The sequence below is a fragment of the Streptomyces sp. LARHCF249 genome, assembly GCF_052871255.1.
Window position 1 is genome coordinate 1 of the sequence record NZ_JBIXJQ010000021.1, and the last position, 56468, is coordinate 56468.

Annotated in this window: 50 protein-coding genes and 2 pseudogenes (1 of these 52 running past the window's edge); 28 read left to right on the top strand and 24 right to left on the bottom strand. The window is 72.0% G+C overall.

Annotated features, from left to right (window positions below; translation table 11 throughout):
- From ACIPUC_RS35675 to ACIPUC_RS35710, 8 genes and pseudogenes are all read right to left on the bottom strand, one after another.
- A partial coding sequence (locus ACIPUC_RS35675; RefSeq protein ID WP_446593045.1) for a hypothetical protein occupies positions 1–239 on the bottom strand: 239 nt, incomplete at its 3' end.
- A gap of 128 nt (positions 240–367) precedes the next feature.
- Complete coding sequence (locus ACIPUC_RS35680; RefSeq protein WP_446594545.1) at positions 368–1798, bottom strand: DUF6177 family protein; 1431 nt, start codon at positions 1796–1798, stop codon at positions 368–370.
- A 76-nt stretch (positions 1799–1874) separates the two neighbouring features.
- Complete coding sequence (gene eccCa / locus ACIPUC_RS35685; RefSeq protein WP_446594546.1) at positions 1875–5846, bottom strand: type VII secretion protein EccCa; 3972 nt, start codon at positions 5844–5846, stop codon at positions 1875–1877.
- Between the two features lie 2 nt (positions 5847–5848).
- Positions 5849–7057, bottom strand: a complete 1209-nt coding sequence (locus ACIPUC_RS35690) for a MinD/ParA family ATP-binding protein (RefSeq protein ID WP_446594547.1) — start codon at positions 7055–7057, stop codon at positions 5849–5851.
- Between the two features lie 20 nt (positions 7058–7077).
- Positions 7078–8433, bottom strand: coding sequence for a type VII secretion integral membrane protein EccD (gene eccD / locus ACIPUC_RS35695; protein WP_446594548.1), 1356 nt, complete (start codon positions 8431–8433; stop codon positions 7078–7080).
- Between the two features lie 265 nt (positions 8434–8698).
- A pseudogene (locus ACIPUC_RS35700) lies at positions 8699–8956 on the bottom strand (hypothetical protein); the annotation flags it as partial.
- Between the two features lie 164 nt (positions 8957–9120).
- The gene (locus ACIPUC_RS35705; RefSeq protein ID WP_446594549.1) at positions 9121–9969 is read right to left on the bottom strand and encodes a hypothetical protein; all 849 of its coding nucleotides are present in this window, start codon (positions 9967–9969) and stop codon (positions 9121–9123) included.
- Between the two features lie 29 nt (positions 9970–9998).
- On the bottom strand, positions 9999–11525 hold the full coding sequence (locus ACIPUC_RS35710; RefSeq protein ID WP_446594550.1) for an outer membrane protein assembly factor BamB family protein: 1527 nt from the start codon (positions 11523–11525) through the stop codon (positions 9999–10001).
- A gap of 121 nt (positions 11526–11646) precedes the next feature.
- Between ACIPUC_RS35710 and ACIPUC_RS35715 the strand changes: the two genes are divergently transcribed.
- Positions 11647–12120 (top strand): N-acetyltransferase family protein, encoded by a 474-nt coding sequence (locus ACIPUC_RS35715; RefSeq protein ID WP_446594551.1) that lies wholly within the window; start codon positions 11647–11649, stop codon positions 12118–12120.
- 22 nt (positions 12121–12142) lie between these two features.
- Here the strand turns inward: ACIPUC_RS35715 and ACIPUC_RS35720 are convergent, their stop codons facing one another.
- Complete coding sequence (locus tag ACIPUC_RS35720; RefSeq protein WP_446594628.1) at positions 12143–13843, bottom strand: bifunctional 3'-5' exonuclease/DNA polymerase; 1701 nt, start codon at positions 13841–13843, stop codon at positions 12143–12145.
- Between the two features lie 76 nt (positions 13844–13919).
- Here ACIPUC_RS35720 and ACIPUC_RS35725 point away from each other — a divergent pair, with 76 nt between their 5' ends.
- The 3 genes from ACIPUC_RS35725 (at position 13920) to ACIPUC_RS35735 (ending at position 17692) form a co-directional block, all read left to right on the top strand.
- Positions 13920–15098 (top strand): DUF2786 domain-containing protein, encoded by a 1179-nt coding sequence (locus ACIPUC_RS35725; protein ID WP_446594552.1) that lies wholly within the window; start codon positions 13920–13922, stop codon positions 15096–15098.
- Positions 15099–15217: 119 nt separating this feature from the next.
- Entirely contained in the window at positions 15218–17317 is a 2100-nt protein-coding gene (locus ACIPUC_RS35730; protein WP_446594553.1) for an FUSC family protein, read from the top strand.
- A 129-nt stretch (positions 17318–17446) separates the two neighbouring features.
- Complete coding sequence (locus ACIPUC_RS35735) at positions 17447–17692, top strand: DUF397 domain-containing protein (protein WP_030656519.1); 246 nt, start codon at positions 17447–17449, stop codon at positions 17690–17692.
- A gap of 130 nt (positions 17693–17822) precedes the next feature.
- Here the strand turns inward: ACIPUC_RS35735 and ACIPUC_RS35740 are convergent, their stop codons facing one another.
- Entirely contained in the window at positions 17823–18335 is a 513-nt protein-coding gene (locus tag ACIPUC_RS35740; RefSeq protein WP_446594554.1) for an ATP-binding protein, read from the bottom strand.
- Positions 18336–18663: 328 nt separating this feature from the next.
- Between ACIPUC_RS35740 and ACIPUC_RS35745 the strand changes: the two genes are divergently transcribed.
- From ACIPUC_RS35745 to ACIPUC_RS35785, 9 genes and pseudogenes are all read left to right on the top strand, one after another.
- Positions 18664–19542 (top strand): helix-turn-helix domain-containing protein, encoded by an 879-nt coding sequence (locus ACIPUC_RS35745; RefSeq protein WP_446594555.1) that lies wholly within the window; start codon positions 18664–18666, stop codon positions 19540–19542.
- 89 nt (positions 19543–19631) lie between these two features.
- On the top strand, positions 19632–21089 hold the full coding sequence (locus tag ACIPUC_RS35750; RefSeq protein ID WP_446594556.1) for an aldehyde dehydrogenase family protein: 1458 nt from the start codon (positions 19632–19634) through the stop codon (positions 21087–21089).
- A gap of 57 nt (positions 21090–21146) precedes the next feature.
- Positions 21147–23234 carry a penicillin-binding protein 2 gene (gene mrdA, locus ACIPUC_RS35755; RefSeq protein WP_446594557.1) on the top strand — a complete coding sequence of 696 codons (2088 nt, stop codon included), beginning with the start codon at positions 21147–21149 and terminating at the stop codon, positions 23232–23234.
- Positions 23235–23327: 93 nt separating this feature from the next.
- On the top strand, positions 23328–23840 hold the full coding sequence (locus ACIPUC_RS35760) for a DinB family protein (RefSeq protein WP_446594558.1): 513 nt from the start codon (positions 23328–23330) through the stop codon (positions 23838–23840).
- Between the two features lie 25 nt (positions 23841–23865).
- Positions 23866–24501, top strand: a complete 636-nt coding sequence (locus ACIPUC_RS35765; RefSeq protein ID WP_446594559.1) for a PadR family transcriptional regulator — start codon at positions 23866–23868, stop codon at positions 24499–24501.
- 97 nt (positions 24502–24598) lie between these two features.
- On the top strand, positions 24599–25525 hold the full coding sequence (locus tag ACIPUC_RS35770) for an ATP-binding cassette domain-containing protein (RefSeq protein ID WP_446594560.1): 927 nt from the start codon (positions 24599–24601) through the stop codon (positions 25523–25525).
- On the top strand, positions 25522–26316 hold the full coding sequence (locus ACIPUC_RS35775; RefSeq protein WP_446594561.1) for an ABC transporter permease: 795 nt from the start codon (positions 25522–25524) through the stop codon (positions 26314–26316). The genes ACIPUC_RS35770 and ACIPUC_RS35775 overlap by 4 nt, the downstream gene beginning before the upstream one ends.
- 95 nt (positions 26317–26411) lie before the next feature.
- Positions 26412–27170: a MerR family transcriptional regulator gene (locus ACIPUC_RS35780; protein ID WP_446594629.1), complete on the top strand. Its 759-nt coding sequence runs from the start codon at positions 26412–26414 to the stop codon at positions 27168–27170.
- Between the two features lie 118 nt (positions 27171–27288).
- Positions 27289–27939 (top strand): annotated as a pseudogene (locus ACIPUC_RS35785) (DedA family protein); the annotation flags it as partial.
- 116 nt (positions 27940–28055) lie between these two features.
- On the opposite strand, the gene ACIPUC_RS35790 reads toward ACIPUC_RS35785, so the two are convergent.
- A complete protein-coding gene (locus ACIPUC_RS35790) occupies positions 28056–29696 on the bottom strand; it encodes a threonine/serine ThrE exporter family protein (RefSeq protein ID WP_446594562.1) in 1641 nt (546 codons plus the stop codon).
- A gap of 188 nt (positions 29697–29884) precedes the next feature.
- A complete protein-coding gene (locus tag ACIPUC_RS35795) occupies positions 29885–30379 on the bottom strand; it encodes an inorganic diphosphatase (protein ID WP_008742522.1) in 495 nt (164 codons plus the stop codon).
- A 200-nt stretch (positions 30380–30579) separates the two neighbouring features.
- Between ACIPUC_RS35795 and dacB the strand changes: the two genes are divergently transcribed.
- From dacB to folE, 6 genes are all read left to right on the top strand, one after another.
- Complete coding sequence (gene dacB, locus ACIPUC_RS35800) at positions 30580–32016, top strand: D-alanyl-D-alanine carboxypeptidase/D-alanyl-D-alanine endopeptidase (RefSeq protein WP_446594563.1); 1437 nt, start codon at positions 30580–30582, stop codon at positions 32014–32016.
- Positions 32017–32054: 38 nt separating this feature from the next.
- Positions 32055–33203: a zinc-dependent metalloprotease gene (locus ACIPUC_RS35805; protein ID WP_446594564.1), complete on the top strand. Its 1149-nt coding sequence runs from the start codon at positions 32055–32057 to the stop codon at positions 33201–33203.
- A gap of 242 nt (positions 33204–33445) precedes the next feature.
- Complete coding sequence (gene tilS / locus ACIPUC_RS35810; protein ID WP_446594565.1) at positions 33446–34507, top strand: tRNA lysidine(34) synthetase TilS; 1062 nt, start codon at positions 33446–33448, stop codon at positions 34505–34507.
- A gap of 66 nt (positions 34508–34573) precedes the next feature.
- Positions 34574–35134 (top strand): hypoxanthine phosphoribosyltransferase, encoded by a 561-nt coding sequence (hpt, locus tag ACIPUC_RS35815; RefSeq protein WP_362394741.1) that lies wholly within the window; start codon positions 34574–34576, stop codon positions 35132–35134.
- A 211-nt stretch (positions 35135–35345) separates the two neighbouring features.
- The gene (gene ftsH / locus ACIPUC_RS35820; protein ID WP_446594566.1) at positions 35346–37382 is read left to right on the top strand and encodes an ATP-dependent zinc metalloprotease FtsH; all 2037 of its coding nucleotides are present in this window, start codon (positions 35346–35348) and stop codon (positions 37380–37382) included.
- A 76-nt stretch (positions 37383–37458) separates the two neighbouring features.
- Positions 37459–38067, top strand: coding sequence for a GTP cyclohydrolase I FolE (gene folE, locus ACIPUC_RS35825; RefSeq protein ID WP_446594567.1), 609 nt, complete (start codon positions 37459–37461; stop codon positions 38065–38067).
- A 79-nt stretch (positions 38068–38146) separates the two neighbouring features.
- Here the strand turns inward: folE and ACIPUC_RS35830 are convergent, their stop codons facing one another.
- The 6 genes from ACIPUC_RS35830 to ACIPUC_RS35855 all read right to left on the bottom strand — a co-directional run bounded on the left by ACIPUC_RS35830 (position 38147) and on the right by ACIPUC_RS35855 (position 43083).
- Positions 38147–38632: a DUF3180 domain-containing protein gene (locus ACIPUC_RS35830; RefSeq protein WP_446594568.1), complete on the bottom strand. Its 486-nt coding sequence runs from the start codon at positions 38630–38632 to the stop codon at positions 38147–38149.
- Between the two features lie 52 nt (positions 38633–38684).
- Entirely contained in the window at positions 38685–39293 is a 609-nt protein-coding gene (gene folK / locus ACIPUC_RS35835) for a 2-amino-4-hydroxy-6-hydroxymethyldihydropteridine diphosphokinase (RefSeq protein ID WP_446594569.1), read from the bottom strand.
- Entirely contained in the window at positions 39290–39649 is a 360-nt protein-coding gene (gene folB / locus ACIPUC_RS35840) for a dihydroneopterin aldolase (protein ID WP_030010912.1), read from the bottom strand. The genes folK and folB overlap by 4 nt, the downstream gene beginning before the upstream one ends.
- A gap of 131 nt (positions 39650–39780) precedes the next feature.
- Positions 39781–40224, bottom strand: a complete 444-nt coding sequence (locus ACIPUC_RS35845; protein ID WP_446594570.1) for a nuclear transport factor 2 family protein — start codon at positions 40222–40224, stop codon at positions 39781–39783.
- Between the two features lie 22 nt (positions 40225–40246).
- Positions 40247–41119 (bottom strand): dihydropteroate synthase, encoded by an 873-nt coding sequence (gene folP / locus ACIPUC_RS35850; RefSeq protein ID WP_446594571.1) that lies wholly within the window; start codon positions 41117–41119, stop codon positions 40247–40249.
- 110 nt (positions 41120–41229) lie between these two features.
- Complete coding sequence (locus tag ACIPUC_RS35855; protein ID WP_446594572.1) at positions 41230–43083, bottom strand: phosphatidylglycerol lysyltransferase domain-containing protein; 1854 nt, start codon at positions 43081–43083, stop codon at positions 41230–41232.
- A 151-nt stretch (positions 43084–43234) separates the two neighbouring features.
- On the opposite strand from ACIPUC_RS35855, the gene ACIPUC_RS35860 reads away from it, so the two are divergent.
- The gene (locus ACIPUC_RS35860; protein WP_446594573.1) at positions 43235–44344 is read left to right on the top strand and encodes an alpha/beta hydrolase; all 1110 of its coding nucleotides are present in this window, start codon (positions 43235–43237) and stop codon (positions 44342–44344) included.
- Between the two features lie 78 nt (positions 44345–44422).
- Here ACIPUC_RS35860 and ACIPUC_RS35865 read toward each other — a convergent pair whose 3' ends face one another.
- Entirely contained in the window at positions 44423–45385 is a 963-nt protein-coding gene (locus ACIPUC_RS35865; RefSeq protein ID WP_446594574.1) for an ABC transporter ATP-binding protein, read from the bottom strand.
- A gap of 143 nt (positions 45386–45528) precedes the next feature.
- On the opposite strand from ACIPUC_RS35865, the gene ACIPUC_RS35870 reads away from it, so the two are divergent.
- The 4 genes from ACIPUC_RS35870 (at position 45529) to ACIPUC_RS35885 (ending at position 49022) form a co-directional block, all read left to right on the top strand.
- Positions 45529–46242, top strand: a complete 714-nt coding sequence (locus tag ACIPUC_RS35870; RefSeq protein ID WP_446594575.1) for an ABC transporter permease — start codon at positions 45529–45531, stop codon at positions 46240–46242.
- 4 nt (positions 46243–46246) lie between these two features.
- Entirely contained in the window at positions 46247–46921 is a 675-nt protein-coding gene (locus ACIPUC_RS35875) for an ABC transporter permease (protein WP_446594576.1), read from the top strand.
- 41 nt (positions 46922–46962) lie between these two features.
- The gene (locus tag ACIPUC_RS35880) at positions 46963–47952 is read left to right on the top strand and encodes an ABC transporter substrate-binding protein (RefSeq protein WP_446594577.1); all 990 of its coding nucleotides are present in this window, start codon (positions 46963–46965) and stop codon (positions 47950–47952) included.
- Between the two features lie 98 nt (positions 47953–48050).
- Positions 48051–49022 (top strand): hypothetical protein, encoded by a 972-nt coding sequence (locus ACIPUC_RS35885; RefSeq protein ID WP_446594578.1) that lies wholly within the window; start codon positions 48051–48053, stop codon positions 49020–49022.
- Positions 49023–49188: 166 nt separating this feature from the next.
- Here the strand turns inward: ACIPUC_RS35885 and ACIPUC_RS35890 are convergent, their stop codons facing one another.
- From ACIPUC_RS35890 to ACIPUC_RS35900, 3 genes are all read right to left on the bottom strand, one after another.
- Complete coding sequence (locus ACIPUC_RS35890) at positions 49189–49404, bottom strand: hypothetical protein (RefSeq protein WP_446594579.1); 216 nt, start codon at positions 49402–49404, stop codon at positions 49189–49191.
- Between the two features lie 29 nt (positions 49405–49433).
- Positions 49434–50279 (bottom strand): arylamine N-acetyltransferase family protein, encoded by an 846-nt coding sequence (locus ACIPUC_RS35895; protein ID WP_446594580.1) that lies wholly within the window; start codon positions 50277–50279, stop codon positions 49434–49436.
- A 78-nt stretch (positions 50280–50357) separates the two neighbouring features.
- Positions 50358–51500 carry an NADH-quinone oxidoreductase subunit D gene (locus tag ACIPUC_RS35900; RefSeq protein WP_446594581.1) on the bottom strand — a complete coding sequence of 381 codons (1143 nt, stop codon included), beginning with the start codon at positions 51498–51500 and terminating at the stop codon, positions 50358–50360.
- Between the two features lie 31 nt (positions 51501–51531).
- On the opposite strand from ACIPUC_RS35900, the gene ACIPUC_RS35905 reads away from it, so the two are divergent.
- The 3 genes from ACIPUC_RS35905 (at position 51532) to ACIPUC_RS35915 (ending at position 54158) form a co-directional block, all read left to right on the top strand.
- Positions 51532–52023 (top strand): PH domain-containing protein, encoded by a 492-nt coding sequence (locus ACIPUC_RS35905; RefSeq protein ID WP_446594582.1) that lies wholly within the window; start codon positions 51532–51534, stop codon positions 52021–52023.
- On the top strand, positions 52020–53405 hold the full coding sequence (locus ACIPUC_RS35910; RefSeq protein ID WP_446594583.1) for a PH domain-containing protein: 1386 nt from the start codon (positions 52020–52022) through the stop codon (positions 53403–53405). Before ACIPUC_RS35905 ends, ACIPUC_RS35910 begins: the two co-directional genes overlap by 4 nt.
- Before the next feature lie 138 nt (positions 53406–53543).
- Positions 53544–54158: a hypothetical protein gene (locus tag ACIPUC_RS35915; RefSeq protein ID WP_446594584.1), complete on the top strand. Its 615-nt coding sequence runs from the start codon at positions 53544–53546 to the stop codon at positions 54156–54158.
- 44 nt (positions 54159–54202) lie between these two features.
- Here the strand turns inward: ACIPUC_RS35915 and ACIPUC_RS35920 are convergent, their stop codons facing one another.
- Positions 54203–54880: a response regulator gene (locus ACIPUC_RS35920; protein ID WP_446594585.1), complete on the bottom strand. Its 678-nt coding sequence runs from the start codon at positions 54878–54880 to the stop codon at positions 54203–54205.
- Between the two features lie 16 nt (positions 54881–54896).
- Positions 54897–56099 (bottom strand): sensor histidine kinase, encoded by a 1203-nt coding sequence (locus tag ACIPUC_RS35925; RefSeq protein WP_446594586.1) that lies wholly within the window; start codon positions 56097–56099, stop codon positions 54897–54899.
- 117 nt (positions 56100–56216) lie between these two features.
- Here ACIPUC_RS35925 and ACIPUC_RS35930 point away from each other — a divergent pair, with 117 nt between their 5' ends.
- Positions 56217–56468: the beginning of an SAM-dependent methyltransferase gene (locus ACIPUC_RS35930; RefSeq protein ID WP_446594587.1), read on the top strand. The gene runs 726 nt beyond the window's last position; 252 of the gene's 978 nt are visible here — the first part of the coding sequence; it begins with the start codon at positions 56217–56219; its stop codon lies off the right edge, out of view.

Below are 56468 nucleotides of genomic sequence, written 5' to 3' on the forward strand. Positions count from 1 at the left end.
TGCTCCATCCCCGACTGACCACCCAAAATGGCCGCCAGCGAAGCGTTCAGCTCCTTCGCGATCCCGTCCGCACGCAGCTTGAACGAGTCGAACGCGACCTTGCCCTGCCCCTGGAACTTGCCCTCCAACGGCTGCGCCGCAGCCACCAGCTGCTTGATCAGCGAACCCAGATCCGTATTCGAGGTCCGCGACCCCGACATCAGGTTCGACAGAACCTGCGTCCCCATGTCGAACTTCATCCCACTCCCCCGCACATCAGAACGAACGTAAGTGTGTTCAGTTCTATCAACTTTCCATCAACCTACATCGCTCCTGCAACCAGCAACGAGTGGGTTGTGACCTGGCTATGACAAACCGCCAGACATCTTCACGAGCCCTTCAGATGGGCCATCAGCCGCTCGAAGTCCGCCCACCCCGACAGGTCCGACGGGTCCCCCGGCAGCGGGTAGTAGTACGCGGGACGGTTCTTCGGCCCCAGCCGCACCGGCTGCTGCGGCAGCGGCGTGCGCCGGGCCCGGTCGTCAGGCATCGCCCGGACCTCCTCCGCGCCCAGTGCGAAGGCCAGCGGGACGCCCGGCCCCTCGAAGCGCGGCGGTACCAGCAGGTCGCGGCGCGCTTTGCGGAGCTGTACGAGCATCGACTGGAGGTGGTGGCGGGTGGCGAGCGCCTCCGCGGTGCGCGGCAGGGCGTCCAGCGGCGGCTCCTCGCCGGCGCCGTAGCCGAGGGCCAGGGTCACGGTCTCCTCGACGCCCGCCTTCGTACGGCTGATCCGCACCGTGGCGAGGCCGGGGCGCTCGGGGCTGCCCACCACCACGAACCACGTCGGCTCGGGGGCCCGCGCGAACGCCACGTCGGTCAGCCGGCCCGGGGACCAGGGCAGGTTGGCCGGTTCGGCCGTGCCCCAGCCCGCCGGGGGCCCGCCGGTCAGCTCGCGCCACACCGTCTCCAGGGCGCCGCCGAGGACCAGCCGGTCGTCCGCGGGGTGGACGGTGCGGAAGGTGACGGCCAGCTGCCGCTCGGCCGTCTCCGCGACCTCCTTGTACGAGGCCGCGACCGGGGTGCGCGGGTCGTCATCGGCGGCGTCCTCGGTCGCGTCCTCGGACACCACGGTGGCGAACATGCCCTCCTGCCAGCGCAGTACCGCGCCCGAGAGCCCGTCGTAGTAGCCCTCCCGTTCGTCCTGCACGACCCACCGCGAGGGCCATTCCGGCATGTTCGCGAGCACCGCCGGGGACAGCAGGGTCCCGGGCGGGGTGACGACCTGCAGGCCGCGCTCGGCCGCCGCGGCGGCCCGGAAGGCGTCGGAGAGCCAGGCCGTCATGGCGACGACCGGGCGGTCCATGATGACCACGGCGACGTTGGGGGTCAGCACGTCGACGGCGGGCTGCGCCGCGGCCGGCGTGGGCGCGACGCTGACCCCGTCGGTCTGCACGACGGCCAGCGAGCGCGCCATCTCCGGCGGCCAGGCCGTCCCCCCGGCCAGGGAGGCGAGGCGGGCCGCGAAGGTCCCCGCGAGGCGCTCCGCGTCGGGGACGCCGGTGGTGGCGCGGGCCTCCGTCCACCAGAACGGCACGCGCGGCGGGGTGGCCCCCAGCAGCCGCTCGGCCTCCCCCTCGACCTGCACCAGCAGCGGCGCCTCGACCGAGACCAGCGGCCGTCCCTGCTCGTCGCAGAGCTGTACGACCGCGCCCTCGCCCGTCGCGTTCACCAGCTTGTCCGGGCCCCCGGCGAGGAGGCCCGCGAGCACCGCCCACGGATCGGGCATCTTCGGCGTGAGGGCTATGACGTCCTTGGTCATGGGGTCGTACGGTCCTTCGCAGTCCGGGATTCGAGGAGCAGGGCCAGGGGCAGGGGCGGGGCCGGGGGCAAGGGCGTTACTCGGGCGTGTACACGGTCTGGATCAGGCGGTTGGACTGGCCCCTGCGGATGAGCACACCGCGGCCGGCGGGCTGCTGGGCGGCGTACACCCCCGGGAACAGCTGGCCCTCGCCCCGGTCGCCCGCCATGACGACCGCCGAGGCCCCCGATTCGCGCAGGCCCTGCACCAGCGGCTCGTACATGCCGCGCGAGGCGCCCGCGACGCGGCGCGTCAGGACGAAGTGCAGGCCGATGTCCACGGCCGACGGGATGTACGGAACGAACGGGGCGAGCGGCGACTGCCCCGCGGTGGTGAGCACGTCGTAGTCGTCGACGAGGACCACGATCCGCGGACCGCCGCCCCAGCTGCCCGGCTCCAGGTCCTCCAGGGGGGCGCTGTCGTCGGGCAGCCGCCGCTCCAGCTCGGTGGCGATTCCCGCGGCCAGCCCGGCGCACATCTTGGTGTTGTAGGCGTAGCCGCCGTTGAACTCCTCCGGGACCACTCCGCGCAGGCTGCGCCGCGGGTCCATGATGGCGAAGACCAGCTCGTCCGGCCCGTAGCGCTCGATGAGCCCGCCGGCGATCGTCTTCAGCAGGTTCGTCTTGCCGCACTCGCTGTCCCCCATGACCAGCAGGTGCTGGTCGTGCCGGAACAGGTCCAGGAGTACGGGCGCCAGCGCGGTCTGGTCGAGGCCGATCGGCACCCGGTGGGGCTCGGCGACCGGGCCCGGGAGCAGGTGCGGCTCCAGCAGGTGCGGCAGCACCCGTACCGGCTGGGCGGCCTCGCCGCTCCAGGTGGCGCGGATCGTACGGGCGGTGCGCTCCAGCACCGCGCCCAGCTCGGCGGTGTCGCGCAGGCCGTCCGTACGGGGCAGCGCCACCTGTGCGAAGAGCTTGCCGTCGGTCAGGATGCGGCCGGGCTCGTCGGGGGAGAGGGTCTCGGCGAGCTTGCGCTCGATGCTGGACTCGCTGGGATCGTTGAGGCGCAGCTCGACGCGGGTGCCGAAGTTCGACTGGGTGGCGATGCGGACGTCGTTCCAGCGGAGCATGCCCGCGACGACGTGGATGCCGTAGCCGCCGCCGCGCTTGAGGATGTCGACGACGGCGTCGTCGAGGTCCTCGAAGTCGTCGCGCAGCGCGCCGAAGCCGTCGATGACCAGGACGATCTCGGCGGAGGCCAGCTCGGGGAGCCGGCCGGCGGCGTGCAGGGTGCGCAGCTGCTCGACGGAGTCGATGTTGTGCTCGCGGAACACGTCCTCGCGCAGGGCGAGCATGGTGCGTACTTCTTCGACGGTACGGGCCGCGCGCTCGCGGTCGGCGCGTCCCGCGATCCCGCCGACGTGCGGCAGGCCCGACAGGGCCTGGAGGCCGCCGCCGACCAGGTCGAGGCCGTAGACGCCGACCTCCTGCGGGGTGTGGGTCAGCGCGAGCGAGAGGACCAGGGTGCGCAGCAGGGTGGTCTTGCCGGACTGCGGGCCGCCGATGACGGCGGCGTGCCCGCCCGCGACGGTGAGGTCGAGGTACCACTCGCCCTGCCACTGCTTGGTCGGGTCGTCGAGCAGGCCGAGCGGTACGGTGAGCCGCCCGCGCCGCTTGGCCAGCTGCATGCCGCGCGCGCCCACGTCGAGCGGGCCGGCGACCGTGTCCAGGGCGATCGCGTCGGGCAGCGGGGGCAGCCAGATGCGGCGCACGGGACCGGCGGCGTTCTGCAGCTGGTCGACGATGACGCCCATCTCGGTCGGGCCGGTCTCGCGGCGCCGTGCGGAGGGCTCCTGGGCGCCCGTGCTCTCCGGCTTGGACAGGGTGTTGAAGGCCTCGTACTCCAGGGCGAGGGGGCCGCTGTCCTCTTCCTCGCGCTGTACGGGTCCCCGGTAGGCGCCGGAGACGTAGCTGGCCTTGAACCGCTCGTAGTGGCTGGTGTCGACCTTGAGGTAGCCGAAACCGGGCAGCGGCGGAAGGTGGAAGGCGTCCGTGGTGTCCAGGACCGTACGGGACTCGTCGGCGGAGAAGGTGCGCAGGCCCAGGCGGTACGAGAGGTAGGTGTCCAGGCCCTTGAGCTTGCCGCCCTCGATGCGCTGGCTGGACAGCAGCAGGTGCACGCCGATGGAGCGGCCGATGCGGCCGATGGACAGGAACAGGTCGATGAAGTCCGGCTTGGCGGTGAGGAGTTCACCGAACTCGTCGATGACGACGAACAGGTGCGGCAGCGGGTCCAGGTCGGGCCTGCGTTCGGCGCGCAGCGCGGCGTAGTCGCCGATGTCGGCGACGTTGCCCGCGTCCTTGAGGACCTGCTGGCGGCGCTTGACCTCGCCCGCGAGCGAGGCGTGGACGCGCTCGACGAGGCCGGCCTGGTTCTCCAGGTTGGTGATGACACCGGCGACGTGCGGCAGGTCCGCGAACGGCGCGAAGGTGGCGCCGCCCTTGTAGTCGACGAGGACCAGGGCGAGGTCCTCCGGCGGGTGCGTGGCCACCAGGGCGAGGACGAGGGTGCGCAGCAGTTCGGACTTGCCGGAGCCGGTGGCGCCGACGCACAGGCCGTGCGGGCCCATGCCCAGCTCGGAGGACTCCTTCAGGTCCAGCAGTACGGGCTCGCGGGAGTCGCTGATGCCGATGGGCACGCGCAGGAAGGCGCGTTCGCCGCGCGGGGCCCACAGGCTCGGCAGGTCGAGACGGGCGACGTCGTCGATGCCGAGCAGGTCGGCGAAGTCGACGGGCCCGGACAGCGGGGCGTCGATGAGGGACTCGGCGGACAGGCGCAGCGGGGCGAGCATCCGGGCCAGGCCCTCGGCGAAGGGGATGCCGACCTCGTCCACGGTGCCGTGGGCGCTGATGGGCTGGTCCTGGCGCAGGTCCTCGATGAGCACCTGGTCGCCGTCGACGGTGATCCGCACGCCGACGTGCCCGGGCTCCTGGACCCGCTGTTCGAGCAGGTGGAGGACGGTGACGCCCATCTCGCGCAGGCCGACCGCGTCGTCGGGGCGCGGCAGTTCGACGGCGTCCTCGCCGTGTCCGTCGGTCACGACGAGCAGGCGGGAGGTCATGGCGAGGGCGTCCTTGCCGGACAGTCCGCGGCGCACCTCGGCGGCGTAGGAGGCGCGGCGGCGCAGCTCCGGGCCGACCTGCCGGGCGAGCTGGGCCGCCGAGGGCGCGATGCGGCGGGCGGCGACGGGGCCGTCGAGCTGCTCGGTGTCCAGGAGGTGCGGCATCCACTTGGCCCACTCCCAGTCCTCGAGCCGGTCGCCGGGCACGGCGAGCGCGATCGCCACGTCGTCGGGGGCGTGCAGGGCGGCGGTCTGGACCAGCAGGGCGCGTGCGACGCGCAGGCAGTCCTCGCGGGGGCCGATGACGCTGATGTTGCCGACGCGGTCGAGCGGGACGGTGAGCGGGAGTTCGGTGCCGTTGCGGAAGCGGGCCGTCAGCGCCGACGCCTCGTTGAGCATGAACTGGTCGGGCGGGGTGAGGACGGTGGATCCCTGCTGGCCGATCTGCAGGTCGCGTACGGGCATCTCGCCGGTGCCGACGCGCACGCGCAGGAAATCGCCGTCGACGCGGCGGCGCTCCCACAGCCGGGCCGGGTCGCGGACGATGTCGTACAGGGCGTGCGGCGGCGGGTTGAGCACGTCGGCGTGCTCGCCGCGTTCGCGCTCCTCGCCCGCCAGTTCCTCGCGCAGGTCCTCCAGGTAGGCGAGGTAGGCCTCGCGCTGCGTGCGGCGGGTGCGCTGGGCCTTGCCGCGCTGCGAGAAGACGAGGGCGAGGGAGCCGACGATGGTGACGACGAGGATCAGCGCGCCGAGCGCGGCGAACTGGCTGTTGCGGACGACCGTCATCATCACGACGGACGACATGACCCCGGCCACGGGAAGCAGCGACATCGCGATGTTGCCCGCCTTCCCCTCGGGGAGGTTGGGCGGTGCTTCGATGGTGCGTGCCGCGGGGGCCGCCGGGGGCCTGATGGTCCGCGCCGGGCGGTGGATCAGTCGGGTACTCATCGTCAGTGGCGCTTCTGGGAGAGCTGGAAGACGTCCGCGGCGAGCCGGGCGGCGGTCTGCCTGGTCGAGTGGGCGAGCAGTTCGGTACGGATCCGGCCGCCGTCCGCCAGGTGGCGGTCGTACGGCAGGACGTGGACGCTCGGCCCTGCGGCCTGGAGCGTGCGGGCCGCCTCGGCGAGGTCGATTCCGGAGTGCGGCGCCTGTTCGGTGAGCACGACGACGGTGCTCGCCATCACGTGCGGGGGCAGGCCCTGCATCCACTGGAGGACCGCGTAGGTGCTGCTGACGCCGTCCAGGGTGGCGGGGGTGGCCAGGACGCGGGCCTGGGAGGCGGACAGCGCGACGCGGGCGACCTCGGCGGGCAGCGTCTCGCAGTCGACGACGGTCACGCCGAAGTAGCGGCGGAGCGCGACCATGGCCCGCTCGTAGGACCGGGTGTCGAGCATCGCGCCGATCTGGCCCTGGCTGCCGGGCAGCAGCCAGGCGTTGTCGCGGAGTTGCACCAGGTATCCGGTGACGTCGAGCAGCGACATCTGGGGCTCGACGATGCCCGCGACGTCGCCGGTGGTCCAGCGCAGGGTCTCGGCGCCGAGGCGGATCGGCAGCGAGCCCAGGGCGGGGTCGGCCTCGACGAACAGGACGGGGTCCTGCCGGTAGTGCGCGTACGTGGTGCCGAGCAGGGCGGAGACCGTGGACTTGCCGGCGCCGCCGCGGATGGAGGTGACGGCGATCTGGCGGCCCGTGGTCACGGGCTGCTGGAGCAGCTCGGCGGCGCGGGTGGCCTCGGCCACCTCGCGGGCGGCCGAAGAGGAAACGGTTCTGCGTACGGCGCGCAGGGCGCGGGCGGCGAACGGCTCACCGTGCCGGGGCTTGCGGCCGGCCCCGGTGAGGTTCCGGTCCACCGCCGGCCGGGACTCCGGGGCGGGGGCGCCCTGCCCGCGCCCTGCCGGGGCGTACGCGGCCTGCGGCTGCGGCTGGGCATACGGCTGGGCCTGCGGCTGGGGGTAGTCCGGGGGCACGGCGGCGGCCGCCGCTCCGGCCGGGCCCTGCGGCGGGTACCCGTACGCGGGATCCGCGGCGCCGGGGGCGGGGGCCGGCGCGCCGGGACCCGGCACCGGCTGCTGCGGGCCGCCCGGACCCTGGGCCGGAAGCTGCGCTCCGCCCCTCAGGTCGCGCAGGACGTCGCCCTGCCAGTTGTCTCCGTGTCGCATGTCTGCCCCTGCCCTCTTCCTCAGAACTTGTTGAGCAGCTGCCCGTACACGCCGAACACCCCGACGGCGAGCGGGAAGAGCCCCACCATGCCCACCGATTCGACGAGGTCGGCCGTGCGCCGCAGCCGGACCTGCACGTGCTCCGGCGGCTGCACCGCGAGGACGAGCAGCGGCAGCAGCCCCGCAAGACCCAGCACGGCGAGCGGTCCGGCGCCTGCGCCGTGCTCGGTCCACAGCATCACGAGGCGTACGACGAGCAGCGCCGCGGCGACGATCAGCGCCACGACTTCGGCGACCAGCGGGAAGGCCCGCGCCCTCGACAGGAGCACCACGGCGACGAGCGCCGGCAGCGCCACCGTCCACACGGACGGCTTCTCGGCCAGGGTCAGCAGCCAGCCGGCGGCGGCCGCGGAGATCGCGGTGACGATCGTCGCGAGGGCGAGCCCGCGGTGCGTGGCGGCGAGCGCGTTGCCCACCTCGTGGCGGCTGACGGAGGCGCCGCCCGAGCGGCGGTCGTCGAGTGCGGTGAGCCCCGAGGCCATCAGGGCGAGCCGCGGCAGCAGGCCCAGCACCACCACCGAGACCAGGGCCATGACCGCGCCGAGCCGGGCCGGATCGCCTTGGAGGGCGGCGACGGCCTCCCACAGGGCGGTGATCACGGCGGTGGCCACGGCGCCGATCAGCCCGCCGCGGCCGAGCGGCGAGAAGTAGCCGAGCAGCACGAGCGCCAGGACGAGCGCACCCGCGACGGCGGCGAGCCGCGCGATGCCCGACCAGTCGTAGGCGTCGGCGGCGGTCCACGCGGTGAGGAGGCCCAGCCCGCCGGAGGTGAGCAGCAGGGCCGTGGCCAGGCCCCGATTGCCCTGCCCGATCCGGGAGATGACGGCGCCGGCCGCCATCAGGACGAGCGTGACGGCGGTCAGCGCGGCGGTCAGCGATTCGAGTGCGAACTCGCGGCGGGCGAGCAGCGCGGCGGTCACCGTGAAGGCGACGGTCGCCACGCCCGCGCTGCCCCGCCGGGCGGCGGGACGCCAGCGCCAGGCCTGCAGGTCCAGGTCGTCGGCCACCAGGTCGGTGACGTCGTGGACCACGGGGGCGGGCGGCGCGGAGTGGCTCCTGACGAGCCGCAGGACGGCGCCGTCGGCTATCCCGGCCGACGCGAGCGTGCTGTCGTGCGGCAGCGCGGAACCGTCCGACGTGATCAGCTGACGGGTCAACGGGCGCGACGCGGCCCGGTCGTCGAGCAGCTGCAATATGTCCGGGAGCAGCTGCCCGATCGGAGTGTCGGAGGGCAGGACCACATCGGCCCGGCGCCGCTCGCCGACCAGGGTCACCCGGCTCAGTTGCGCCCGGGAAGTCGTTGCTGTGCTCACCACTTACGGGAACCTATCATCGCGGGATGGCGACCTTTCGGGCCAAGGGGACATGACGCTGCTGCCGGTCTGTGAACTCTCCCGGATCCGCACGCCTCTGCTGCTTCCTCAACGACTACGGCTGCGTCGGCTTGGGCGACTTGGCCGAGTGCGAGGGCGTGGGCTGGGCCGTCTTCGGCGGTTTCGGCGGCTTCGACGGAGGTGGCGACTTCGCAGGGGACGGGCTCGCCGCGCCCGGCTGCTGCTGCCCCTTCGACGGCTGCCCGAGGGGCTGCATGTGGCCCTGTTGCTGCTGCTGTTGCTTCTGCTGCTCGGCCTTCTGCTTCGCGAGCGTGTGCTGGATGAAGGACCACCCGACGCAGCCCGCGCAGAGGACGGCCGCGATGGCGATCCCCGCGAACAGCTTCCCGAGCCGCTCGTCCGCCGTGCGCCGCGCCCGCTGCGCGCCGAAGAGCAGGGCGTCCCTCATCCTGCGGCGGCGTACCGCCACCGATTCCAGAAGCTGGCTGTCGTAGTCCCGTGCCATCCGTCGTCCGTTGCCTCAGTCTCGGCTCGTCGAGCGCCAACCACCGCTCCGGGGCGCGGCTCCTGCGCGTGCGCCATACGAAGTCCCCCGTGTTTTGCCCCTGCAACATAGAGCATGCATCCGAATCCAGCACATCCGGACCGGGGAATGAACCGCCGGGGCGGTCAGGGGGCCGCGGGGTCGGGCTCCTCGGGGTCGCCGGAGAGGCGGACGGTGCTCAGGATGCGCATGATGAGGTCGTCGCCGACCGCGCCGGGGACGCCCGTGCGGCCGTGGAAGTCCCAGGCGACGAAGCCGCCCTTGGAGTTCTTGAAGCCGAACACCACCGCCTGGCCGTCGCCGGCGCAGCGGTTGGGCTGCGCGGCCCCTGCGGAGCGGGCCTTGACGTACGTGCCCCTGACGCCGGCCTTCGTGCGGTACTCCACCGGCTTGTCCCAGGTCACGCGGCTCTTGTCGGGCTGGGTGTTCGCGGCGTAGACCCAGGTCGGCGCGTTCTTCTCGCCGATCTCGGCGGTGTCCTTCGCGCCTTCGGCGCCCTTGGTGCCGGCGGAGGCGAGCCTGACGTCCTCGGTCCGGCCGTCGCCGCTCGCGTCGACGCTGCACCACTTGGACTTGTAGAAGGCGGGCGCCGTGTGCCCGATGAGGACCTTGTCCGGGTTCTTGCGGTCGGTGTAGCCGCTGAAGACGGTGGGCGCGGCGACCTCCCAGTCCGGCGGGACGTCGAACGCGGTGCCGTGCTTCGGGTTGACCACGGTCTTCCAGCCCTTGACGAGCGGCTTGGACGGGTCGGACGCCGCGGCACGGTCCTCGGCCCCGCGCCGGACGTACACGACGGCGGTGACGGCGGCGGCGACCGCCAGCGCGGTCACCGCGCAGATGCCGACGACGGCCCGCCGCCGGCCCTTCCGCGGTTCCCGCCGGCGCGGCAGCTGAGGCTGCGTCGGCGGCTGCGGCGGCTGCGTCGGCGGCCACTCGGGCGGGCCGAACTGTCCCTGCTGGTACGGGTTCTGCACGGGTCCGTCCCCCTCCTGCACGTGTTTGCCTACTTGCCGAAGGAAAGGATGGCGCGGCTCGCCACTTGGGGCTCCGGGCTGACCACCCTGCCGTTGAGCAGGAACAGCCGTCCGCCCGCCCAGGAGATGCGGACCCCGTGGTCGTAGAAGACGTCCTCCGCCCCGGCGGCTGCCGCCGGACTCTGCAGGAGCGGCTGCGAGGAGCCGTCGGCCGGTGCGAGGGACACGACCGAGCCCGTCTCCCCGCTGCCGGGCGAGACGTAGACGACGACCCTGCCGCCCTCGAGGGCGATCGGCCACATGGTGCGGCCCTTCGGCTGTTCGGCCGTGCGCCACTTCTCCTTGCCCGTGTTCAGGTCGACGGCGACGACCTGCAGGGTGTCCTCGATGCCGAGGTACTGGCCGGGCCGGCCCCCGCCGATGTAGAGCGTGTCGGCGTCGGCCACGGCGGCGTAGCACTCCTGGTAGCCGGTCGAGTTGCCCCACCCGTTGCACCGGCCGCTGACCGCGAACCCGGCGTCGCCCTGCGAGCGGACCTTGCCGTCGGGCGTGAACGCCGTGATGTTCCAGACCTGCTTTTCCTTGTGGTACGCCGCCACCACCAGCGGGTCCACCGACAGCACCCGGCCGACGTTCCAGCCCTTGTCGTACGTATGGCTCCACTTGGAGCCGCCCGTGGCCGGATCCAGCTCCTCGACCATCGACCGCGCGGACCCGACGGGTTCCTTCGGGGCGAAGCAGTGGCGCAGGGCGATCAGCCGTGAGCCCCCGGCGAACGCGTTCGGGGAGCAGCCGTTCGTGTTCGCGGTACCGAAGAGCTTCCTGCCGTCGGTGACCGAGACGCCGCTCATGACGGCCGACCGGGCCAGGGCCACCGTGTCGCCGGAGACGGCGATCTCCAGCTCGAGCGAGCTGTCGCGGGCGTTCTCCTGGGGTACCGGCACCTTCCAGCCCGCCGTGCCCGTGGCGAGGTCGATCTGCTGGAGCTGGTTGCAGTGCGACGTCGAGGAGTCGGTCTCCTTCACGCCCACGACCAGCTTGCCGGTGGGGGACGGGTCCCGCGGCACCCCGCACAGCGGCGTCTGCAGCGGGAGCTTCCACTTCTCCTGGCCGTCGGCCACCGCATAGCCGGTGACCTCCTTGTACATCGCCTTGACCACGACGTCGCCCACCCGCCAGGGGCCGTACTGCGAGGCTCCCGCCCCGGCGAGCTCGGTCTGGTTGTCCCGCAGCCAGACCCGGGCCTCGCCGGGCTGGATGCCGGCATTGGGGTCGTAGGTTTCGGGGCCGCCGCCGGGGCCCTTGCCGTCGCCCTGGTCGACCGAGGGCGAACCGGTGGGCGTGGCCGAATCCTTGCTGTCCCTGCCGTCCTGGCCCCGGTCTCCGCCGACCGCGAGGTACGCGCCGCCGCCGATGACGAGCAGGACGCCGACCAGCGCCGCCAGGACGATCGCCGTGCGGCCCCTGAACCGGCCGCCCGTACCGGCACCTGTGCCACTGGGCCGCGGTTCGAACGGTTCGGGTGGCGGCCCGAAGCCGGCAGGTGTCTGGTTCATGGCACGAGTGTGGCCGATACAGAAGTATTTCTAGAATAGATTTTTAGACTTCTTGGCCACCGGCCGCCAGGTCACCCGCACAATGGTCCCGGCGCGCGGGAGTGGATCAAGGGAGACATGGATGAACGGTCAGGCAGCACGGTCCGGTGTCGCGGTGCGCAGCGCGGGCGAGGCGGACCTCGACGTGGCGGCGGAACTGTTCCGCGGCTACCTGGAGTTCTACGAGGTCGACGTGAAGGACGCGGAGCGCCCGCGCGCCTTCTTGGCGGAACGGCTCGCGAACGACGAGTCCCAGGTCCTGCTCGCGGACGTCCCGGGCGCCGGGACGGTGGGGTTCGCGCAGGTCTACCGGACGTTCTCGTCGCTCTCCATGCGGCCCGTCTGGGTGCTGGGCGACCTGTACGTCGCCCCCTCCGGCCGCCGTACCGGCGCGGGCCGGGCCCTGCTGCACGAGGTGCTGCGCCGGGCGCGGGAGGCCGGGGTGGCCGGGGTGCAGCTGGAGACCGCGTACGACAACACCGTCGCCCAGGGGCTGTACGAGGCGGAGGGCTTCGTCCGCGAGGGCTTCCACGTGTACTTCCGCGAACTGGGCTGAAAGAACCGGTGGGCGGGCCGGGCTATTTGGCGTCCGCGTAGCACTCCACCACCGCCGTGGTGAACGGGAACCGGACCGGGGTGTCGCCGAAGGCGATGCGGCCGGCCCGGTCGCCGGCGGCGCGGATCGCCTCGGCGACGGCCGCGGCCTCCTCGGCCGGGCAGTGCACGATCACCTCGTCGTGCTGGAAGAACACCAGCTCGGCCCGCATCCCGGCCAGGCTCTGCCGCAGGGCCGCGAGCAGCAGCAGCGTCCAGTCGGCGGCGCTGCCCTGCACGACGAAGTTACGGGTGAACCGGCCGCGGGCCCGGGTGTTGGCCGAGGTGTGGCCCGGCCTCCAGGAGTCCTCCCGGTCCTGCGGGATCCCGGCCTCGCCGTCCTCGGGGGCCCCGGCCGGCGGCGGGCAGGTACGGCCCAGCCAGGTCCGTACGAGCCGGCCCTCCTCCCCGGCCCTGGCCGCGTCGTCCACGTACGCCACGGCCAGCGGGAAGCGGCGGCGCAGCGCGGCCAGGTTCTTGAGGCCGTCCCCGGAGGTCTGCCCGTAGACGGCGCCCAGCACGGCCAGCTTGGCCTTGTCGCGGTCGCCGGAGAAGCCCTGGCGGGAGATGGCGGTGTAGAGGTCCTCGGGCCGGCCGGCCACCTCCATGAAGGCGGGGTCGCGGGAGATCGCGGCGAGCACCCGCGGTTCCATCTGGTCGGCGTCGGCGACGACGAGCCGCCAGCCGGGGTCGGCGATCACGGCCCGGCGGATCACCTTGGGGATCTGCAGGGCCCCGCCGCCGTTGGTCACCCAGCGGCCCGTGAGGGTGCCGCCGGGGAGGAACTCCGGGCGGAAGCGGCCGTCGCGCACCCAGTCCGCGAGCCAGCTCCAGCCGTGTGCGGTGTAGATCCGGTACAGCTTCTTGTACGCGAGCAGCGGCTCGACGGCGGGATGGTCCAGCTCCTGGATCTCCCAGCGGCGGGTGGACTTGAGCTTGATCCCGGCCTCGGCGAACGCCTTGATGACGTCGGCGGGCAGCTCGGGACGCACGCGGCGGCCGAAGGCGGCGGAGATCCGGTCGGCCAGCTCGGCGAGGCGGCGGGGCTCCCCGCCGCCCGCGTACCGCTCGCCGAGCAGCTCGGTCAGCAGGGCGCGGTGGACGTCGGCCCGCCAGGGCAGGCCCGCGCGGTGCATCTCGGCGGCGACGAGGAAGGCCGCGGACTCGGCGGCGGTGAGCAGCCGCATGCGGTCGGGGTGGGCGGTGGCGTCGAGCCGTCCCGCCTGGTCGGCGTGGACGGCGAGCAGGGCGTCGAGGGGGACGGCGGTGACGGGCCGCGGGTCGAAGAGGGAGTCCTGGGCGCCGGGCTCGGCGGCGCGCTGCGGCGGGTCGGGCGGTACGGGGGCGTGGTTGAGCCGGGCCCAGGCGGCGGCGGCCGAGCGGGGCTCGCCGAAGCGGCCCTCGTGGCCGAGGAGCAGCAGCTCGACGCCCTCGATGTCGTGGCAGCGCTCGACGCGGGCGCCGGCGGCGAGCAGGCGGGGGTACACGGCGGCGGTGGACCGCCAGACCCAGCGGGTGCCGGGGGGTGCGGTGCGGATGGCCTCGGCGGGGTCGCGCACGGTGATCCGGGCCCCGCCCGCGGGGGTGACGGGCGCGGCGTGCCATCGCCCGTCGGCGTCCTCGGCCAGGGCCCAGCGGCCGGCGTTCTCGCTCACGGGTGCGAGTGTCCCACCGGGGTCGGACAGTGCCGCCGTGCCGTGGGCCGGGGTGGTGCGAGGCCGCCCCCGGGAAGGGCACGGCGGACATGCCAAGCTGAGAGGTGTGAGAGACCTTGCCGAGACCGTCGACCGAGCCTTCGCCGCCGCCCTCTACGCCCAGGACGACACCGGGCTGGACACCGGGGCGTCCCTGCTGGTCGCCGAGACCGAGCGGTGGGCCGGGATCGGCCGGGAGCTGCTGGGCCGCGGGGAGGCGTACGTACGGCAGGGCTGGGAGCGGGGCTGGCAGCCGGCCGACGTGCTCCGGCTGGTCCGCCGCGACCTCGAGGATCGGCACCTGCGGATCGCCGGGGACGTGATCGCCGCCGAGGCGCGCCGCTACGCCCGGCTCCCCGAGCGCTGGACCGACGCCGAGGTGTGGTGGGGCGAGGACGGGTCGTACGCCGAGCGGCTCGCGCAGCGCGAGCGGACGGACCGGTTCACGCTGGCGACCGCGTTCCTGGAGGTGTTCCGGCTGCTGATCCGGCTGCCGTCGATCGAACCGGTGGGCCCCCTGCCCGGCGACCCGGCGGACGCGCTCGCCGCGCACGCGCACATCGAGCCGCGCATGCTCGGCCGGATACGCGCGCTGCTCGCGAAGGCCGAGGCGACCACCTACCCCGAGGAGGCGGAGGCGCTCAGCGCCAAGGCCCAGGAGCTGATGGCACGCCACACGGTGGACGAGGCGCTGCTCGCGGCCGGCGGCAAGGGCCCGGCCCAGGTGCCCGGCGCGTGCCGGATCGGCGTCGAGCCGCCGTACGAGGAGGCCAAGGCGGTGCTGCTCGACGCGGTGGCCACGGCCAACCGGTGCCGGGCGGTGTGGAACAGCGGCTTCGAGTTCTCCACGGTGGTCGGCTTCGAGAGCGACCTCGAGGCGGTGGAGCTGCTGTACACCTCGCTGCTCGTGCAGGGCACGGCGGCGATGACCCGCGCGGAGGCGGCGCAGCGCGCGGGCGGGCGCAAGCGGACGAAGACCTTCAGGCAGTCCTTCCTGCTCGCGTACGCCAGCAGGCTCGGGCGGCGGCTCGCGGAGACGGCGGAGCACACGGCGAGCGAGGCCCCCGACCACCTGCCGGCCCTCGTCGCCCGGGACGCGGCGGTCACCTGCCGGGCGGAGGAGATGTTCCCGCGGACCACGACGACCCGGCTGCGGGGCGCCACCGATCACGCGGGCTGGGAGGACGGGACGGCGGCCGCCGATTCCGCGCACGTCGGCGGGCGGCAGACACCCCTGCCGCGGTAGCGGGGGAGTTTGAGGCGCGTCCGGGGGCGGAGCCCCGGCAGCGGCGCGCCGCACCCGGACCCGGTCCGACGCCCGGCCACATCACGGCACAGCGGGGCAAACCGGATACGCTCGGCGCCATGAGCTGGCTCCGGGCACTGAAGGAGACCGCCCGGTCGGGCATGACGGTCGAGCGGACCCGCCTGGAGCCCCTCGTCGCGCTGCGCGCCACCGCCGGCCTCGCGATCGTCATCGCCGCGGGACTCGCCCTCCTGGGACCGGGCTCGGCGGCCAGTTCCGCCTTCGGCGCCTTCATGGCCGCCATCGCCACCTTCCAGAAGAGCTGGCGCCCGCGCCCCGCCCTCGCCCTCGCCGCCGGGCTGACCCTGGCCGTCTCCACCTTCGTCGGCTACCTCGTCGGCTCCTCGCACACCGCGCTCTTCCTCGCCCTGCTCGCCGTCTGGACCTTCCTCGCGGGCCTGATGTGGGCGGCCGGCCCCACCGCCGGGATCATCGCCTCCGGCAACGTGGCGATCATGCTGGTCACCGTCACCCTGCCCACCTCCGTGCCGCAGGCCGCCGGGCACGCCGCGATGATCGCCGCCGGCGGGGTCGTCCAGGCGCTGCTCATCGTGCTGTTCCCGGTCCGCCGCTGGGGCGCCCAGCGCGACGCCCTCGCCGACGCGCTGGCCGCGGAGGCCGACTACGCCCGGCGCCTGCGCCAGGACCCCCTCGCGCCCTTCGACCCGCAGCCGCTGATGAGGGCCCGCGCCGCCGCCACCGTGACCGTGCGCCAGGCCCGCCGGCGCCCCGCCGAACTGCACGGCGCGCGCGGGCTCGCGGAGCGGATCCGGCCCGTGCTGGCCTCGCTCGCCGATCCGGCCGTCGGCGCGCCCGCCGAGGGCCCGGGCCGGGAGCGGGTGCGCGACCTGCTCGCCGCCGCCGCGGCGGTCCTGGATGCCGCCGCGCTGGCCATCCGGCACGGGGATCCCGTACGCCTCCCCGCGCCGGCCCTGGCGGTCCTGAAGTCCCCCGACACGGCGGACCTGCTGTCCGGCGCGCCGCTGCGGGCCGCGCGCCGGCTCGCCGCCCTGCTGGACGACGTACTGGAGACGGCCGAGCCGGGATCGGGGCGCACCGCCGATCCCGGCGAGTCGATGCTCCGGCCCACCCTGCCGGGGCTGGTGCCGCTGGTCCTGAGGGCCGTGCGCGCCGAACTGCGCCCCGGCTCCCCGGTCCTGCGGCACGCCCTGCGCGTGACCGCCGTGGCCTGCGCGGGCCTCGTGATCGGCCGCGCGCTGCCGTTCGGGCACGCCTACTGGGCCCCGATGGCCTCCGTGATGGTCATGCGGCCGGACTTCACGCAGACCTACTCGCGCGCCGTGGCCCGCTTCGGCGGCACCCTCGTGGGCGTGGCCGCCGCCACCGGCATCGTGCAGCTCGCGCATCCCGGCATGTACCTGTCCGGCTTCCTCGCCGTGCTCAGCGCGGGCCTGATGTACGTCCTGATGAGCACCGGGTACGCCGTCTCCCAGGTCTTCGTCTCCGCCTACGTGGTCTTCCTGCTCGGCATGGGCGGGGTCCGCTGGGACCAGACCGTGCCCGACCGGGTCGCCCTCACCCTGGTCGGCGGGCTGCTCGCGATGATCGGCTACGCCCTCTACCCGGCCTGGGAGACCCCGCGGCTGCGGACCCGCCTAGCGGACTGGATCGCCGCCGACGGACGGTACGCGGCCGCGGTGCTCAGCCAGTACGCCGACCCGGCCGGGGCCCGGCGCGCCGATGTGCGGGAGGCCCTGCTGGCCGCCCGCGACGCCCGGGTCGCCTGGCAGGAAGCCCTGGAACGGGCCGCCGGGGAGCCGGTGCGCCACCGCGGGCTGTCCCGCGCGGCCGCCGACGGCGCGGGCGACGCCCTGGCCGCGCTGGGCCGCGGCGCGATGCTCCTGGAGGCCCACCTGCCCGATGGCGGCTGCGGGCACTCCCCCAGCCTCGGGCCGGGGGGACCCCCGCCCGGCGGTGGCGGGGGAGAGCCGGCGCCGGGCGCGGCCGCCCTGGCGCAGGCGCTGCGGGCCGCCACCGAGGCCGGCGCGAAGGCGGTACGCGAGCGCCGCGTCCCGGAATGGGACGAGGTCAGGGCGGCGCTGGCGGACGGCGTCGGCCCCGGGCCCGGGCTGCTCAAGGAGGCGGGCGAGCAGCTGCTGGGCTCGTTGGACGAGCTCTCGGAGGCGCTGCGCCCCTGAGGTCGGCCCCGGCAGGACCGCTCTGTGATCAGGGAGGCACCGCGCGTGCACGTGCATCTGCCCATGCATGCGCTTATGAACACAGCTATGATCCGGTGCAGTTGACATCTGCACTATCGGGGGCTTCCTGTGGACCACGCGTACAACGGGATGGCAGCTGCAGAACTCGCTTCCTTGTTTGAGCTGACCTGGCAGAAGAGCAGACACAGCAACTCGCAGGGATCCTGCGTGGAGTTCGCGAAACTGCCCGGCGGCGATGTCGCCATGCGCAACTCGCGCTTCCCGGACGGCCCGGCACTCGTGTACACGCCGGCCGAGATAGAGGCCCTGCTCCTGGGCGTCAAGGACGGCGAGTTCGATCACCTGATCGGCTGATCCGCCGCACGGGACAGCCAACGGAACGGCGCACCCCATCAAGCCATGCACGTGCACTGGCCGGGAATGATCACTGAGATCAGTCCCGGCCAGTTGTCGTGTTCGTGGCGTTCGGAGCGGGCGCTTCCGCTCAGTCCTGGAGCAGGAACAGCGCCCAGACCACCTTGCCGGTCAGCCGGCCCGCGAGCGGGTGCCAGCCCCAGCTGTCGCTGTAGGAGTCCACGAGGAACAGCCCGCGCCCGGACTCCAGGTCGCAGTTCTCCTCGGTCCGCTCGGGGGAGAAGGAACCGCCGGGCCGGTCCTCGCTGGGGTCGCGCACCGCGCACACCAGCCGGGTGCTCCACCGCATCAGGTGCAGCCGTACCGCCGGGTCCGCCGCCTCGCCGCCCGCGCGGCGCGGGTCCTCGGGCAGGGCATGGCGCAGCGCGTTGGTGACGAGTTCGGAGACGACCAGCGCGACATCGTCGAACCGCTCGTCGAGACCCCATTGGGACAGCGTCGAACGGCAGAAGGAGCGTGCCCCCCGTACCGCTTCCAGGCGGGCGGGCAGGGCGCAGGACGCGGACCCGGAGACAGCCGTGGGGTCGACCGGGGGAAGCCCCTGCCGTAACGGCTCGAGCATGGTCGATCCATTCGTCCCCATGCGAGGCACTCCCGGGATTCGCGGACGAAGTAGGTGGCCTCGTCCAAAGAGAACTGCGGGGTGGGTCCCGCGCCGGCGCGAAGAGCACGCAGGTGCGCGGGGACCATCGTTCCGAATGGGCGAGCCGGATGCAAGGGCAGATGCACGTGCACGCGCCGGACCTGTCCACTCCCGTGATGGTTCTTGCTCATTTCTTCCTACGCATCCTTACGGACTTCTTTTCCAGGAGCCTGGATTCCGTTACAGAACGAGTACGGGCCGATGCGTTTTGGTGGCAGACTGCGGGCCCTGGGGTGCGGGGGCCCCGCGCGCACGCATGTCAATTGCGATGGGGAGGGCAGTACTGGTGACCGCAGAAGCGAGCGGTTCGGTGGTGCGCCGCATCCTCCTGGGCTCACAGCTCAGGCGACTCCGAGAATCCCGCGGCATCACCCGTGAGGCGGCCGGCTACTCGATCCGCGCATCCGAATCGAAGATCAGCCGCTTGGAGTTGGGAAGGGTGAGCTTCAAGGCCAGAGACGTGGAGGACCTCCTCACGCTCTACGGGGTCACGGACAACGCCGAGCGCGAGTCGCTGCTGGGGCTGGTCCGGGAGGCCAACGCGACGGGCTGGTGGCACAGTTACGGCGACGTGCTGCCGGGCTGGTTCCAGACCTACATCGGCCTGGAGGGCGCCGCCTCGCTCATCCGCATCTACGAAGTCCAGTTCGTCCACGGCCTGTTGCAGACCGAGGCCTACGCCCACGCCGTCGTCAGCCGCGGCATGCCCGGCGCCACCGCCGGCGAGATCGACCGCCGCGTCGCGCTGCGCCTGGAGCGCCAGAAGGTCCTCGTCTCCGAGAACGCGCCGGTCTTCCACGCCGTCCTCGACGAGGCCGCCCTGCGCCGCCCGTACGGCGACCGCGACGTCATGCGCGGCCAGTTGGAGCACCTCATCGAGGTCTCCCAGCGGCCCAACGTGCAGCTCCAGGTGATGCCCTTCTCCTTCGGCGGCCATGCGGGCGAGAGCGGAGCCTTCACCCTGCTGCGCTTCCCCGAGTCCGACCTCCAGGACATCGTCTATCTGGAACAGCTCACCAGCGCCCTCTACCTGGACAAGGACGAGGAAGTGGGGCAGTACGAGCGGGCGATGGAGCGGCTTCAGGCCGACTGCCCCGACGCCGACCGGACCAGGGATCTTCTCCGCGGTCTGCTCCAACTGTCTTGATTCGAACGTACTATGACTCCTGATCAGTGCATGACGACCGATCGGTCTCCGGTGCAGCGCAGGGGTGCGCGCTCGCAGTAAGGGATGGCATGTCCATATTCAGCGACCTGGCTCACCAGTACATCGACGGCGAATGGCTGGCCGGTACCGGTTCGTGGGACATCATCGACGTCAACCCCTACAACGGGGAGAAGCTCGCGGCCATCACGGTGGCCACCGTCGAGCAGGTGGACCAGGCCTACCGCGGCGCCGAGCGCGCCCAGCGCGAATGGGCGGCCACCAGCCCGTACACCAGACGCGCGGTCCTGGAGCGCGCCCTGCGGATCACCGAGGAGCGCGAGAAGGAGATCATCGAGGCGATGATCGACGAGCTCGGCGGGACGCGTCCCAAGGCCGAGTACGAGGTCTACCTCGCCAAGGAGTTCATCCGCGAGGCCATGCAGCTCGCCGTCCGCCCCGAGGGCCGCATCCTGGCCTCGCCGGTCGAGGGCAAGGAGAACCGGGTCCAGCGCCTCCCGGTCGGCGTGATCACCGTGATCAGCCCCTTCAACTTCCCCTTCCTGGTCACCCTCAAGTCGGTCGCCCCGGCGCTGGCGCTGGGCAACGCGGTGGTGATCAAGCCGAACCAGAACGCGCCCGTGGTCGGCGGCGGGGTCATCGCCAAGATCTTCGAGGACGCGGGCCTGCCGGCCGGTCTGCTGAACGTCCTCGTCACCGACATAGCCGAGATCGGCGACGCGCTCCTGACCCACCCCGTCCCCAAGGTCATCTCCTTCGCGGGCTCGGACCGGGTCGGCCGGCACGTCGGGGCGGTCGCCGCCCGCCACTTCAAGCGGACGGTCCTCGAGCTCAGCGGCAACAGCGCGCTCGTCGTCCTCGACGACGCCGACCTCGACTACGCGGTGGACGCGGCCGTCTTCAGCCGCTTCGTCTACCAGGGCCAGGTCTGCATGGCCGCCAACCGCATCCTGGTCGACGCCTCCGTGGCCGAGGAGTTCACGGAGAAGTTCACCGCCCGCGTGCGCGCCCTGAAGACCGGCGACCCGCACGAGGCCGACACCCACATCGGCCCGCTGATCAACTCCTTCCAGGCCGACGCGCTGACCGCTCTGGTGGACCAGGCCGTGGAATCCGGCGCGCGGGCACTCGTACGCGGGTCTACGCGCGGCAACCTGGTCGAGCCGACCGTGCTGACGGGCCTGCCCGAGGACTCCCCGCTGCTGAGCCAGGAAATCTTCGGGCCGGTCGCCCTGCTGGTGGTCTTCGACGGCGAGGACGAGGCCGTACGGCTGACCAACGCCACCCCCTACGGCCTGAGCGGGGCCGTGCACACACGGGACGTGGAGCGCGGCGTCCGCTTCGCGCAGCGGATCGAGACGGGCATGATCCACGTCAACGACTCCACGATCGGGGACGAGCCGCTGGCCGCCTTCGGCGGGGAGAAGGCCTCGGGCCTGGGCCGGCTCAACGGCGAAGCCACGGTGGAGGCCTTCACCACCCAGAAGTGGATCTCGGTACAGCACGGGCGCAGCCGGTTCCCGTTCTGAGACCCGACGGTCCTAGACTCGACCGGGCGCACGTGCAGCCGCCCGGGGGAGTGCAAGTTGAGCAACATACCCGAGACCGGCCGGACCCCTCGGGTCCAGAACCGGCTCGTCGTCATCCAGATCGTGGTCTTCTCGCTGCTGCTCACCCTGGGCGGCCGGCTCTGGTACCTCCAGATACGCAATGGCCAGGAGTACACCGACGAGGCCAAGAACAACCACGTCCAGCGGGTGGTCCAGCCCGCCGTGCGCGGTTCGATCCTCGACTCGCGCGGGGTGCCGCTCGCCGACAACGCGACCCACCTGGTGGTCTCCGCCAACCGCACCGAGCTGCTGACCATGAAGGACCGCGGCAAGGCCGTCCTCACCCGCCTCGCGGGGGTCCTGGGCATGGACCCGCAGGAGGTCGTCGACAAGGTCCGGCTCTGCGACTCCAAGACCCCGCAGCCCTGCTGGAACGGCTCGCCCTACCAGCCGATCCCGGTCAGCGACGAGGCCACCACCGAGCAGGCGCTCCAGATCCACGAGCACGCCGAGGACTTCCCCGGCATCACCGCCGAGCCCACCGCCATGCGCCGCTACGCCGCACCCGACGAGGCCAACACCTCCCAGGTGCTCGGCTACCTCTCGCCGGTCACCGACGAGGAGATCGCCAAGGCGAAGAACTCCGACTCCCCCTACCTGCGCTCCGACCAGGTGGGCCGGTCCGGCCTGGAGCGCACGTACGACAAGGAGCTGCGCGGCAAGGCGGGCATCACCCGCTACGAGGTCGACAACCTCGGCCGGGTCATCGGCCAGGGCGAGACCGACAAGGCGCTGCCCGGCTCGAACATCGTGACCTCCATCGACTCCCGGGTGCAGGCGGTCGCCGAGCGCGAGCTGAACAACGCGATGATCGACGCCCGCAGGACGTACGACAAGAACACCCGCCGGAACTACGAGGCCGACTCGGGCGCGGTCGTGGTCATGGAGTCCAAGACGGGCCGCATCGTGGCGATGGCCTCGAACCCGACGTACGACCCGAACGCCTGGGTGGGCGGCATCTCCGCCAAGGACTACGCCTCGCTCACCGACAAGGAGTCGAACTACCCGCTGCTGAACCGGGCCATCCAGGCCCAGGCGGCGCCGGGCTCCATCTTCAAGGTGGTCACCTCCACCGCCGCGGTCAACGCCGGGTACCCGTTCAACAACCGCTACCCCTGCCCCAGCTCGTACTCGGTCGGCAGTCAGACCTTCACGAACTTCGAGTCGCAGGGCCACGGCGACATCACCATCGGCCGGGCCCTGGAGGTCTCCTGCGACACCGTGTACTACGCCCTCGCGGACCAGGAGTGGAAGAAGGACGGCGGCATCAACCCGAAGAAGAACCCGAACGACTGGTTCCTCAAGACCGCCCACGAGTTCGGGCTGGGCAAGCGCACCGGCATCGACCTGCCGAACGAGGTGCCCGGCCGGGTCCCCGACCGGAAGTGGAAGCAGGACTTCTTCGAGGCGAACAAGGACGCCTGGTGCCGGGACGGCAAGAAGAACGGCAGCTTCGCCGAGAAGATCGCGTACGAGAACTGCCGCCAGGGCAACCAGCTGCGCGAGGGCGACGCCATCAACTACTCGATCGGGCAGGGTGACACGCTCGTCACCCCGGTCCAGATGGCCTCCGTCTACGCGGCCATCGCCAACGGCGGCACGCTCCACCAGCCCAGCGTCGGCAAGGCGGTCGTCAGCGCCGACGGCACCTCGGTCCGGGAGATCGCGCCGAAGGAGCAGGGCAGGCTCCCGATGGACGCCAAGACCCGCGACAACATCGACGAGGCCCTCGCCGGGGTGGCCACCAACGGAAGCGCCGCCTGGCGGTTCGGCGGCTGGCCGCAGAAGCAGATCCCGATGCACGCCAAGACCGGCACCGCCGAGGTCCAGGGCAAGCAGACCACCTCGTGGTTCGCCTCCTACACCGAGGACTACACGATCGTGATGACGATCTCCCAGGGCGGCACCGGCTCGGGTGCGTCCGGGCCGGCGGTCCGCAAGATCTACGAGGCGATGTACGGGCTCGACCCGACGGGCAGGCAGGACCTCTCCAAGGCCCTGCTGCCGAAGCCGGCCACCGCCCTTCCCGCCCTGCGGCCGGAGGGGGAATCCGCCGCACAGTGACCGCCGGCCCATAGAGGACAGAACCTGACCGCATCGCTCCGTAGCGTGGTCCTTGTCAGCAGGAGAGACACCGGAAACCGAAGGCGGTAGACCATGGCTCAGCTTTCCACCGAGATCCCCGGCGACGAGCGCGGCACGCTCCTCGCCTTCGTCGAGGCCCAGCGCACGGCCCTGCGCGAATCCGTGCTCGGACTGGACGAGGAGCAGGCCGCGAGCCGCCCCAGCGCCAGCGAGCTGTCCCTGTCGGGGCTGCTCAAGCACGCGGCCGAGGTCGAGCTCAACTGGCTGCGGCTGGCCCAGCAGCAGCCCAACGAGGTGCGGCGCAGCCGGGAGGCCTGGGGCGAGGGCTTCCAGCTGGTCGGGAGCGAGACCATCCCGTCGGTCCTGGCCTTCTGGGACGGGGTGACGCGGGAGGTGGAGGACTTCATCCTGGCCGTGCCGAGCCTCGACGAGGTCTTCCCGCTGCCCGAGGCGCCCTGGTTCCCGAAGGACGCCAAGGTCTCGATGCGCTGGATGCTCCTGCACCTGGTGGAGGAGTTCGCCCGGCACGCGGGCCACGCGGACATCGTCCGCGAGACCCTCGACGGGACCAAGGCCATGGGCTGACACGGCGGCTTAGTAGCCTGGCCCCATGTCAGCGATCCGGCTTCTCGTCCTCGGCGCCGTCCGCCAGCACGGGCGGGCGCACGGGTACCAGGTGCGCAACGACCTCGAGTACTGGGGCGCGCACGAGTGGTCCAACACCAAGCCCGGATCGATCTACCACGCGCTCAAGCAGATGGCGAAGCAGGGCGTCCTGCACGCGCACGAGGTGGCGCCCAGCGCCGCCGGCGGGCCGCCGCGCACCGAGTACGAGGTCACGGAGGCGGGGCGCGCGGAGTACTTCCGGCTGCTGCGCGAGGCCTTGGCGGCGTACGACCAGAAGGCGGACCTGCTGTCCGCGGCGATCGGCTTCATGGTCGATCTGCCGCGGGCCGAGGTGCTGGAGCTGCTGCGCGAGCGGCTGTCGAAGCTGGCCGGCTGGCGGTCGGCGGTGACGGACTACTACACGCCGCAGGACGGGCCCGGGCAGCTGGGGCACATCGGCGAGATCATGCACAGGTGGGTCCACTCCGCGGACGCCGAGGCGGAGTGGACGCGGGGCCTGATCGCCCGGATCGAGGGGGGCGCGTACTCCTTCGCGGGGGAGGGCGGCGAGCCGTTCGTCGGGGTGCTGGCGGACGGCGAAGAGAACCCGTTCGCGCAGTCCGGCCCGCCCTGCTCGTAATTTCCCACCGTTCTCCGTAATCAAGTTTGACTAGCCCTCCATCGGGCACTACCTTGCAGGTTGCTATTCAAGTTTGACTAGTAAGGAGTCGATCGCGTTGGCGATCTCCGTCGAAGGTGTCCACAAGCGGTACGGCGACAAGCACGCCCTGGCCGGGCTCGACCTGGAGGTGGCCCCCGGCACGGTCCACGCGGTACTCGGCCCCAACGGGGCCGGGAAGACCACGGCCGTGCGGATCATGAGCACCCTGCTGCGCCCCGACGAGGGCGTGGTGCGGGTGGCCGGCCACGACGTACGGACCGACGCGGCGGCCGTCCGCTCCCGGATCGGGCTGCTCGGCCAGCACGCGGCGCTGGACGAGGAGCTGGACGGGCGGCAGAACCTGGAGATGTTCGGCCGCCTGTACCACCTGGGCGCGCGCCGGGCCGGACTGCGGGCGCAGGAGCTGCTGGAGCGCTTCGGCCTCGCCGACACCGGCCGCAAGCCCGTGAAGAAGTACAGCGGCGGCATGCGCCGCCGCCTCGACCTCGCGGCGTCCTTGATCACGGACCCGGAGGTGCTGTTCCTGGACGAGCCGACCACCGGACTCGACCCGCGCGGCCGCGCCGAGGTGTGGAGCGCGGTCCGCTCCCTGGTCGGCGGCGGCACGACCGTCCTGCTGACCACGCAGTACCTGGAGGAGGCCGACCAGCTCGCCGACCGCATCGCGCTGATCGACGCGGGGCGGGTGGCGCGCGAGGGCACGGCGGACGAGTTGAAGGCCCTGGTCGGGGCGGACCGGATCGTCGTGGTCCTGCGCGACGCGGCGCGGCTGGCGCAGGCCGCGGCGCTGCTCCCGGACCCGACGGTGGACCCGGACTCCTCGACGCTCAGCTTCCCCGTGGAGGACCGGATGGCCGGCTTGACCCTGACCCTGCGGGCGCTGCAGGACGCCGGCATCGAGGCGGAGGACCTCGCGGTCCGGCGGCCCACGCTGGACGAGGTCTTCCTGCACCTGACGGAGAAGAAGGACGTGGCGGCATGAGTGCGACGTGGGTGGCCACGGACTCCTGGACGATGACCCGGCGCGAGCTGGCGCACTGGGCGCGGCAGCCGGTGCAGGTGGTCGTCGGACTGGTCTTCCCGGTGATGCTGCTGCTGATGTTCGGCTTCCTGGTGGGCGGCGGCCGGGGGATCGACGGGGAGTACGTCGAGTTCCTGGTGCCCGGGATGCTCGCGCTGACCATGGCATTCGGGCTGGAGTCGACCATGACGGCCGTCACCCGGGACCTGGAGAAGGGGGTGATCGACCGCTTCCGCGCCATGCCGATGTCCTCCTCGGCGGTCCTGGTCGGCCGCAGCGTCGCGGACATGATCCAGTCGGCGGTGGGCCTCGTGGTCCTGGCGGGGGTCGGGCTGCTGCTCGGCTGGCGCTGGCACGGCTCGGCGGCGGCCGCGCTGGCGGCCTTCGCGTTGCTCCTGCTGCTGCGGTTCGCGATGCTGTGGATCGGGATCCACCTGGGCATGGTCGCGGGCCGGCCCGAGATGGTGCAGGCGGTGCAGATCCTGGTGTGGCCGGTGGGCTTCCTGTCCAACGCCTTCGCCACTCCCGAGTCGATGCCGGGCTGGCTGGGGGCGGTGGTCGAGTGGAACCCGATGTCGGCGACGGCGACGGCGGTCCGCGACCTGTTCGGCAACCCGGCGGCGGCCTCCGCCTCGGCCTCGCCGTCCTGGGCCTTCGAGCACGCCGGCCTGCTGGCCGTCGGGTGGCCGCTCCTGCTGCTGGCCGTCTTCTTCCCGCTGGCGGTGGGCCGCTTCCGGGGCCTGAGCAAGTAGCCGTACGGGCGGGCTTGCACCTCACGCGGCGTGAGGACCCACAGTGAAGGGCGTACCCAACCAGACGTCGAGGAGGGGAGTTGAGGGAAGTGGACATGGGCTACTCCGTGGGCCAGGTCGCCGGATTCGCCGGAGTCACGGTGCGCACCCTGCACCACTACGACGAGATCGGCCTGCTCTCGCCGAGCGGCCGCAGCCGCGCCGGTCACCGCCGCTACGGCGACGCCGACCTGGACCGGCTGCAGCGGATCCTGTTCTACCGGGAGCTCGGCTTCCCCCTCGACGAGGTCGCGGTCCTGCTGGACGACCCGGAAACGGATCCGCGGGAGCATCTGCGCCGGCAGCACGCCCTGCTGACCGACCGGATCGACCGGCTCCAGCAGATGGCCAAGGCCGTTGAGCACGCCATGGAGGCGAAGAAGATGGGCATCAACCTCACCCCCGAGGAGAAGTTCGAGGTCTTCGGCGATTTCGACCCGGACGAGCACGCCGAGGAGGCCGAGCGCCGCTGGGGCGGCACGGACGCGTACAAGGAGTCGGCCCGCCGGACCGCCTCGTACACCAAGGAGGACTGGCAGCGGATCCAGGACCGGGAGCGGGACATCAACCGCAGGTTCATCGCCCTGCTCGACTCCGGCGCGCCCGCGGAGTCCGAGGAGGCCATGGACCTCGCGGAGGAGCACCGCGGCTGGATCAACGCCGGCTACTACTTCTGCACGTACGAGATCCACACCTGCCTCGGTGAGATGTGCGTCGCGGACGAGCGGTTCACGGCGCACTACGACGATGTCCGGCCGGGCCTGGCGGTGTTCGTACGGGACGCGATCCTGGCCAACGCCGTGCGCAAGGCGTAGGCGAATCGTCACGCACCCGACCCCCTCCGGTCCCTGGAACCGGGCGGGGGTCGTGTGCGTTGATAATTGAGACCGCCCGCCCCGCACACGCCCCCTCATCCAGGAGAGTCCGGAACCCGTGTACACGATTGCGCTCGGCCCTGAGTGGCTGTCCCCGGACTATCTGATCTCGCACTTCGGCCTGATCGGCATCCTGGTCATCGTCTTCGCGGAGTCGGGACTCTTCGCGTTCCTGCCCGGCGACTCGCTGCTGTTCACGGCAGGTCTGCTGGTCGCCAACGGCGAGTACATCAAGCAGCCGCTGTGGCTGGTCTGCACGCTGATCGTGGCCGCCGCGATCATCGGCGACCAGGTCGGCTACATGATCGGCAAGTACTTCGGGCCGAAGCTCTTCAACCGGCCGAAGTCGAAGGTCTTCAAGCGGGAGAACCTGGACAAGGCGCACGAGTTCATGGACAAGCACGGCCCCAAGGCCATCGTGCTCGCCCGCTTCGTGCCGATCATCCGCACCTTCGCCCCGATGGTCGCCGGCGCCGGCTCGATGAAGTACCGCACCTTCCTGACGTACAACGTCATCGGCGGCATCGGCTGGGGCGCGGGCATCACGATCGCCGGCTACTGGCTCGGCCAGATCGAGTTCATCAAGACCAACATCGAGGCGATCCTGATCCTGATCGTCCTGCTCTCCCTCATCCCGGTGATCTTCGAGGTGCTGAAGGCCCGCAAGGAGAACAGGGCGGCGGCCGCCGAGGCCCCGCTCGAGACCGAGGGCCAGACCGCCGGCCAGCGCGGCCGCCACGCGAAGCGCTAAGGGCGCCGCAGCCACGCGTACGACCCGTAACGCCCCGGAGGCCCCGCAAGGGTCCCGGGGCGTTCGTGTGCCCGTCAGAAGCCGCGGGTCCGCTTGGCCGCGCGGCGCTTCGCGGCGCTGGCGGCGCCCGGGATCCGCATGAACAGCCGGGAGGCCTCGGAACCCAGGTTGACGCCGATCGCGATGGCGAGGGCGATGGCCGCGGCGTTCACGAGGGAGGCGAGGCCCTCGTTCAGCCGGTTCTCGGCGATCAGCAGCAGCCCGTAGTACGTCGCCGAACCGGGCAGCAGCGGCCCGATGGCCGCCGTCGTGTACGGCAGGGCGGAGGCGAAGCGGTAGCGGGAGAAGAGCTGCCCGAACAGGCCGACCAGCCCGGCGGCGACGGCGGTGGACGGCACGGGCGGGATGCCGCCCGCGTAGTGCAGGGCTCCGAAGGTCACCCAGGCGACCCCGCCGTTGAGGGTCACGATCCACACGCTGGACCGCTCCTGCTGGAGCAGGACCGCGAAGGTGAACACCAGGACCATCGAGGCCGCGATCTGGATCAGCGGCCGCTGCTGGATCTCGAGGACCTCCTCCGGCCGCGGGGAGGCGTCGAACTGCAGGCCGACGTAGAGGACGACCAGCACGCCCATGATGATGCCGATGAAGAGGTACATGACCTCCAGCAGCCGGGCGGAGGCGGTGATGTAGAAGCCGGTCAGCCCGTCCTGCACGCCGGCGACCAGGGCCCGCCCGGGCAGCAGCGCGAAGAGCCCGCCGGTGATCACGGCGGAGGCCTTGACGTCGATCCCCGTCATGTTGAGCGCCACCCCGATCGCGGCCGGCGGCATCGCGGCGACCACGAACTGGTAGAACTCCGGCAGCCCGCGCCCGGCGCACAGCCAGGCCAGCCGGTCGCCGAGGACCGCCCCGACGGCCGCCGCGATGAAGACCAGCACCCCGCCGCCGACCAGCGTGGAGGCGGCCCCGGCGAGCAGTCCGGCGGCGGAGGTGAGCATCCAGCCCGGGTACGGGTGGCGGTTGCGGCGGATCTCGGCGAGGCGCCGGTAGGCCTCCTCCAGGGAGACGTCGATCTCGGCGGCGCTGATGTCGTCCACGAGCCGGAAGACGGCGGAGAGCCGGTTGTAGTCGGTGCCGCGGCGGCGCACGGTCCGGTTCGCCGACACCGGGTCGTCCACCAGCGAGGGCTGGTGGGTGATCGACAGCATGGTGAAGGTGACGGTGGGCTCGCAGCGGTCCAGCCCGTAGGAGCGGGCCACCGCGAACATGGCGGCCTCCACGTCCTCGGCTCCCTCGCCGCCCGCGAGGAGCAGCTCGCCGATGCGCAGGGTCAGGTCGAGCACGCGGCCCACGGCGGGCCCGGTCTCGGTCGGCCGCTGCACCAGGTCCGGTACCGGCCGCACGTCGACCGGCATGCGCAGCATCGTGCGCATCCGGTCCTGCCAGGGGGACTCCTTCATCCGGGCGACGGGGAAGCCCTGGCCGGGGGTGTAGGCGGGCGGGGAGTGCGCGGCGCTGTAGGTGGCCGGGGTCGCGAAGGCCGAGCCCTCGGGCTCGGGCTGCACCGGCTCGGTGCCCGCCGGGAGCGCGAACTCCGAGGTGGGCTGTTCGTCCTCCGGTACCCCCGGCTCCATCCCGGGCGGCGGCGTGAAGGCGCTGTGCGCCTCGTCGGACTGGGGCTTCCTGTCCTCGGCCCCGTCGGCCTCCGCCACGCGTCCTCCACTCAGTGATCACCGGCGGTATCAGTATGCGGAACCGTTTCCTCCATGGCGAAGGCAGCCCGGTCGCCGGTCGCGTTCCCCCGGGCCGGAACGCGAAGCGGGCGGCACCCCCGCAAGGGGGTACCGCCCGCAGTCGCGCGCAGCGGGGCCGGGGAACCCGTCCCGCTCACCGGCGGAGCCTAGTGGTGGCCGCCCTGGGCCTCGAGGCGCTTGTACGAGGCCTCGATCTCGGCCTCGGCCTCGGTGCGGCCGACCCAGTTCGCGCCCTCGACCGACTTGCCCGGCTCCAGGTCCTTGTAGACCTCGAAGAAGTGCTGGATCTCCAGGCGGTCGAACTCCGACACGTGGTGGATGTCGCGCAGGTGCTCGACACGCGGGTCCGAGGCCGGCACGCACAGCAGCTTGTCGTCGCCGCCCGCCTCGTCCGTCATGCGGAACATGCCGATGGCGCGGCACTTGATCAGGCAGCCCGGGAAGGTCGGCTCGTCAAGGATGACCAGCGCGTCCAGCGGGTCGCCGTCCTCGCCGAGGGTGTTCTCGACGAAGCCGTAGTCGGCCGGGTAGCTGGTCGAGGTGAAGAGGCGACGGTCCAGACGGATCCGGCCGGTCTCGTGGTCCACCTCGTACTTGTTCCGCGAACCCTTGGGGATCTCGATGGTGACGTCGAACTCCACGTCCTGCTCCTCCATGATCAGCTTCAGCAGTCTGAATTGCTTCGAGACCGTATTTGATTCAATACGCGCGCGTCCGGCCCGGCCGCCCCCAGCTGACGCTGGGAGTACCCCCAGCCGGGTGGGGTGCCATGCTCGCGGCAAGACGCAGTGGTTAAGTGTCCCTCACGCATATGTGTGATCGCGAAAGGGGCTGGTCCGAGGTGCCATTGATCAAGACGTGGCAGCTCATCGCGGGCTCGGCCGTCGCCGGTCTCGCCCTGTCGGCGGCCGTGGTGACCGCCGCCGGTCCGTGGGACTCCGGCCAGCGTAAGGCCGAGCGGGACAGGGTCGCCTCCTGGGGCCTCACGGGTGGCGCAGATCACGGTGGCGGTCCCGGCTCCGGAACCTTCCCGCAGGCCGCTCCCAGCGCCCCCGGGGTCCTCGGCGCGATCGGCCCCGGCGCCCCGCGCCCGGCGGCGGCCGCCGCCCCCGAGGGCCTCGCGGCCGCCCTGCGGCCGCTGCTCGCGGACCCCGCGCTCGGCACCGTCCGCACCGCCTCCGTCGTCGACACCGCCACCGGGCAGGTGCTGTACGAGTCCGGGGCGAGGGACCCGATGACCCCCGCCTCCACGATCAAGATCGCCACCGCCGCGGCGGCGCTGGCCGCCCTCGGGCCCGAGCACCGGATGCGGACCGCCGTCGTGCCCGGCGCCGCTGCAGGGCAGATCCTCCTCGTCGGCGGCGGCGATCCCTCCCTCACCGCCAAGAAGAAGAGCCCCGCCGGATCCGGCGGCAGCCTCGTGGCCCTCGCCGCCGACACCGCCCAGGCCCTCAAGGCCGCCGGCACCGACAGCGTGAGCCTGGGCTACGACGACAGCCTCTACACCGGCCCGGTCCGCCACCCGATCGGCGACAACCCCAACATCGCGCCCGTCACCGCCCTGATGGCCGACGAGGGCCGCCCCGACGACTCCACGTCCGGGCCCGTGGAGCGCACCGGCGACCCCTCCAGGGACGCCGCCCGCTCCTTCGCCGCCCTGCTGACCGAGCGAGGCATCAAGGTCACCGGCGAACCCGCCCGGGCCAAGGCGCCCGACGGCGCCCAGCCGCTGGCGGCCACCCACTCCACCCCGCTGGCCGGCCTCGTCGAGCGGATGCTCACCCACAGCGACAACGACATCGCCGAGGCCCTCGCCCGGCAGACCGCCCTCGCCTCCGGCCGCCCCGCCAGCTTCGAAGGCGGCGAGAAGGCCGTCACCGACCGGCTGGCCGCCCTCGGCGTAGACGTCTCCGGCTCCCGCTTCGCCGACGGCAGCGGGCTCAACCGCGCCGACAAGGTCAGCACCGGCCTCCTGACGGGCCTGCTCGCCAAGGCCGCCGACCCGCAGCGGCCCGAGCTGCGGCCCGTCCTCACCGGCCTGCCCGTCGCCGGATTCACCGGGACCCTGCGCGCCCGCAACGCCGGCAGCTCCCCGGCCGCCGGCCTGATCCGCGCCAAGACGGGCACCCTGACCGGCGTGAACTCCCTCGCGGGCACCGTCGTCGACCGCTCCGGCCGGCTCCTCGCCTTCGCCTTCCTGACCGCCAACAGCGCGGACGGCCCGGCCGCCGAGAAGAGCCTCGACAAGCTGGCCGCCGCGGTGGCGGGAGCGGCGTAGGGGGTCCGCCCGCGGGCCGGTCCACGTACGGTTGACGCATGACGAGCATCGGTGGTGCGGAGATGGTCGACTGGAACCTCGCGGTGGCGACCGCGACCCGGCTGGTGCGGCCCGGCCCGGAGGTCAGCCGGGACGAGGCCCGGGCCGTCGTCGCGGAGCTGCGCGGACACGCCAGGACCTCCGAACGGCACGTACACGAGTTCACCCGGATGTTCCACGCGCTACCCGAAGGGGCGCACGTCCCCAAAACCCCCGTCCTGGTCGTCGACCGGGCAGGCTGGGTCAAGGCCAACGTGGCGGGCTTCCGCGAGCTGCTCCAGCCCCTCCTCGGCAAGATGCAGGACCGGCGCGCGGGCACCCCCGGCGCGGCCGTCTTCGGCGCGGTCGGCGGCAAGGTCACCGGCGTCGAGCTGGGCATGCTGCTGAGCTTCCTGGCCTCCCGGGTCCTCGGCCAGTACGAGACCTTCGCGCCGGCCTCCCGCGAGCTGCCCGGCTCCTCCACGGGCGGCGGCCGGCTGCTGCTCGTCGCCCCGAACATCGTGCACGTCGAGCGCGAGCTGGAGGTGCACCCGCACGACTTCCGGCTGTGGGTCTGCCTGCACGAGGAGACGCACCGTACCCAGTTCACGGCCGTCCCGTGGCTCCGCGACCACCTCGAAGGCGAAATCCAGACGTTTCTCGGCGCCACCGAAGTGGATCCCATGACCGTCCTGGAGCGGCTGCGCGACGCCGCCCAGTCCTTCGCGGGAGCCCGGCCCGACGCCGAGCGGGGCGACGAGGGCCGCTCCCTCGTCGAGATCGTGCAGACCCCCGAGCAGCGGGAGGTGCTGGGCCGGCTCACCGCCGTCATGTCCCTGCTGGAGGGCCACGCCGACTTCGTGATGGACGGGGTCGGCCCCCAGGTGGTGCCCTCGGTCGCCGAGATCCGCGAGAAGTTCCAGCAGCGCCGGGCCAGCGGCGCCGGCCGCCTCGACGCCACCCTGCGCAAGCTCCTGGGCCTCGACGCCAAGCTGCGCCAGTACCGCGACGGCGAGCGCTTCGTGCGCGCCGTCGTCGAGGAGGTCGGCATGGACGGCTTCAACCGGGTGTGGACCTCTCCGAACACATTGCCGACCAAGGCCGAGATCGCCAAGCCGGCGGACTGGGTGGCCCGCGTACACCGCAAGGGGAGCGAAGGGAGCGAATAGGCGTGACGCAGGGGGCGTAAACATGTCTCCTTGGGGGAAGCAGCATCACCCGTCCGAGGGACCGTGGGCCGTGGAAGGGCGTGCGATGCTCGGGGAACGGCTCGGCTCTGTCACCATCGACGCACTCTGAGTGACATACCCGCTCGGCGGGGGCCGCCCGGCAGCACCCCCGACGCTCCACCCCCTGACGCTCCACCCCCGAAGCCTCCGAGGCATCCGAACTCCATCGAAGGGCACCGGACATGGGTCCCCATCCTGCGGTCGCGGCGATACGCCTGGCGGTCCGCCGCGCACTCCACGACGTCCTCACCGACCTCACCGACTTCCCCCGCACCCGGCCCGCGGGGACGCCCTCCGCCGGCCCCCGCACCCCGGCCGGCACCCTGCCGCTCGTCCTCGTCGCCTGCTCCGGCGGCGCCGACTCCATGGCGCTCGCCTCCGCCCTGGCCTTCGAGGCGCCCAAGCTCGGCATCCGGGCCGGCGGCATCACCGTCGACCACGGGCTCCAGCCCGGCTCCGACCTGCGCGCCGCCGAGGTCGTCATCCGCATGACCGCCCTCGGCCTCGACCCGGTGGAGTCCGTCGCCGTGCGCGTCGGCCGCGACGGCGGTCCCGAGGCCGCGGCCCGCGATGCCCGCTACGGCGCCCTGGACGAGGCCGCCGACCGGCTGGGCGCCTCCGCCGTGCTGCTCGGCCACACCCGGGACGATCAAGCCGAAACCGTCCTGCTGGGCCTCGCCCGCGGGTCCGGCATCCGCTCGCTCTCCGGCATGGCCGAGGTCAGCGGAGGCCCGGGCCGCAGCCACCGCTACCGCCGCCCCTTCCTCCAGGTCGACCGGCAGACCGCCCGCAAGGCCTGCATGGTCCAGTCCCTCCCCGTCTGGGACGACCCGCACAACATGGACCCCGCCTACACCCGCTCCCGCCTGCGCCACGAGGGACTGCCCGCCCTGGAGAAGGCGCTGGGCAAGGGGGTCGTCGAAGCGCTGGCCCGCACCGCCCAGCTGTCGCGCGACGACGCCGACGCGCTGGACGCCTGGGCCGCCGAGGCGGAGACCGGCGTACGCGACGAGGACGGCCGCCTGGAGTGCGCCAAGCTGTACGCCCTGCCCCCGGCCGTCCGCCGCCGGGTGCTGCGCAGGGCCGTGGTCGCCGCCGGTTCTCCCGCGGGCTCCCTCTTCGCCCGGCACATCGAGGAAGTCGACCGCCTCATCACCGGATGGCGCGGTCAGGGCGCCATCAACCTGCCCGGCCGGGTCGAGGCCCAGCGGCAGGGTGGCAGACTTGTCATCCGGCAGGGCTGATTGGTGCTGAAACACGGCTGAGTCCTCCGGGGGGCACCCCCGGAGCCCCGGCCGACAACGAAAGTGATGCGGGTGGACGAGAAGGACATGGGCGGCGACCTCCAGTCGGTGCTCATCACCAAGGAAGAGATCGACGCGAAGCTGGCCGAGCTGGCCGCGAAGATCGACGCGGAGTACGCGGGCAAGGACCTGCTCATCGTCGGCGTCCTCAAGGGCGCGGTGATGGTGATGGCGGACCTGGCGCGTGCCTTGTCCACCCCGCTCACCATGGACTGGATGGCGGTGTCCTCGTACGGCGCCGGGACCCAGTCCTCCGGTGTGGTGCGGATCCTCAAGGACCTGGACACCGACATCAAGGACAAGCACGTCCTGATCGTCGAGGACATCATCGACTCCGGTCTGACGCTGTCCTGGCTGCTGTCGAACCTGGGCTCGCGCCAGCCGGCCTCCCTCGAGGTCGTCACGCTGCTGCGCAAGCCCGACGCCGCGAAGGTCGCGATCGACGTGAAGTGGGTCGGCTTCGACATCCCGAACGAGTTCGTCGTCGGCTACGGCCTCGACTACGCGGAGAAGTACCGCAACCTGCCGTTCGTCGGCACGCTCGCCCCGCACGTCTACGGCGGCTGACCCCGCTCCCGCCCGCGTCCCCGGGGCGCCTCGGAAACTCCGGGGAACCTGGGGGCGATTCCCGCCGTTGGAGCAGGGGAAGGCGGGTCTGTCAGCCGTCCCACGAGGCCGCGGGTGACAATACAGGGGTACATTCCGAAGAACAGTCTTTACTCACACAGCAGCATTTACCTACGGGCAGGAGGGACGGGGTGCTTTGCGCCCCGTATGGATGGACGTGAAGCGATACTTCCGTGGGCCGGTCATGTGGATCGTGCTGGCCGTCCTCGCCGTGGTCGTGTTGATGAATGTCGTCGGCTCCGGCGGCGGCTACAAGTCGGTGGACACCAGCGAGGTCATCAAGGCGATCAACAGTGGCCAGGTGGAGACAGCGAAGCTGACCACCGGCGACAGCCAGATGATCAAGATCGAGCTGAGCGAAGGCCAGAAGCTCGGCAAGCACGACGGCACCAAGTTCCAGGCCAACTACATCGGGGATCAGGGCGTCCAGCTCGCCCAGAACCTCCAGACCAAGTACGAAGCCGGTCAGATCCCCGACGGGTACTCCGTCGATCCGGACAAGACCAGCCCGTTCCTGAGCGTGCTGCTCTCGCTCCTGCCCTTCGTCCTCATCGTCGTGGTCTTCCTGTTCCTGATGAACCAGATGCAGGGCGGCGGCTCCCGGGTCATGAACTTCGGGAAGTCCAAGGCCAAGCTCATCACCAAGGACACCCCGAAGACGACGTTCGCCGATGTGGCGGGCTCGGACGAGGCCGTCGAGGAACTCCACGAGATCAAGGAGTTCCTCCAGGAGCCGGCGAAGTTCCAGGCCGTCGGCGCCAAGATCCCCAAGGGTGTGCTGCTGTACGGCCCGCCCGGCACCGGTAAGACCCTGCTCGCGCGCGCCGTCGCGGGCGAGGCCGGTGTCCCCTTCTACTCGATCTCCGGATCCGACTTCGTCGAGATGTTCGTCGGTGTCGGTGCCTCGCGTGTCCGCGACCTGTTCGAGCAGGCCAAGGCCAACGCGCCGGCGATCGTCTTCGTCGACGAGATCGACGCCGTCGGCCGGCACCGCGGTGCGGGTCTCGGCGGCGGTCACGACGAGCGCGAGCAGACCCTCAACCAGCTGCTGGTCGAGATGGACGGCTTCGACGTGAAGGGCGGCGTCATCCTGATCGCCGCCACGAACCGTCCCGACATCCTCGACCCGGCGCTCCTGCGCCCCGGCCGCTTCGACCGGCAGATCGCGGTCGACCGTCCGGACATGCAGGGCCGTCTGGAGATCCTCAAGGTCCACCAGAAGGGCAAGCCGGTCGCGCCCGACGTCGACCTGGGTGCGGTCGCCCGCCGCACGCCCGGCTTCACGGGTGCCGATCTCTCCAACGTCCTGAACGAGGCCGCGCTCCTCACGGCCCGCTCGGACAAGAAGCTGATCGACAACCACTCGCTGGACGAGGCGATCGACCGCGTCGTGGCGGGTCCGCAGAAGCGGACCCGGATCATGTCGGACCGGGAAAAGAAGATCACCGCGTACCACGAGGGCGGACACGCCCTGGTCGCGGCGGCCTCTCCGAACTCGGACCCGGTCCACAAGATCACGATCCTGTCCCGCGGCCGGGCCCTGGGCTACACCATGGTCCTGCCCGACGAGGACAAGTACTCGACCACGCGCAACGAGATGCTCGACCAGCTGGCGTACATGCTGGGCGGGCGCGCGGCCGAGGAACTGGTCTTCCACGACCCGACGACGGGCGCGGCGAACGACATCGAGAAGGCCACCGCCACGGCGCGGGCCATGGTCACGCAGTACGGCATGACCGAGCGTCTCGGTGCGATCAAGTTCGGCGGCGACAACACCGAGCCGTTCCTGGGGCGCGAGATGGCGCACCCGCGGGACTACTCGGAAGAGGTCGCGGCGCTGGTCGACGAAGAGGTCAAGAAGCTCATCGAGACCGCGCACAACGAGGCCTGGGAGATCCTCGTCGAGAACCGCGACGTTCTCGACAACCTGGTCCTCGCGCTGCTGGAGAAGGAAACGCTGAACAAGGAGCAGATCGCCGAGATCTTCTCCACGATCGTGAAGCGTCCGGCCCGCCCCGCGTGGACCGGCTCCTCCCGCCGCACTCCCTCCACCCGTCCGCCGGTGCTCTCTCCCAAGGAGCTCCAGCTGACGAACGCGGCGAACGGCACGTCGGCGACCACCGCCGTCACGCCGGTCTCCACGGAGAAGGGCATCGAGGTGGCCCCGGAGGACCGCCCCGAAGCCTGATCCACCCGGAATGGAAGCCGCGCCCCCCAGGTTCTAGCCTGGGGGGCGCGGCACTTTTTACAGGAACGAGGAAGCAATGACGGACCCAGTGACCCTGACCGGCGACGAGGGCACGATCGGCGAGTTCGACGAGAAGCGAGCCGAGGCGGCGGTCCGTGAGCTCCTGATCGCGGTCGGAGAGGACCCGGACCGCGAGGGCCTGCTGGAGACCCCGGCGCGCGTGGCGCGGGCGTACAAGGAGATATTCGCCGGCCTCTACCAGAAGCCCGAAGAGGTCCTGACCACGACGTTCGACCTCGGCCACGACGAGATGGTCCTGGTGAAGGACATCGAGGTCATGAGTTCCTGTGAGCACCACCTGGTGCCCTTCCACGGCGTGGCGCACGTCGGCTACATACCGTCCACCGACGGCAAGATCACCGGCCTGTCGAAGCTGGCCCGCCTGGTGGACGTGTACGCCCGCCGCCCCCAGGTGCAGGAGCGGCTGACCACGCAGATAGCGGACTCCCTCATGGAGATCCTGGACCCGCGCGGCTGCATCGTGGTCATCGAGTGCGAGCACATGTGCATGACCATGCGCGGGGTCCGCAAGCCCGGCGCGAAGACCATCACCTCGGCGGTCCGCGGCCAGCTCCGCGACCCCGCCACGCGCAACGAGGCCATGAGCCTGATCATCGCCCGCTAGCGGACGACGAAGCGGAACGGGTCGTGGATCGGTGAAGCCCTCGTCTTCGGGGACGGCTACCTCCACGACCTGGGACGGCCTAGGCCCGGGCCGGGGACTCCGGGGTGTCGTCGTCCTCCGGGAGCTTCAGGACGTGTTCCAGGAAGAGGGCCGCGGCGATGACCGCCGCGCCCGCCAGGACCGAGAAGCCGGCGTACCAGGCCTGGTCGCGGCGGGCGGGCACGTCCAGGGCGTTGGTCAGCAGGAAGACGCCGACGCCGCCGTAGGCGCCCGACACCAGGGCCGCCACCAGGGCGCTGGCCTGGCCGAAGACCACCGCGCGGGCCGCCATCAGCGGCTCCACGCCCTTGGCCTCCGGCCGCCGCTCGCGCTGGGCCTTCAGGCGGGAGCGCATCGACAGCGCCGTCGCGAAGAGGATCGCCGCGATGACGCCCAGGACGATGGGCGCGGCCAGCGGAACGCCCGGCAGCGTGCCGTACGCGTTCCACAGCCGGGCGCCCGCCCAGGACAGGACCCCGGCGACGGCGAAGATGCCCGCCAGGACGGCCGGCCTCAGTTGCTTCACTTGCCAGATCCCCGCTTTCTGCGCCGTACGTCAGCAGTCCACAGGTTAACGACTACTCCGGCAGGCGGAGTTCCAGGTCGGGGCGCGGCGTGACGCCGGTGAGGCCGATTCCGGCCAGCAGCGCGCCGACGCCGCCCTGGCCGGGGATCCGGGCCTCGGGGTCGATGTCGTGCCAGGGGGCCAGCACGAAGGCGCGCTGGTGGGCGCGCGGGTGCGGGAGGGTGAGGACGGGGTCGTCGGAGACGACGTCCGCGTACGCGACGATGTCGACGTCGATGGTGCGCGGGCCCCAGCGCTCCTCGCGGACGCGGTCGAAGGCCTCTTCGATGGCCTGGCCGCGCTCCAGGAGCGAGGACGGGGGCAGCGTGGTCCGTACCTTGACGACCGCGTTGAAGTACGCGGGCTGCGAGCCGGGCTCGACGCCCCACGGCTCGGTCTCGTAGACGGGGGAGACGGCCTTGACCCGCAGGCCCGGGGTGTCGCCGAGGGCGTCGATGGCGCCCTGCAGGGTCTCCAGCCGGTTGCCGAGGTTCGCGCCGAGCGCGATCACGGCCCATTTCGGGTTGGACAGGGTGGTGTCCGCCGCGTCGACGGTCTCGACGACCGAGGCGGGGACCGGCTGGACGGTGGGGTCGCTCTGTGCGTTCAGTCCGTTGTTCATGCGCGGCTCCGGGTGATCGTGATGGTCACGTCGTCGAAGGGGACGGTGATGGGCGCGTCCGGCTTGTGGACGACGACCTCCACCTGTGCCACCGCTTCGTGCTTGAGGCACTGCTGGGCGATCCGCTCGGCAAGGGTCTCGATCAGGTCGACGGGCTCTCCCTGGACCACGTCGACGACCTCCTCGGCGACGACGCCGTAGTGCACGGTCTTCGCCAGGTCGTCTCCTGCCGCCGCGGGACGGGTGTCCAGGTGCAGCACCAGGTCGACGATGAAGGTCTGGCCCTCCTCGCGCTCCCGGGGGAAGACGCCGTGGTGCCCGCGAGCCTTGAGGCCGCGCAGCGCGACACGATCCACGCGAATCACTCCTGTTTTCGTAGGTTCTTCCGGTCCCGGGACTCCCCGGGGCCATGGGCCTACGCCGAGTGCGGTCGGCGTCGTCCGACTTCGAATTTACCTGCGAAATACTCCGGATCCCGCCGGAGGGGTCAGGCGGCGTCCTCCTCTTCGTCCTCGTCGGACTCCGTGAGCACCGGGGAACCGTGGTGGGACCACAGGCGCCAGCCCTCGGATGTGCGTCGGAACACATTCGTGGCGACGACCAGCTGGCCCACGAGCGGGCCGAGCTCGCCGCCGTCCTCGGCGGGCCCCCCGCTGAGGATGTTCTCCGTGCACGTCACCAGGGCGGTGTCGTCGATGACGGCCACCTTGGTGTCGGTGAGGAAGAACTGGATGTAGTCGGTGTGGGACATGATCAGCGCGTACGAGCGCAGCACCTCGCCGCGGCCGGAGAGGACCGGCCAGCCGGGGTGCACGCAGGAGATCTCGTCATCGAGCCAGAGTGCCGACAGCGAGTCGAAGTCCCCCCGCTCCATGGCCTCGTAGAAGGCCGTGTTGACCTCTTCGACCGCTTCGATGTCGGTTCTGCTCACAGGGCTCCTTCTCGGTCGGTGGTCACAGCGCTCCTTCCACGGCCCGGGCCACCCGAACCGCGTCGGCGGTCGCCCGTACCTCGTGGACCCGTACGGCCCAGGCGCCCTGGTGGGCCGCGATGGCGGAGACGGCGGCCGTGGCTGCGTCGCGCTCTCGGGCGGGCGGCGGGGCGGCGCCGGACCCGCCGGCCAGGACCCGGCCGAGGAAACGCTTCCGCGAGGCGGCGACCAGCAGCGGGAAGCCGAGGGCGCGCAGCTCGGGCAGGCGGGCCACGAGGGCGAGGTCGTGCTCGGCGTTCTTCGCGAAGCCGAGTCCGGGATCGACCAGGAGCCGCTCGGGGGCGATTCCGCCGGTCACGACCGCGTCGATCCGGGTCCGGAGCTCGGCGGTGACCTCGGCGAGGACGTCCTCGTAGACCGCGAGGCTGTTCATGCCGTCGCTGAAGCCGCGCCAGTGCATCACCACGAAGGGCACCTCGGCGGCGGCGACCGCGGGGATCATGCCGGGGTCGGCGAGCCCGCCGCTGACGTCGTTGACCAGCAGCGCGCCGGCGGCGACGGCCTGGGCGGCGACGGAGGCGCGCATGGTGTCCACGGAGACGGTGACGCCCTCGGAGGCCAGGCCGCGCACGACGGGGACGACCCGGCGCAGCTCCTCCTCCTCGTCGACGCGGGTGGCGCCGGGCCGGGTGGACTCGCCGCCGACGTCGATGAGGTCGGCACCCTGGACGACGAGGTCGAGGCCGCGCTTGACGGCCGCGGTGGTGTCGAACCAGCGGCCGCCGTCGGAGAAGGAGTCGGGGGTGACGTTGACGACGCCCATGACCCCGCAGCGGTCCCAGTCGGGTAGCCCTGTGACCTGGCCCCTGGGGGCCGGCCCGCGGTTGCTGTTCATGGGTTCAGGGTAGAGCCCCCGGCTTGTGGCGCGGGGTGGGCGTGGTGCCGGCGGGCGGGGGTGCGGGGGCCGCTGCGCGCAGCCGCTCCCCGCCCCGCCCGGGGAGGGGCTCAGGCCGCCTGGACCTCGCGTTCGGCCTGCGCCGGGACCTTGGCCGGCATCGGGGTGTGGGCGCACGTGCGGAGCGGCTTGGGGCGGCGGCGACTGGCGAACAGCCTCGGCAGCGCCAGCGTCACGAAGCCCTCGGCCTGCATCGCGGCGAAGCCGATGCGGGGCAGGTCGCGGGTGGTGCGGAAGACCACGAAGCGGGGCTCCCAGCGGGGGCGGAACTTCGCGTTGAACTTGTACAGCGACTCGATCTGGAACCAGCGGGACAGGAAGACCAGCAGGTTCCGCCACATCCGCAGCACCGGGCCGGCGCCGATCTTCTCGCCGCGGGCCAGGGCCGACCGGAACATCGCGAAGTTCAGGGAGACCTTCTCGATGCCGAGCGAGGGGGCGGCCTCCAGGGAGGCCACGATCAGCAGCTCGTTCATGCCGGGGTCGGCGGAGCGGTCGCGGCGCATCAGCTCCAGCGACATGCCGTCCTTGCCCCAGGGGACGAAGTGCTGGATCGCCTTGAGGTCGCCGAAGGGGCTGGTGTCGCCCTCCTCGACGCGGTGGGCGGTGGCGATGAAGCAGTCGCCGTCGCCCGGGTCGCCGACCCGGCCCAGGGCCATGGAGAACCCGCGCTCGGTGTCGGTGCCGCGCCAGGCCTCGGCGGCGCCGCGCACCTGCTCGAGCTCGGTCTCGGTGAGCTCGCTGACCCGGCGGACCTTGGTGGTGTAGCCGTTGCGCTCGATGCGCTTCACCATTTGGCGGACATTGCGCATGGCGCGGCCCGACAGGGAGAAGTCTTTGACATCGACAATCGCCTCGTCACCCAGCTCCAGCGCGTCCAGGCCGGTCTCGCGGGTCCAGACCTCGCCGCCGGTCTCGCTGCATCCCATGACGGCCGGGGTCCAGGAGTGGGCCTTGGCCTCCTCCATGAACCGCTCGATGGCGCCGGGCCAGGCCTCGACGTCGCCGATGGGGTCGCCGGAGGCGAGCATCACGCCGGAGACGACGCGGTAGGTGACGGCGGCCTTGCCGCTGGGGGAGAAGACGACGGCCTTGTCGCGGCGGAGCGCGAAGTGGCCGAGGGAGTCGCGGCCGCCGTGCTTGGCGAGCAGCCCGCGCAGCTTGTCCTCGTCGTCGGAGGTCAGCCGGGCGGTCGGGTGCTCGGGGCGGAAGGCCAGGTAGATGGTGGTGAGCGCGGTCAACATGCCGAGGGCGCCGAGGGAGTAGCCGACGGTCCAGGACACCCGGCCGGCGTAGGCGACGGGGCCCTCGAAGCCGAAGAGGCCTTGGACGACGTGCTTGAGCTGCTCGTACAGGCCGGGGTTGCCGACGACCTTGCCCGGGTGGACGTTGACGATGACCAGGCCGAGGCCGATGGAACCGGCGCTCATCAGAACGAAGTTCGCGAGCGCCTTCCAGCGGCTGCGCGGGTCCGGCAGGGCCTTGAACTCGCCCTGGTGGCGCAGGAGCAGGGCGAGGAGCACCGCCGCGATGATCACGCCGATGACCGAGTGCCGGTAGGTGAACTGGGCAGCGGCGCCCGCGGGGAGCAGCACCACGGCGGCCCGCCAGGCCCGGCGCTTGTGCCGCTTCAGGCCGTGGGCGAGCAGCAGGAGCAGTACGCCCGCGCTGATGGACAAGGCGGCGGCGAAGGGGCCCAGGGAGCCGGGCAGCACCTCGGTCACGGCGTGGATCCGGCTGTGCCGGAACCGCGGGAAGACGCCCGCCGCGATGTCCAGAAGGCCGACGATCATGACGGCCGAACCTACGAGGCCGGGCACGGTCTCCGGTCGTGGCCCGCGGAGGATTCGGCGGACCCGCTTCGGAACCTGTCCGGACTTATCGCCATCTATCCTGCTAGACATCGCTTCCCGTTGCTCCGCGAGAGATCATTTGGCCGAAGGCTGCGACAGCCTCCGGGTGTGGTGCGTCCATTAGGACGACAGCGACGGGGAGCGGGTTCACTCTTCCGTCGGAAATTTCCAGTCCTGCCATCAGAAAGTCGACTGACTGCTCATGGGTCTCACCAGTAATACGGTTCTGGCGCTGGCCGTCCTCGCCGGTGTGCTGCTCTTCGCCGCCACGGTCTGGCTCTGGCCGAAGCTCTCGGGCCGCACCTGGCGCGCGTTCGCCGGCCGGATCGGGCTCCTGCTGGCAACCCAGCTGGCGCTGTTCTCGGCTGTGGGTCTCGCAGCTAACAAGTCGTTCCTCTTCTACGGTTCCTGGGCCGACCTGTTCGGCCAGGAGACGTCCATGGGCAAGGTCGTCGACCACTCGATGAGCAGCAAGGACATCAAGGTCGTCGACAAGCAGAAGCTGGACGTGCCCGGCGGCGCCAAGCCTCCGGTCGGCGGACAGATCCTGAAGGTTGCCATATCCGGGCAGAAGTCGAAGATTACGAGCCCCGGCTACGTGTGGCTCCCGCCGGAGTACTTCCAGCCGCAGTACAAGGACGAGAACTTTCCGGCGTCCATCGTCCTGACCGGGTACCCGGGCACCGCCGAGAACCTGATCAAAGGGCTCGACTACCCGATGAAGGCCTTCAGCCTGTCCAAGGCGGGCAAGATGAAGCCGATGATCCTGGTCATGCTGCGGCCGACCGTCGCGCCTCCGCGTGACACCGAGTGCGTGGACATACCCGGCGGCCCGCAGACCGAGACCTTCTTCGGCGAGGACCTGCCGCAGGCCATCCAGGACACCTTCCGGGTGGGCAAGGAGCCCAAGAACATGGGCTTCATCGGCAATTCCACCGGCGGTTACTGCGCCCTGAAGATCGCCGCGCACTACCCGGAGACCTTCGGCGCCGCCGCGGGCCTGTCCGCGTACTACGACGCCCCCGACGACCCGACGACCGGCGACCTGTTCCACGGGGACGGCAAGCTGAAGCAGCGCGCCAACGTCCTGACCAGCATCCAGAACAAGAAGCCGAGCGGTACGTCCTTCCTCGTCACCAGCAGCGAGATCGGCGAACCGAACCTCGCCGACACCAAGAAGTTCGTCAAGCTGGTCAAGGACCCGGACCGGGTCTCCTCGATCATCCTCGACAGCGGCGGCCACAACTTCAACACGTGGCGCCGCGAGATCCCGCCGATGCTGGTGTGGATGAGCGGCCGCATCCAGGCCTGACGGCCGGGCGGCACGCCAACCACAGCAAGGAAGGGCCCGACCGCCGGGACTCAAGAGCGGTCGGGCCCTTCCGCGTTCTCACGCCTCTTGCAGCTGGGCCCGGCGCAGGGCCCGGTGCACACCCTCCGGGGTCAGTACGCCGACCAGTTCGCCCGAGTCCGGGTCCGTGACCCCGATCCGGCCCGAGTCCTCCTGGAGCAGGGCCGACAGCGCCTCGCGCAAGGTCGCCCCCAGCTCCACGGCTGCCGCCGGGGACTCGCCGTCCGCCGCCGCCAGGTCGGCCTTTCCGAGCGCGGTGACCGCGAGCCGCTTGAGCCCCCGGTCGGCGCCGACGAAGGAGGCCACGTAGTCGGTGGCCGGCGCGGCGAGCACCGCCGCCGGGCTGGCGAACTGCTCGATGGTGCCCGCCCCGTACACCGCGATGCGGTCGCCGAGCCGGATCGCCTCCTCCAGGTCGTGGGTGACCAGCAGGATCGTCTTGCGCACCGTCTTCTGCAGCGTCAGGAACTCGTTCTGCAGCCGCTCGCGCACCACCGGGTCCACCGCGCCGAACGGCTCGTCCATCAGCAGCACCGGCGGATCGGCGGCGAGCGCGCGGGCCACGCCGACGCGCTGGCGCTGCCCGCCCGACAGCTGCTCCGGGTACCGGCCCCCGTACACGGCCGGGTCCAGGCCCACCAGTTCGAGCAGCTCCGCCGCCCGTGCGCGGGCCTTGGCCTTGGGGGTGCCGATCAGCTGGGGCACGGTCGCCGTGTTCTCCAGCACCGTCTTGTGCGGGAAGAGCCCGACCTGCTGGATGACGTACCCGATCCGGCGGCGCAGTTCGACCGGGTCCGCGGCGGAGATGTCCTCGCCGCCGAGCAGGATCCGGCCGGAGGTCGGCTCGATGAGGCGGTTGACCATCTTCATCGTGGTCGTCTTGCCGCAGCCGGACGGTCCCACGAGCGTGACCAGCTCACCCTCCGCCACTTCGAAGGACAGGTCCTCGACGGCCGTCGTTCCGTCGGGGTAGCGCTTGGTCACATGCTCGAATCGGATCACATCGCCATCCTTCCCTACCCGCTCGCCCTGAATGGCGAAGGATTTATGAGCAGAGTGTTACGTCGCTGCCAAGGGTTCCGGCCATTGTCGGTGCGGGGGGTTAGGGTCGGCCTGGTACGCGCGTCGGTGACGGGGGGTGGGGAATGGCCGGGCGGAACTGCCTGGTGGCGAACGACTGGATCTGCTGGGAGTACGTCTCCTCGCGCTCCCAGGAACTCACCGACGCCACCCTCGAACACGTCTGGATCACCGGCGCGTCGGTCGTCATCGGCATCGCCGTTTCGCTGCCGCTCGCCCTGCTGGCCCGCCGCGGCCGGAGCTGGGCGGCGCCCGTGCTCGCCTTCACCACCCTGCTCTACACGATTCCCTCGCTCGCCATGTTCTCCCTGCTGCTGCCCGTGTTCGGGCTCTCGGCGGCGCTGGTGGTGACCGGCCTCGTGCTGTACTCGCTGACCATCCTGGTCCGCAACGTACTGGCCGGCCTGGAAGCCGTCCCCGAGGAGGTGCGGGAGGCCGCGCGCGGCATGGGCTACGGCCCCGGGCGGCTGCTGTGGCAGGTCGAACTGCCCCTGGCGCTGCCCGCGCTGCTCGCCGGGGTGCGGATCGCCACGGTCTCCACGGTCGCGCTGACCACGGTGGGCTCCATCGTCGGCAAGGGCGGTCTCGGCAATCTCATCGCCCCGGCCGTGAATAGCTCCTTCAAGGCCCAGGTGCTCACCGCCTCGGTGCTGTGCGTGCTGCTCGCGCTCGTGGCCGATCTGCTGCTGCTCGGCGTGCAGCGGCTGCTCACGCCGTGGACCCGTACCGCCCGTACCGCCCGCACCCCGCGTACCGCCCGCCTCGTGAAGGAGGCCTGAGGCGATGGGCGTCCTGGGAGAGGCCTGGGACTGGCTGGCCGACGGCGCCAACTGGGCCGGGGAGGGCGGCGTCTGGCACCGGCTGGGCGAGCACGTCTACGTCAGCGGGATCGCCCTGGCGATCGCCTGCGCGGTGGCCCTGCCCGTCGGGCTGTTCCTCGGCCACCTCGGCAAGGGCGGCGCCCTCGCGGTCAACATCTCCAACGCCGGCCGGGCCGTGCCCGTCTTCGCGGTGCTGGCGCTGTTCATGGTCTCCCCGCTGCGCAACGCCGGCTATCTGCCCACCATCGCCGCGCTCGTGCTGTTCGCCGTTCCGCCGCTGCTGACGAACGCGTACGTCGGCATGCGCGAGGTGGACCGGTCGGTGGTGGAGGCCGCCCGGGGCATGGGCATGTCCGGCGGCCAGCTCTTCTTCCGGGTGGAGCTGCCGCTCGCCCGGGGCCTGGTGATGACCGGCCTGCGCTCGGGCGCCGTCCAGGTCATCGCCACGGCCACGATCGCGGCGATGGTCGGCCAGGGCGGTCTCGGCCGGATCATCACCGCCGGATTCAACACGTACAACACCCCGCAAGTCGTCGCCGGCGCCCTGCTGGTGGCGGCGCTGGCCCTGCTGGTGGAAGGCGCCCTGGTAGCGGCGGACCGGCTGCTGCCGCGGCCGGCGGCCGGCGCGTCCCGCTGACCGGTCCGATCCCTTTACCCCGCTTCGAACGGAGTGTCTCCATGAGCAAGACCACGCGCGTCCTCGGTGCGTCCCTGGGCGGCCTCGCCCTGACGGTGTCGCTGTCTGCGTGCGGCGGCGACAGCCTGGAGAAGAGCAAGGACGGCGGCTCGGCCGCCTCCTCCGCGCCCTCCGCCGGGGGCGGCAAGGGCGCCCTGGTGATCGGTGCGGCCGGGTTCACCGAGTCCAACGTGCTGGCCGAGCTGTACGCGCAGGTCCTCAAGGACGCCGGCTACAGCACGTCGATCAAGACGGTCAACAACCGCGAGCTGTACGAACCGTCGCTGGAGAAGGGCGAGATCGACGTCGTCCCGGAGTACGCGGCCACGCTCGCGGAGTTCCTGAACGCCAAGGTGAACGGCCCCAAGGCGCCGGAGGAGAAGCCGGTCGCGTCGAGCGACGTCGCGGCCACCGTGGCGGCCCTGGAGAAGCTCGCGGCCCCGCTCGGCCTCAAGGCGCTGCCCGCGGGCGCGGCGGTCGACCAGAACGCCTTCGCGGTATCCGGGGAATTCGCCCGGAAGAACAACCTGAAGTCCCTTTCCGATCTTGGAAAGTCGGGGCTGAAGGTGAAGATCGCGGCGGGTGACGAATGCGCGGTCCGGCCCTTCTGCGCTCCCGGGTTGACGAAGACGTACGGAATCCAGGTTTCCGGTATTGACCCCAAGGGCGTCGGCACCCCGCAGGCCAAGCAGGCGGTGAAGGACGGCGCGGACCAGCTGGCGCTGACCACCACCACGGACGCCACGCTGGACAGCTACGGCCTGGTCCTGCTCGAGGACGACAAGAAGCTCCAGAACGCCGACAACGTGCTGCCCGTGGTCAACGCCAAGGACGCGGGCGCCCCCGAGGTCGCCGCCGCGCTCGACAAGCTGACCCAGGTGCTCACGACGGCCGACCTGGTCGACCTGAACCGCAAGGTGGACGCCGAGCGCGCCAAGCCGGCGGACGTGGCGAAGGCCTACCTGGAGTCCAAGGGCCTTCTCAAGAAGTAGCGGCTACCGGGTTGACGGAGAATTGTGGGTTGACTGCCCGGCAAGAGATTGCCGGGCGGGTACCCCACATGGCCTCTACGCCCTGTAAATTTCGGGCCATGCCCCGTGGACGCCACCGCAATCCCGAACCCCTGCACCGGCTGCTCACGCCGACGGCCATCGCCGGTGTGTCCCTCGCCAGTGCCGGCGCGGCCTGGCTGCTCGCGGAACCAGTGGCGCTGAGGCTGCTCGTGGCCCTCACGGCGACCGCCGGGGTCGCGGGCGCCATGGTGATGCGCGCCTGGGACCGTTCCGCGGGCCGCCGCGTCGCCGAGCTGGCGCGCGAGCGGGTCAAGGACGAGTGGAAGACGGACGAGCGGATAGCCGAGCTCGAATCCGACCTCGAAGAGGCCCGGATGCTGCGCGCCAAGCTGGACGCCAAGCTGCGCGCCAAGCGCGTCGAACTGGCCGGGCTGCGCGGCGAGCACGCCTCGCTGCTGCGGCGCTACGCGACCGCCGAGACCGAGCGCGCCAGCGCCCTGGAGGGCCGCCGGCTGCTGGCCATCGAGGCCACGGCAGGCCCGGCCGCGGCTCCCAAGGAGCTCACGACGGGCTCCGAGGAGCGCACCGCGGCGGGCGCGCCCACCGCGGTCGGCTACGCCCGGGCCCATGCGGCGATGAGCGCGCTGGCCCGCAGGACACAGACCCGGGCGCTGCCCGCGGCCGCGCCCGCCCCCGCGGCCTCGGTTCCGGCCCGCCGGCCGGCCGCGGCGGTGGCCCCGTACGCGGCACAGCGGCGGCCCGCCTCCCGCGCCGAGGGCGGCTTCGACTTCTTCGGCACCCAGAACGCCGCCCAGGCCCGCGCGGCCATCGAGGCGGTCCAGAACGAGGACCTGGCCGACGTGGTCGGCGCGGAGGCCCTCGCGGTCCACGAGGCGGAGACGGCGCGCACCCTGGCCGCCGAACCGGCGACGCCGGACGGGGCGCCGGCGGTGGACGAGGCTCCGGCGGCGGGCCAGGTCATCGACCTGACGGCCCACGACGAGACCGAGCCGATCGACGTGGCCCGGCTGCGCACCGCGATCTCCTAGCGGAACAGCGGCCAGACGGGTCAGACCAGGTCAGGCCGGTTCAGGCCGGTTCAGGGAAACGCCAGGACGAGCACCACGGCCACGGCCTCCAACATGCGGCCATCGTGTCCCGCGGCGGCCGTACGCAGATCCGCGCGGGTACTCGGCTCCCCGCGGGCATCCGTACTCAGAACAGCGGCAACTGCCCCGGAAGCGGCCCGAGGACGAATCCGTCCAGGGTCGGCGCCGAGGCGCCGAGCACCACCCGGGCCCGGGAGCCCGGGCAGGAGACCAGGTCGGCGCGGCCGCGCCCGTCGGGCGGATCGTGGCGGGCGATCCGGCCTCCGGTGACGGCGCAGTCGCGGCCGCAGGCAGGGCAGGCTCGGCGGGGAGAGTGCGACATGCCTCCAAGTCTGCCCTGCCGCACCGACATCAGCCCTGCTGGGCGGCCAGCCATGCCTCGTGGGCCTGGCACACCCGGTCCCACAGGACCGTCCGGTCCGCCGGCGTCAGGTCGTCCAGCTCCCGCCCGAAGACGGTGGAGAGGGCCTCGTAGAACTCCTCCCGGGTGGTCAGCTCCCGGTCGCTCGGCCCCTTGGCCGGGTCGATCCGGGTCAGGATGCGCCCGCGCATCACGTCGATGGACTCGGCGTCCCGGCGCAGCAGGGCCAGGGTGCGCACGAAGGAGGAGTCCTCGGCGGTGGACAGCCTCAGGTGCTCGGCCTCGAACTCGTCCATGCCGGCCGCCGCGGACCGGAAGTTCATCCGGGGGAAGGGGCTGCCCGGGTTGTGGTAGCTCCAGCCCTCCAGCGGCCCGGTCAGCGGTTCCAGCCGGTACGAGAAGCCGCCCTGCTCGTAGGCGCCCTCGCGCAGCGGCAGCGGCTCGTGGGGGCCGTCGCCGAGCCCCACGTCGACGAAGTAGGCGTGGCCGTCGACGCGCACGGTCAGCGCGAGGTGGTTGCCGTTGACGTCCTGCGCCGCGTCGGTCTCCTCGTAGACGCCGCCCACGTGCCGGGTGACGTCGTAGCCGAGGTGGTCCAGCAGCGCGGCGAAGCCCCCGTTGAGGTGGAAGCAGTAGCCGCCGCGTCCGGCGGCGAACCGGCGCGCCGACAGCTCGGGGCCGATGCCGGGCGGCCGGCCGAGCTGGATGTCGACGTTCTCGTAGGGGACGCGCTCCAGATGGGTCCGCTGGAGGGCGAAGAGGCCTTCGGTGGAGGGTGCGCCGGGATCGGGCATGCCCAGTCGTCGCAGGTACGCGTCGAATATGCCAGAAGTCATGTGATCACCCTATGAGCCACATGACCGGAACTCCACGCCAAATGGACTGTGCGCCGCGCTACTTGCCGCTACTTGTCCCTACTTGTCGATGTCCCCGACCACGAAGAACAGCGAGCCCAGGATGGCCACCATGTCCGCGACCAGCGTCCCCGGCAGGAGGACGGCCAGCGCCTGGATGTTGTTGTACGAGGCGCTGCGCAGCTTCAGCCGGTACGGGGTCTTCTCGCCCTTGGAGACGAGGTAGTAGCCGTTGATGCCGAGGGGGTTCTCGGTCCAGGCGTACGTGTGGCCCTCGGGGGCCTTCAGGACCTTGGGCAGGCGCTGGTTGACCGGCCCCGGAGGGAGCGCGTCCATCCGGTCCAGGCAGGCCACGGCGAGGTCGAGCGCGTTGTGGGTCTGGTCCAGCAGGACCTCGAAGCGGGCCAGGCAGTCGCCCTCGGTGCGGGTGACCACCTTGAGGACGTCCTGGAGCTCGCCGTACGCGAGGTACGGCTCGTCGCGGCGCAGGTCGAAGTCGACGCCGGAGGCGCGGGCGATGGGGCCGGAGACCCCGTACGCGTGCACCGCCTCGGCCGAAAGGACGCCGACCCCGCGCGTGCGGCCGCGGAAGATCTCGTTCCCGTGGACCAGCCTGTCGTAGACGTCCATGCGGGTGCGGACGTCGGCGATGGCCTCGCGGGCCCGGCCGAGCCAGCCGGCCGGGAGGTCCTCCTTGAGTCCGCCGACACGGTTGAACATGTAGTGCATGCGGCCGCCGGAGATCTCCTCCATGACGGCCTGGAGCTCCTCGCGCTCGCGGAACGCGTGGAAGATCGGGGTGATTCCGCCCAGTTCGAGCGGGTACGAGCCGAGGAACATCAGGTGGTTCAGCACCCGGTTCAGCTCGGCGAGCAGCGTCCGCATCCACACGGCCCGCTCGGGGACCTCCATGCCGAGCATCCGCTCGACGGCCATGACCACGCCGAGCTCGTTCGAGAAAGCGGACAGCCAGTCGTGGCGGTTCGCGAGCATCACGATCTGCCGGTAGTCGCGGGCTTCGAACAGCTTCTCGGCGCCGCGGTGCATATAGCCGACCACCGGCTCGGCGCTGACGATCCGCTCGCCGTCCAGGACGAGGCGCAGGCGCAGCACGCCGTGCGTGGAAGGGTGCTGGGGGCCGATGTTGAGCACCATGTCGGTGCTCTCCGCCGCTCCGCCGATGCCGACCGTGGTCTCCGTCATGCGGGCATTGTCTCAGCCCTACGCTTGAGGAATGGAAATGGGGACAACGGGTGAGACGGCGGGACCCGTGTGGGTGGGGCTGCCGGGCGGGCTGCTCAGGCTGCGCAGGATGCTGCTGGTGGTCTGGACGCTGGTGCCGGCCGTGGCGACCGGCGTCGTGACGGGCCTGGTCCTCGGCCCCGCCTGGGCCCTGCTGGGGGTCTTCTGGCTGCTCGTCCTGGCCTGGGGGTGGGTGATGCTCGGCCGGAACTGGCGGTCCTGGCGGTACGCCGAGCGCGCGGACGACCTGCTGATCAGCCGGGGCGTGCTGTGGCGGGAGCAGACCGTGGTCCCGTACGGGCGGATGCAGCTGGTCGAGGTGGCCTCGGGCCCCCTGGAGCGGCGCTTCGGGCTGGCCTCCGTACAGCTGCACACGGCCGCGGCGGCGACGGACGCCAAGATCCCGGGCCTGGTGCCGGCCGAGGCGGAGCGGCTGCGCGACCGGCTCACCGAGCTCGGCCAGGCAAGGTCGGCGGGCCTGTGACCTCCGGTCCGGTGGGCGGCGACCCCGTGACCCCCGACGCGGTCACCCTCGACCCGGCGGCCCCCGACGCGGCGGGTGGCGCCCGGCCCGCCGCGGGCGAGCGGCGGCTGCATCCCCTCACCCCGCTGCGCCGGGCGTGGGTGCCGATCGCGGCGACCCTCGGCGTGGTCGTCCAGCAGGGCGACAAGGCGCAGGCGTGGATAGCGGACCAGCCCGCCGCGCTGCGGATCCTGGCGCTGGCCGCCCTGGTCCTCGTCTTCGGCCTGTACGGCTTCCTGAGCTGGTGGGTCACGTACTACTCCGTGACCGACACGGAGCTGCGCATCCGCACCGGACTGCTGTTCCGGCGCACCGCGCACATCCGGCTCGACCGGATCCAGGCCGTGGACGTCACCCGCCCGCTGCTGGCCCGCCTCGCCGGGGTCGCCAAGCTCCGCCTCGACGTCATCGGCACCGAGGACAAGGACGAGCTGGCCTTCCTCTCCGAGAAGCAGGCCGTGGCCCTGCGCGCCGAGCTGCTGGCCCGGGCGGCCGGCTTCGCCCCCGAGGAGGCGGTACGCCTGGGCGAGGCTCCCGAACGGGAGCTGCTGCGCGTGCGCCCGCGCGACCTCGCCGTCTCACTGCTGCTGAGCCTCGGGGTCTGGGCGGCGCTGGCCGGCGGGCTGACCGCGCCGGTCGCCGTGTGGTGGTTCAGCTCCAGCCCGTGGGCGGCCGTCGTCACCCTGCTCCCGCTGCTCGGCGCGGTCTGGGCGGGCAGCGCGGGCCGCTTCCTCGCCGAGTACGACTGGCGGGTCGCCGAGTCCCCGGACGGGCTGCGCCTGGACCACGGTCTGCTGGACCGGGCCCACGAGACCGTGCCGCCGGGGCGCGTGCAGACCGTACGGATCGTGGAGCCGCTGCTCTGGCGGCGGCGCGACTGGGTCCGGGTGGAGCTGGCCGTGGCCGGTTCCAAGAACGAGGTCCTGGTCCCCGTGGCCTCGCGGGCCGCCGCGCACGCCGTGATCGCCCGGGTGCTGCCGGGGGTGGACCTGGCGGCCCTGTCCTTCACCGGCTCCCCGGGGGCCGGTTCGCGCTGGGTGGTGCCGGTGTGGTGGAAGGGCTACGCCCTGGCCGTCTCCCCGGACGTGTTCGCCGCCCGGCACGGCCGCCTGTGCCGCCGTACGGAGGTCGTCCCGCACGCCAAGGTGCAGAGCGTCCGGCTCACCCAGGGCCCCTGGGCGCGGGCCCGCGGCGTGGCCGACGTGCACGTGGACACCGGCGCGAACGGCACGGTGACCGCCCGGCTGCGGGCGGCCGCCGAGGCCGCCGAGCTGCTGCGCGCCCAGGCGGCGCGCTCCCGCACCTCCCGTGCGTCGGCCCGCCCGGACCGCTGGATGACGTAGGGCCGGCCGGGGGGTTGCGTACGGCACAGGGGGTAACTGTGCGATTACAGGAAGATCGCACTGGTCACCTCGGGTAGCGAAGGGGGCGGCGGTTCCTCGACCTCTGAGCCGTCATCGGCAACCCAAGGGACAGCACCGATGAACCCGAACCCCTCGCGTCTCCTGCGCACGGCACGGCTGGCCGCCCCCGCCGTGGCCGCGCTCACGCTGACGATGGCCTTGGCCGGTCCCGCAGCCGCCGACCCCGCGTTCGTCAGCCGGCAAGACGGCGTGGTCAACTTCGTGGCCCTACCGGGCGAACAGAACAGTGTCACCTTCTCCCTCGACGCCAACGAAACCGGCTTCATCGTCGGGGACTCGGCGGGCCTCGTCGCCGGCCCGGGCTGCACACAACTCACCCCCAACGTCGTCGCTTGCGGTCTGGCCGCGGGTGTGACCCGGATCCGGGCCAACCTGGGCGACGGAGACGACTTCGTCACCAACGACACCTCCATCCCGAGCGATCTGTTCGGTGGGAGCGGTGACGACCGGCTCTTCGGCGGCGACGGTCCGGACCGGATCAGCGACCCCGACGGGTCGAACACCGTCCACCTCCTCGCCACCATCGCCGGGCGCGGGGGCAACGACACCATCATCAGCCGCAACGGCCGATTCGACACGGTCGACTGCGGCCCCGGCTTCGATGTCCTGGTGGCCGACAGGGCCACCATCGACAGGGTCATCGGGGGCTGTGAATTCGTCCAGCGCTTCTGAGCACGCCGGCGGGGCGGTGTACGAGGCCCGCCCCGCCGGAGGCGCTACGCGGCTCCGCCGCCGCCCGCCCGGACCAGGCCCGTTTCGTACGCCAAGACCACGACCTGGACCCGGTCGCGCAGGCTCAGCTTCGTCAGGATGCGGCCCACGTGGGTCTTCACCGTCGCCTCGGAGAGGACCAGCCGGGCCGCGATCTCGCCGTTCGACAGGCCCTGGGCGACCAGCAGCATGACCTCGCGCTCGCGCTCGGTCAGCCGTTCGATCTCCTTGTTCTGCGGCTCCTGCGTGGTCGTCGGCAGCATCGGCGCGAAACGGTCCAGCAACCGCCGCGTCGTCGACGGGGCGACCACCGCGTCGCCGCTGTGCACCGAGCGGATCGCCGCCAGGAGCTCGGCCGGCGGCACGTCCTTCAGCATGAAGCCGCTCGCTCCCGCCTTCAGCCCGGAGAACGCGTACTCGTCCAGGTCGAAGGTGGTCAGGATGATCACCTTCGGGTGCTCCTCCGGCTCACAGATCCGCCGCGTCGCCTCCACCCCGTCGAGCCTCGGCATGCGCACGTCCATCAGCACCACGTCCACCTTCGTGGCCCGCAGCACCTCCAGCGCCTCGAGGCCGTCGCCCGCCTCGGCCACGACCTCCATGTCCGGCTGGGCGGCGAGCACCATGCGGAAGCCGGTGCGCAGCAGCACCTGGTCGTCGACCAGCATCACTCGGATGGACATCGTCACCTCGTCCTCTTCAACTCTTCTTCAGGGGCAGCAGGGCGCTGATCCGGAAGCCGCCGCCGGGCCGCGGCCCGGCATCCAGGGTTCCGCCGACCATACCGATCCGCTCGCGCATGCCGATCAGGCCGTGTCCGGCGCCGTCGGCGCCGCCGTCCTCGTACAGCTCGTGTGCCGCTCCCCGCCCGTCGTCCTCGACCAGCAGGCCGAGCCCGTCGTCGAAGTAGACCAGCCGGACGTTCGCCTTCGCGTCGGGGCCCCCGTGCTTGCGCGTATTGGTCAGCGCCTCCTGCACGATCCGGTACGCGGTCAGCTCGACGCCGCTGGGCAGCTGCCGAGGGGCGCCCTCGACCTCGAAGTCCACCGCGAGCCCGGCCGCCCGCACCTGCTCGACCAGGACCTCGATCTGCTCGACGTCCGGCTGGGGTACGTAGTCCTCGGACTCCTGCGGCTCGCCGGTGCGCAGCACGCCCAGCAGCCGGCGCATCTCGGCCAGCGCCTGGCGGCCGGTGCCGGAGATGGTCTGGAGGGCTTCCTTCGCCTGCTCGGGGGCGACGTCCATGACGTACGCCGCCCCGTCCGCCTGCACCACCATCACCGAGACGTTGTGCGCGACGACGTCGTGCAGCTCGCGTGCGATCCGGGCGCGCTCGGCGGCCACGGCCACCTTGGCCTGTGCCTCGCGCTCCTTCTCCAGCCGCTGGTTCCGCTCGATGAGCTGGGCGTAGTAGGCCCGCCGGGTGCGCAGCGAGTCGCCCAGCACCCAGGCCAGGGCGAAGGGGACGATCATGAAGAGGGTGAAGAGGACGTTGTCGGCGTCGCTCGTCCCCTTGTCCACCCCGAACCGCAGGAAGTAGAGCGGTGCGGCGGCCAGCGCCCAGCCCAGCGCGGTGCGGGAGACCCAGCGCGGGACCTCGCTCGCGGCGACGGTGAAGAGGATCACGAACATGGCCGCGTCGTAGAACCCCGCGACGATGCCCAGGGCCAGCTGGTAGACCCCCGCTGCGAGGGTCAGCCAGAACATCGCCTGCGTCCACCTGCGCCGCAGCGCCACGGCCGTGCTCAGGGCGATCACCACGGGGACGGCCGCCAGCTTCATGGAGGCGCCGATGGCGGTCTCGGCCACGACGTTCAGCATCGAGACCCCGAAGAGGAGGACAGCCCAGAAGCTGTCGACGCCCGTCGGGTGTCTGCGGAGGAAGTCGTAGAGGCGCTGCACGTAACCCAGAGTAGGGAACGCAGATAGGTGCTGGAGTCAACCAGAGGTTCCAACCTGGCCCGCGGGGCGTACTCCCCAAGGTGGAGGGTGAGCAGCCCCGCGGATAATCTTCCCGCGATGAGTGCCCAGGGTGGATACGCGACTCCGGTCCGGTGGCGCAGTGCGATGGAAACCGCGCTGTACGGGCCCGGCGGCTTCTACGTGCGGCCGGGCGGGCCCGGTCCCGCCGGGCACTTCCGCACCTCCGTGCACGCCTCGCGGCTGTACGCGGGTGCCGTGGCGCGGCTGCTGCGGTGGGTCGACGCGCAGCTCGGCCACCCGGCGGCGCTGGACCTGGTCGACGTGGGCGCCGGGCGGGCGGAGCTGCTG

What these genes read in the sequence shown, in the direction of transcription:
- ACIPUC_RS35895 (WP_446594580.1), bottom strand. Translation starts at nt 50,279, where the DNA reads ATGACTTCTGGCATATTCGACGCGTACCTGCGACGACTGGGCATGCCC.
- folK (WP_446594569.1), bottom strand. Translation starts at nt 39,293, where the DNA reads ATGAACAACGGACTGAACGCACAGAGCGACCCCACCGTCCAGCCGGTC.
- ACIPUC_RS35745 (WP_446594555.1), top strand. Translation starts at nt 18,664, where the DNA reads ATGGGGAGGGCAGTACTGGTGACCGCAGAAGCGAGCGGTTCGGTGGTG.
- ACIPUC_RS35890 (WP_446594579.1), bottom strand. Translation starts at nt 49,404, where the DNA reads ATGTCGCACTCTCCCCGCCGAGCCTGCCCTGCCTGCGGCCGCGACTGC.
- ACIPUC_RS35780 (WP_446594629.1), top strand. Translation starts at nt 26,412, where the DNA reads ATGGGCTACTCCGTGGGCCAGGTCGCCGGATTCGCCGGAGTCACGGTG.
- ACIPUC_RS35715 (WP_446594551.1), top strand. Translation starts at nt 11,647, where the DNA reads ATGAACGGTCAGGCAGCACGGTCCGGTGTCGCGGTGCGCAGCGCGGGC.
- ACIPUC_RS35690 (WP_446594547.1), bottom strand. Translation starts at nt 7,057, where the DNA reads ATGCGACACGGAGACAACTGGCAGGGCGACGTCCTGCGCGACCTGAGG.
- ACIPUC_RS35730 (WP_446594553.1), top strand. Translation starts at nt 15,218, where the DNA reads ATGAGCTGGCTCCGGGCACTGAAGGAGACCGCCCGGTCGGGCATGACG.
- ACIPUC_RS35740 (WP_446594554.1), bottom strand. Translation starts at nt 18,335, where the DNA reads ATGGGGACGAATGGATCGACCATGCTCGAGCCGTTACGGCAGGGGCTT.
- ACIPUC_RS35775 (WP_446594561.1), top strand. Translation starts at nt 25,522, where the DNA reads ATGAGTGCGACGTGGGTGGCCACGGACTCCTGGACGATGACCCGGCGC.
- tilS (WP_446594565.1), top strand. Translation starts at nt 33,446, where the DNA reads ATGGGTCCCCATCCTGCGGTCGCGGCGATACGCCTGGCGGTCCGCCGC.
- ACIPUC_RS35880 (WP_446594577.1), top strand. Translation starts at nt 46,963, where the DNA reads ATGAGCAAGACCACGCGCGTCCTCGGTGCGTCCCTGGGCGGCCTCGCC.
- ACIPUC_RS35875 (WP_446594576.1), top strand. Translation starts at nt 46,247, where the DNA reads ATGGGCGTCCTGGGAGAGGCCTGGGACTGGCTGGCCGACGGCGCCAAC.
- ACIPUC_RS35855 (WP_446594572.1), bottom strand. Translation starts at nt 43,083, where the DNA reads ATGTCTAGCAGGATAGATGGCGATAAGTCCGGACAGGTTCCGAAGCGG.
- ftsH (WP_446594566.1), top strand. Translation starts at nt 35,346, where the DNA reads ATGGACGTGAAGCGATACTTCCGTGGGCCGGTCATGTGGATCGTGCTG.
- ACIPUC_RS35915 (WP_446594584.1), top strand. Translation starts at nt 53,544, where the DNA reads ATGAACCCGAACCCCTCGCGTCTCCTGCGCACGGCACGGCTGGCCGCC.
- ACIPUC_RS35760 (WP_446594558.1), top strand. Translation starts at nt 23,328, where the DNA reads ATGGCTCAGCTTTCCACCGAGATCCCCGGCGACGAGCGCGGCACGCTC.
- ACIPUC_RS35860 (WP_446594573.1), top strand. Translation starts at nt 43,235, where the DNA reads ATGGGTCTCACCAGTAATACGGTTCTGGCGCTGGCCGTCCTCGCCGGT.
- ACIPUC_RS35710 (WP_446594550.1), bottom strand. Translation starts at nt 11,525, where the DNA reads ATGAACCAGACACCTGCCGGCTTCGGGCCGCCACCCGAACCGTTCGAA.
- ACIPUC_RS35805 (WP_446594564.1), top strand. Translation starts at nt 32,055, where the DNA reads ATGACGAGCATCGGTGGTGCGGAGATGGTCGACTGGAACCTCGCGGTG.
- ACIPUC_RS35920 (WP_446594585.1), bottom strand. Translation starts at nt 54,880, where the DNA reads ATGTCCATCCGAGTGATGCTGGTCGACGACCAGGTGCTGCTGCGCACC.
- ACIPUC_RS35885 (WP_446594578.1), top strand. Translation starts at nt 48,051, where the DNA reads ATGCCCCGTGGACGCCACCGCAATCCCGAACCCCTGCACCGGCTGCTC.
- ACIPUC_RS35900 (WP_446594581.1), bottom strand. Translation starts at nt 51,500, where the DNA reads ATGACGGAGACCACGGTCGGCATCGGCGGAGCGGCGGAGAGCACCGAC.
- ACIPUC_RS35680 (WP_446594545.1), bottom strand. Translation starts at nt 1,798, where the DNA reads ATGACCAAGGACGTCATAGCCCTCACGCCGAAGATGCCCGATCCGTGG.
- eccCa (WP_446594546.1), bottom strand. Translation starts at nt 5,846, where the DNA reads ATGAGTACCCGACTGATCCACCGCCCGGCGCGGACCATCAGGCCCCCG.
- ACIPUC_RS35905 (WP_446594582.1), top strand. Translation starts at nt 51,532, where the DNA reads ATGGAAATGGGGACAACGGGTGAGACGGCGGGACCCGTGTGGGTGGGG.
- ACIPUC_RS35765 (WP_446594559.1), top strand. Translation starts at nt 23,866, where the DNA reads ATGTCAGCGATCCGGCTTCTCGTCCTCGGCGCCGTCCGCCAGCACGGG.
- ACIPUC_RS35870 (WP_446594575.1), top strand. Translation starts at nt 45,529, where the DNA reads ATGGCCGGGCGGAACTGCCTGGTGGCGAACGACTGGATCTGCTGGGAG.
- folP (WP_446594571.1), bottom strand. Translation starts at nt 41,119, where the DNA reads ATGAACAGCAACCGCGGGCCGGCCCCCAGGGGCCAGGTCACAGGGCTA.
- ACIPUC_RS35750 (WP_446594556.1), top strand. Translation starts at nt 19,632, where the DNA reads ATGTCCATATTCAGCGACCTGGCTCACCAGTACATCGACGGCGAATGG.
- hpt (WP_362394741.1), top strand. Translation starts at nt 34,574, where the DNA reads ATGCGGGTGGACGAGAAGGACATGGGCGGCGACCTCCAGTCGGTGCTC.
- folE (WP_446594567.1), top strand. Translation starts at nt 37,459, where the DNA reads ATGACGGACCCAGTGACCCTGACCGGCGACGAGGGCACGATCGGCGAG.